Source organism: Streptomyces sp. SAI-135, from assembly GCF_029893805.1.
Taxonomy (GTDB): domain Bacteria; phylum Actinomycetota; class Actinomycetes; order Streptomycetales; family Streptomycetaceae; genus Streptomyces.
In genome coordinates this window covers 1376641-1433279 of sequence record NZ_JARXYP010000002.1, presented here as the reverse complement: position 1 = coordinate 1433279, position 56639 = coordinate 1376641, and the positions used below count along the sequence as shown (strand labels likewise).

The following is a 56639-nucleotide window of genomic DNA, read 5'->3' as shown; positions in this document are numbered from 1 at the left end:
CGGGAGGCGTGGCTTCTTGGGGATCGGCGCCAGCGCGCTTGGCGGAACGGGCCGTGCATGACGAGTGAATCCGGCGGGAGGGGTGAGGATGGGAGCATGTCAGACGCTTTCACCACCCGAGTCCTGAACGTCGCCTCCGGTTCGTCGGAGCGGATCGTCGACCTCACCGGCGACTGCGAGGCCTTCCTGAGGGAGGCCGCCGCGGGCCGTGACGGCCTCCTCAACGTCTTCGTCCCGCACGCGACGGCAGGCGTGGCGATCATCGAGACGGGCGCCGGCAGCGACGACGACCTCCTGGCCGCCCTGCACACCCTCCTCCCGGCCGACGACCGCTGGCAGCACCGCCACGGCAGCCCCGGCCACGGCCGCGACCACGTCATGCCGGCGATCGTGCCTCCGCACGCCACGCTGCCGGTGGTGAACGGACGGCTGGAGCTGGGTACTTGGCAGTCGGTGTGCCTGGTGGACACCAACAGGGACAACCCGCAGCGCAAGGTGCGTCTCACCTTCCTCGCCGGGTCCTGACCCGCACCGCTCCGGCTGCTCCGTTCAGGTGAGGGCGGTGGCCAGCAGGGCGAAGGCGGCGACGATGACGGCGACGCGGACGTAGTGGAGGCGCTCCCAGCGGTTCAGCTGCTGCTTCCAGTCGGCGGGCCGCGTCTCGGGCGTCCAGGTCTTGTTCCGGTTGTTGATCGGGACGAGCAGCAGAATCGACATGACGACGCTGAGGAGGAGCAGTCCGGCGGCGGTGACGACGAGCCCGGTGCCGTCGTGCTGCCGTCCGGCGACGGCCCAGAGCGCGGCGAGGACCAGCGAGCCGATGTACCAGAACGGCATCACGGCGCCGAGCATGCGGCCGCCGTGGGCGTGGCCGCGTTGGGCGCTGTCCTCGGGAAGCGCGTTGAGGATCGGGTTCATGACGAAGGCGACGGAGAACTCCACCCCCACCATCACGCCCACGACCACGGTGGTGACGACCTCGAGTGCGATGAGCATGGTCCTGCCCCCTACTGACTCCGACATCTGAGATCTAGCGTTGCTAGCGAATAAGGCGACACTAGTACTGCTGACGCTCGATTGTCTAGCAGTGCTAGAATCCAGGCATGTCGGTACAGGATCGCAAGCAGCGCGAACGGGCGGAGCGCGAGCGCCTCATCGTGGCGACGGCCCGGGAACTCGCCGAGCAGCAGGGCTGGGACGCGGTCACCACCCGCCGGCTCGCCGAGCGCATCGAGTACAGCCAGCCCGTCCTCTACAGCCACTTCCGCGGCAAGCGGGAGATCATCGGCGCCGTCGCCCTGGAGGGCGCTTCGGAGCTGGCCGCGGCGGTGCGGGCCGCGGCCGCCGCCGCGGACGGCCCGCGCGCGCGGATCCTCGCCCTCGCGCGCGCCTACCTCGACTTCGCGGACCGCAAGCCGGCGGTCTACGACGCGATCTTCCAGCTCGACGGCGGTCTGGCGTTCGCCCGGGAGGACACCCCGCCCCAGCTCAAGGACGCTTTCGCCGCTCTGCTGGAGAGCCTGGGCGAGGCCGCCGGCGACGGCGTCCACCCGGGAGTGTTCACCGAGCTGTTCTGGGCGTCCCTGCACGGCCTGGCCACCCTGTCCCGAGCAGGCCGCCTGCCACCGGAGTACACCGAGCAGAGGCTGGACCTGCTGGTGGACCGGCTCGCCGTGCTCTGACGGCACCCTCCCGGCGCGCGGCCCGCCCTCGTGGGGCAGAACCGGACTCTCGATCCGGCATGGTGTTCCGCACCATCACCGGTGGGCTGATGGTGGTTCACCACCCCATGTTCCGGGGCGGGGTGGGGCCCTAGTGTCCCGCGCATCCTCGTATGCGTCCTCTCGGAGGCACACTGATGCGTCGCTCCTCCAGCTCTCCCGCACGCCCACGGCGTCCCCGGCGCCACCGCGTTCCGATCGTCGTCGGCGTGGCCGCGCTCGTGCTCACCCCCCTTCCGGCCACCGCCGCGACGGAGGGGCCCGGCGGTCACTGCGCGCACCGGGCGCAGCTCCGCGTTCCGGGGGCCGAACACCAGCAGACGGCGTGTCTGGCCGAGTTGACCACGGCCGGCACCGTCGCTTCAGGGCACACCGACCCGGCCGACTGGGCCGGACTGACGGCGAAGGACCTGACCGTCCCCAGCGGAGTGCCCGGCATCCAGATCGACGGCTACTTCCCCGACACCTCCACCACCAACACCAACCACGGCTGGAGACACGACTCCCAGTTCGTGATCCGCCTGCCCGACCGGTGGAACGGCGGCCTGGTGGTCGCCGGCACCCCCGGAAACCGCGAGCAGTACGCCAACGACCGCGCCATCGCCGACTCCGTGCTCTCCCGCGGCTATGCCTACGCGGCCACCGACAAGGGCAATACCGGCCTGACCTTCCACCGCGACGGGAGATCGCCCGGTGACGCCGTCGCCGAGTGGAACGACCGGCTCACCCAGCTCACCCGGGCCGCCCGGGTCACGGTCGCCCGGCGCTACCACCGCCCCCCGTCACGCACCCTGGTGACCGGCATGTCCAACGGCGGATACCTGGTGCGCTGGCAACTGGAGAACCACCCCGAGCTCTACGACGGCGGAGTCGACTGGGAGGGCACCCTGTGGCGCTCCGACGGACCCACCCTGCTGGACTTCCTGCCCCGGGCGCTGCGCCACTACCCGGTGTACGCCGCCGGCGGCCCGGGCGCCCGGCAGGCGCAGGAGGCCCTGCACGCCGCCGGTTTCCCGGCCGGGTCGGAGTTCCTGTGGCCGTATCACCACCAGGTCTACTGGGACCTGACCCAGCGCATCTACCGGGAGGAACTCGACCCCGGCTTCGACGGGGCGACGGAGGCCGGGACGCCGTACTGCACGACGGGCACCCCGGCCTGCGACGCCGACTACGACTACGCCACCCGGCCGGAGGAGGTCCGGCAGGCCGTCGCGAGGATCGGCCTGACCGGACGGATCGGCAAACCGCTGATCACCTTGCACGGCACCCTGGACGTCCTGCTGCCCATCAGTCAGGACTCCGACGTCTACGCTCGTATGGTGCGCGACGCCGGACGCGGCGGGCTGCACCGCTACTACCGGGTGGAGGCAGGGACCCACGCCGACGCCCTGGCCGACCTGTTCCCTGACCGGCTGCGCCCCCTCGCACCCTGCTACCGCACGGCGTTCACGGCACTCGAACGCTGGCTCGGCTCGGGCCGGCGGCCACCCGCCTCCGGGACCGTGGCCCTGCCCGCGCGGGCGGAGGCCGTGGCGTCGGCGAACGACTGCTCCCTGGACGGGCGACGGAAGGGGCCCGCAGCGACCCGTCAGTAGACGGACAGGCCGTAGGCGTTCAGCACTTCCTGGATCGGCTGGTAGTAGGTGGTGCCTCCCGTGGAGCAGTTTCCGGAACCGCCGGAGAGGATGCCGATGACCTTGTCGCCGGCGTAGAGCGGTCCGCCGCTGTCGCCCGGCTCGGCGCAGATGTTGGTCCGGATCAGTCCGGAAACGCTGCTGCCGTCCCCGTAGTTGACGGTTGCGTTCAGCGCGGTGACCACACCGCAGCGCACTCCCGTGGTCGCTCCCCGTCGGCAGACGCTCTGTCCGACGAAGGCGGAGGCGGTGCCGGTGACGTCCACGGTCCCGATGGTGCCGGGGTGCGGTACGTCCGGGTTGGCGTACCGCACCACTCCGAAGTCGTTGCCGGGGAAGCTGGTGCCGGTGGTGGGGCCGATCTGCGTGGTCAGGGCGGAGCTGGTGTACCAGGTGGGCAGGCCGTCGGTGCAGTGGCCGGCCGTGAGGAAGTAGTACGTGGTGCCGCCGCGCACGTTGACCCCGGCAGAACAGCGCCGGCCGGAGGCGTGGACGCCGTCGCCACCGGACACGAAGGTGCGCAGCCGGCCGTCGAGCCGTTCGACGGTCGCGGCGCCCGGGAAACGCCCGGTGGCCCGGCGGATCGTGGACAGGTCCGCTTCCGCGACCGTGGAGTCCGCCAGGACCCGCAGCTGTCCGGTGCGCTCGTCGACCGCCCAGGTCGTCCCGGCGATTCCCAGGGACCCGAGGGCCGAGGCCGCGCCGGACAGCGAGGCGGTGGAGGGTGCGGAGCCGACCGCGGGTGCCGCGGCCGCGCCGGTTCCGCAGACGGCGAGCGCGCTCCCCGCCAGCAGGCCCGCCAGCGAGGCGATCAGTCGTGGACGTCTGGTGCCGCTACGGCGTGCTCTGATCACGAAGCCCCCCCCGGGAGCGCTGAGTGCCGACGCTCCAGTCTGCCCGGCCGCGCCCGGCACGGGTAGACGGCCCTCGGCCTGTGCCGGGTTCAGCTCTCACCCGGCTGAGGGAGGCCGGCCTGGCCGCGTTCGAGGAGCGTGACACCTCGTGCTGCTACGCCCTCCAGGACAAGGAGCCCTGGGAGGTGTACGTGGTCAAGGCCGACGCCGACACCCCGGACAAGGCCGCCGCAGGGTGCGCCTGCGGAGACTGACCGGCTGCCGCGGGCGCGGGCGCGCCCGCGCCCGGGACAGCGGCGAGGCCGTCCCGGGCGAAGCCGCGCCCGTCAGGGGTCACGGGGTGGTCAGATAGGCCCTTTCGATCGTCTGGGTCAGGGTGTTGCCCGACCGGTCGGTGAGTTCCGCGCGCAGGGAGACCGAACCCGCCGTCGCCGGGTGCTTCAGCGACAGGTGCGTGCCGCCGACGGCCTTGGCCGGCTGCCAGGTCCGTCCCTCGTCGTACGACACCTGGAAGGCGAGCTTCGCCGGGCGCTGTCCCGCGGCCGCTCCCTCGACGGTGAACGGCACCTCGAACCGCCTGCCCGCCTTCGCCGTGCTGTCCAGGGCCAGCTCGGGGCTGAAGCGGACCGTCGACAGCGGCACCGGGGCGAACTCGCCCCCGGCGGTCTTCGCCGAGCGGAAGGTCCACTCGGCATGGACGCGGGTGCTGACCGGGTACACGGCAGGGTCACGGGAGTTGTCGAGCGTCAGCCTGTACGCGGTGTCCTCGGCGGGCACGGTGTACTCCGTCGGTTCGACGGTCGGCGGGATGCCGTAGTCGTCGGCGATCTCCTTGCCGTCCGCCTCCAGCCTGGCCGTCATCGAGGTCGGCTTGCTGAGGCCCCAGTGCCCGGAGCCGTCGCCGAACAGCGGCAGGAAGACCCTGAGGGTGTTCCCGTCGCGGCCGACACCGGGGAAGCCCCTGCCCGGTCCGAGGTCGTCGGGGCCGTTCAGGACCGGTCCGAAGACACCGACCCCGAACCGCTCGGCGTAGGTGCGGCCGGCCTTCCATGCCTTCGGCATGCGCATCAGGAAGCCCTCGAAGACCGCGTCCTGGCCCTGGTCGAAGCGCTGCCAGGTGCGCACCGACCACTTCACGCCGTTGTCGAGGATGTACTCGGTGCTCCGGTACGGAAGGTCGCCGCGCATGTCGGTGTAGCCGGGCACCAGGCGGCCGTCGGGCAGGTGCGGGGTCACCTCGGACTGGGCGCGCCGGCCGTCGACCGACTCGCCCACCTCAAGGTTCACCTTCGCCAGCTGCCTGCGCGCGACGGTCACGGTGAAGCCGTCCAGGCTGCCCTGCCGGTACCAGGCCAGGTGATAGTTGACCGGCCTGCCGTCCCTGGCCTTGCCGGCCCAGCCGCCGGAGAACAGGGACGTCAGCCCCGTCACCGAGTCGTCCGGGCCGAGCCGCCCGAAGCGGGAGCCCTCGAAGGTGGGCATCAGGAACTCGAGATGGGCGTCGTCGCGGCCCTCGCCCCGCCCGTACTCGACCATGACCGCCGCGTCGTTGTTCACGGCCGCCGGGTCCGGCACGGTGATGTCCACCGGCTTCGCCTGCCGGGCGTCGACCTCGACGGTCGTGTCCTTGTCCAGGGTCAGCCTGGGCTGGACCAGCACGGCATGCCGGTCGGAGGCGGCCGACGGGTGGATCACCCCGGTCAGGAGGTAGTCCGCCTTGGGCAGCCGTACCGTCAGTTCGCCGTCCTGCTCGTCGGCGTAGTCGGCGTAGAAGGAGCCGGCCAGGCTCGCGACGGAGGTCACGGCGTCACCGGTCGCCCTGCCGTCCTCGTCGGTGTGCTTGAGCGTCAGGTCGTACGACTCCACCTCGCGGTCCACCCCCACGGCGGACCGCACCCGCACCTTGCCGTCGCCGGAGGTGGCCGTGACCGAGCCGCCGAAGCTGCCGTCCACGGTGCCCACGCGGGTGTCAGCGGTGACCTCGGCGCTCGCCTCGCCGCCCGCCGGGACGGTGATCCGCTGCGGGGAGACGGTGAACATGCCCTCGGCGGCGGGTTTCCGGTCCACCCCGTAGGCCTCGACCGACAGGTCGAGCGTGACCGGCTCGGAGCCGAGGTTGCGGTAGGTGAGCTTCTTGGCCTGCGCCTGGTCGTCGGCGTGCGGCCACTGCTGGACCCCGAAGTCGAGCGGGCCCTGCTCGGTGACGACGCTCTCGTCCAGCGCCCGGACCAGGTCGACCCGTCCGGTGCCCTGCTGATACGCGCTGTACGTGCCCGGCTTCGCGGAACCGGTCAGCACCGCCTTGAGACGCTCACCGCTCCAGTCGGGGTGCTGCTGGGCGAGGATCGCCGCGGCGCCCGCCACATGCGGGGTGGCCATGGAGGTGCCCTCGATGGTGAGGTACCCGGGGACGTCGGAGGGGTACCACTCCGTCAGGACGCTGCCGGCGGCGGCCGCGGCCGTGATGTCGACGCCCGGCGCGGTCAGGTCGGGCTTGACCCCGCCGTCGCCGACCCGCGGGCCCCGGCTGGAGAACTCGGCGAGGCCGTCGGACTTGTCGACCGCGCCCACGGTGAGCGCGGACGCGGCGCTGCCGGGGGAGCCGACCGTCCGCTCACCGGGGCCGTCGTTGCCGGCCGCGATGACGAAGAGGGTGCCGGACTCGGCGGAGAGCCGGTCGACGGCCTCCTCCATCGGGTCGACGCCGGGGGAGTCGGGGCCGCCGAGGCTGAGGTTGACCACGTCCGCGCCCTGGGCCACCGCCCACTCCATGCCGGCGATGATCCCGGAGTCGGAGCCGCCGCCCTGGTCGTCGAGGACCTTGCCGTTCAGGAGCCGCGCGCCCGGCGCGACGCCCTTGTACTTCCCGTCCGACCTGGCGCCGCTGCCGGCCACGGTGGACGCCACATGGGTGCCGTGCCCGAACCTGTCCGTGGTGGTGCCGGTGCCGCTGAAGTCCTGCTCGGCGACCACCTTGCCCGCGAGGTCGGGGTGGCCGGTGTCGATGCCGGTGTCCAGGACGGCGACCTTGGTGCCGGTGCCGTCGAATCCCGCGGCCCAGGCGGTCGGTGCGCCGATCTGCGGGACGCTCCGGTCGAGGGACGCCCGGCGCTTTCCGTCGAGCCACAGCCTCTCCACACCGGCCCCGGCGGCGAACTGGGCCGTCCCGGCCCCGGAGTTGTCCGTGACGGCCTTCCAGAACCCGGCGCCGCGCTTCTTCGCGGAGCGCATCGCCCGGCCGTTGACCACGGGCAGCGGGCGCCCCATCCGCGCCCCTGCCCCGGTGAACGGGCTCGTCGAAGGGGCCTTGCTGCCGCGGAACGTCACGATCAGCGGGAGGTCGGAGCGGCCCGCGTCGTCGTAGCCGTCCTCGACGAGCTGGGTGACGTCGAACAGCCGCGGGTCCAGTCTGCCCTGCGCCAGCAGCAGTTCGGCGTCACCGGGGACGACCCGGGTGTGCCCGGCGACGACCCGGACCGAGAACGGCATGTTCTCGCGGCCCTCGGCACGCTCCACCGCGGAGACCTGGCCGGTGCCGTCCACCAGGACCCGGTCGCCGGTGACCAGCGTGACGGTCCGCACCGCCGAGGCCGTACGGGCGCTCCTGGCGGAGACCGCGTCGTCGGCTGCGCCCGCGCCGGCCGGAAGCCCGGCGAGGACCAGGGCCGCGGAAGCCACTCCCGCGGCCATGGCCGCGTGTCTGTGGCGTACGCGTAACTCCATCTGCACTCCTGACAGTCGGGGGATCAAAGCGTCACGGGACCGAGGGGCCCGTGACGGGACGGCCGTCGCTGTCGTACGGCCAGACATTGGGGACGCAGCCGAGCAGGCCCTTGATCTGCTGCATCATCGCCGGGGCCGGCTGCCCCTCGCCGGGGCAGGTGACATGGCCGTGGCCGAGGAAGTGGCCCACCTCGTGGTTGACGATCAGCGAGCGGTACCCGACGACGTCCTCGCGGTAGAACTCGGTGGCCAGGACCCAGCGCCTGAGGTTGACCATCACGTCGCCGTGCACGCTGCAATTGACCTTGCCGCCGGTGTCCAGGCCGCCCTCGGCGCAGATCCGGTCGACGGTCGCCGGGGTGGCGAGGCGGACCCGGAAGTCGGTGGGCCCCTCGGACACCCGCTGGAACGCCGAGTGGCCGTCGGCCGTCCAGCCGCGCGGGTCGGCGAGGGTCCGCTCCACCTGCGCGGCGACCTCACGCGGGGAGATCGTGATGCCGTTCTCCACCTCAACCCGGTAGCGCAACGGAGTGCCCTTGCCCACCCGTCCGCTGCCGCCGGGAGCGGTGACGAAGGTCCCCGGACCGCTCTGCGGGAGGGGAGTCGTGGAGGGGCCGGGAGGCTGGCTGGACTCCTCCGGTTCCGGTGCACCGGTGCTTGTGTGCGGCTCCGGGCTCTCAACGGGCGGGGGAGCAGCGGACGTTCGTCCCGTGTCGGACGGCAGCCACGCCACCACCGCGCCGCCGACGGCCGTGAAGACCGCCAACGCGGCCAGACCGCCCCACAGTTGTCGCTGCACGCTCCGCTCGGAGTGCTTACGGCGACGACGGCCGGTCAGGTTTCGTTTGTGCGCTGTCACGGTGGTTCACGATGTGATCGCCATGTGATCGGACCTGGCCCGGAAGGTAACGAACCGATAACCCTCCTCGTGGTCATGGGCATGTGGATACTGTGCGCATGCCACGTGTACTGCTGATCGAGGACGACCCCGCCGTGCGGGAGGGCGTCGCCCTGGCCCTGCGTCGCCAGAACCACGACGTCTCCGCCACCGCGACCGGCGAAGAGGGGATGGACCGGCTGCGGGCCTTCCGGCCCGACATCGTCGTCCTCGACCTGATGCTGCCCGGCATGACCGGCCTGGAGGTGTGCCGGAACATCCGGGCCGTCGACCAGACCCTGCCGATCATCATGGCGACGGCACGGGGTGACGAAGTGGACATCGTTGTCGGCCTGGAGGCGGGCGCCGACGACTACGTCGTCAAACCCGTGCTGGCCCGTGTGCTCGACGCCCGCATACGCGCCGTCCTGCGCCGGGCGGCGGGGAGCGCGCCCGGCACCGAGGGCCTGCCGAAGATCGACACCTACGGCGAACTCGCCGTCGACCGGGCCGGACTGACCGTGGCGCTCAACGGCGAGCCGATCGCCCTGGCCCCCTCCGAACTGCGCCTCCTGCTCACCCTCTCCGCCTCACCGGGCCAGGTGTTCAGCCGCCAGCAACTCCTCGAAGCGGTCTGGGAACACGACTACCACGGCGACGCCCGGCTGGTGGACGCCTGCGTCAAGCGACTGCGCACCAAGATGTCCGAGCCGCCCCGCGCACCCCGCTACATCCACACCGTGCGCGGTTTCGGCTACCGCTTCGCGGCGCCGTGAGGAAGCGCCGGCTGCGGGGCCTGCGGGCCCGCCTGGTGGTGGCCTTCGGGCTCGTCGCCGCCGTCGCGGCCGTCACGACCGGGGCCCTGACCTTCCGGGAGGCACGCACCGGAGTGCTCCAGCAGAGCCAGGACGCCACCATCAGACAACTGCGGGCCCAGCTCAACCAGCACGCCGCCGAACTCGCCGTGCCCCCCGACGAGTCGGCGCTGCGGGAGTTCGCGCACGACGTGGCGGCCACCGAGTCGCAGGGCAGCTGGCGGGTACTGGTGACCTACGGGGACCGCAGCGGCTCCTCCGCCCCGGGCGACCCCTTCGCCGAGGTGACCCCCGCCCTGCGGGACGCCGTCGGCTCCAGCCGGGCCACCGTCTTCCAGCGGGTGCGCGGCGAGGGACGCACCTCCCTCGTCGTCGGCATGTCGATCCTCTTCGGCGGCCGGGACACCGTGGCCACCACCACCGGGATCCGGGTGTTCCTCGTCGTTCCGCAGACCACGGAACAGGCCTACGTCGACGCCCTGGTCACCGCCGCCGAACGGGCCATGGTGGCCGCCCTCGCCCTCGCCGTCGTCCTCGCGCTGCTCGCCGCCCGCGGAGTCCTGGTGCCGGTGCGCAAGCTGCGGCTCGCCACCCGCCAGATCGCCGAGGGGCGCCTTGACACCCGGCTCGCGGTCAACGGCTCGGACGAACTCGCGGACCTGTCGCACACGTTCAACGAGACGGCCGCCGCGCTGGAGGCGTCGGTCGCCGAGCTGCGCGAGATGGAGTCCCGGGCCCGGCGCTTCGCCGCCGACGTCTCGCACGAACTGCGCACCCCGCTCGCCGCCATGTCCGCGGTCACCGACGTCCTCGACGAGGACGCCGCACGGCTGGACCCGGACACGGCCACCGCGGTCCGGCTCATCAGCGCGGAGACCGTCAAACTGGCCCGGCTCGTCGACGACTTGATGGAGATCTCCCGCTTCGACGCGGGCGCGGCGGTGCTGCACCTGGACGAGATCGACCTCGCCGAGTCGATCCGCCGCACCCTCGCCTCCCGCGGCTGGACGGACACGGTGGCGACCGAACTTCCGCCACCGGACGCGGTGCGCGCACGCGTGGATCCGCGCCGCCTCGACGTGGTCGTCGCCAACCTGGTCGGCAACGCGCTCAAGCACGGCGCCCGTCCGGTACGGGTGCGGCTGGGCGCCGCCGACGCGGTGGCCGTCATCGAGGTACGGGACAGCGGCCCCGGCATCCGCTCCGACGTCCTGCCCCATGTCTTCGAGCGGTTCTACAAGTCCGACACCGCCCGCATCCGCTCCGAGGGCAGCGGCCTGGGCCTCGCCATCACCGCCGAGAACGTCCGTGTCCACGGCGGCACCGTGCGCGCGGCCAACCACCCGGCGGGCGGCGCCGTCTTCACCGTCGAACTTCCGCTGCGGCGGGACGAGTCGCCCGAGGAGAACCCGTCATGAAGCCCCCGCGCCGCGCCCCGCTGCTGGCGCTGCTCGCCCTCACCTCCTGCGGGATCCCCGCGACCGGGGTGGTGCAGGCCGGCGGCCCCGCGAGCGGGACGCTCCCGCTGACGCAGGTCTACTTCGTCGAGAACGGCTCCCTCGTCGCGGTGTCCCGCATCACCGAGGAGCCGGGTGAACCCGAGGCGGCGCTGCGGCTGCTGATGGCGGGTCCGCTGGCGGGGGAGGGGCGACTGGAGGGTCTCGCGACGGAGGTGCCGGGCCTGCCGACCTCGGCGGCCCTCCCGACGGCCACCGCCGGCGCGCCCGGCGAGCCCTCCTCGGACGCCCCGACCGTGACGGCCGAGGGGGACCGGATGACGATCCGGCTCCCGCCCGGCCTGGACACGTTGTCCGACATCGGTGTGCGCCAGGTCGTCTGCACGGCCGCCGCCGCGTACCGCCTCACCCGCCCGTCGGTCCGGGCGGTCACCGCGGAGGTGACCGACGGAGCCGGACGACGGGTGAGGGGGTCGGACGCGGGCTGCCCCGGTCGGTGAGGATTCCGCCCGCGTCCGCAGGAGCTCCCGGCGCGGCCGTGTCCGCCTGCCGGAGCTGCGTCAGAAGCTGGTTCTGGCCGGCCAGGAGCTCCGTGAGAATGCGGCGGGCCGCGCGCAGGAGTTCGGCGACGTCACCGCCGGCGAGGGCGTAACTCACCGTGGAGCCCTCGCGGATGGAGACGACGATCCCGGAGCGCCGCAGCACGGCCAGCTGCTGCGAGAGGCTGGAGGGCTCGATGTCGATGTCGGCGAGCAGGTCGCGCACCGGCACGGGCCCGTGCTGGAGCAGCTCCAGGACACGGATGCGCACGGGGTGGCCGAGCATGCGGAAGAAGTCCGCCTTGGCCTGGTAGAGGGGGACGTGCACGGTCGCTCGCTCCCTGCCGGACGGTACGGGGTCGTCAGTGCCGATCCTGCTGGTCGGGGACGCCGGGCGCCACGGATTGGAATCATGTGGATGTGGCGACTTGAAGAAGTCTTCACATCGTGGGCGCACGGCGTCCCGACCGGAAGCCGGGCTAGACCTCCAGGTTCTCCTCCACGCGCTTGAGTTGGTGCCGGGCCATCGCCAGGTTCGAGCGGCCCTTGTCGAGGACCAGGTACAGGAACAGCCCGTTGCCGTTGCGGCCGGTCACCAGGCGGATGAGGTGGTACTGGTTCTCGAGCGTGATCAGGATGTCCTCGATGTTGCTCTTGAGCCCCAGCTGCTCCATGGTGCGGACCTTGGCCCGGATGACGTCGGTGTTGCCCGCCGCGGCAACCGTCGTGTCCAGGTCCTTTCCGCCGCCCAGGGTGCCCAGCGCCATCCCGCTGGTGTAGTCGACCACCGCGGCCGCCAGCGCCCCTTCCGTTCCGGCCATCATCTCCTTCAGCGACACTTCCACACTCGCCACGGTGCCTCCCAGAGTTCCTGTGGATCGCGGCGGGCCCGTGGTCGGGTCCGTCCGCCGGACGCCTGGAACGTATGCGCGGGGCGGGGGCCGGACGCGGGGGTCTTCGGGACTGCCTCCCGTTGACCGAACGCCATACCGAAGAGACCGTCCGCCGGACCACAACTGGCCTTCGGGAGGCCGAAGATGACGCGGGGAGCGGACCCGCGGGCTCCGGTCGGGCGCCTCGGTGCGGGCCCGCCGGGCTCAGTGGGTGCGGGCCGCCAGCAGGGTCACGTCGTCCTCCGACTTCGCCGGGGCCAGCCCGTCGACGACGGTGGTGAGGATGTCCGGGAGGGCGTGTCCGGAGGTGACGGGGAGGCCGGCGAGGGCGGCGAGCCCCGTGTCGATGTCCTCGCCGCGCCGCTCCACGAGCCCGTCGGTGTAGGCCAGCAGCAGGGTGCCCGGCGGCATCGCGCAGTGCCGGCTCTCGTGGCCGCCGGAACCCGTGCCCAGGGGAGGTCCGACGGGCAGGTCGGCGAGTTCGGGGGCGGCCCCCGGTCTCACCAGGAGGGGCGGGACATGGCCGGCCGTCGCCAGCACGACCTCCTCGGCGGCGGGATCCAGGAGGGCCAGCACACAGGTGGCGACGCGGTCCAGGTCGAGCGCGTGGGCGGTGCGGTCCGCCTCGGTGAGCAGCCGGTCGGGGGCGAGCCCCTGAAGCGCCAGCGCGCGCAGCAGTGAGCGGTACTCGCTCATGGCGGCGGCGGCCCGCACCCCGTGCCCCATCACGTCCCCGACCACCAGCAGGGTGCGTCCGGAGGGCAGTGCCACCGCGTCGAACCAGTCGCCGCCCACCTCCGCACCCCGCCCGGCGGGCAGATAACGGCTGGCGATCTCCACGCCCGGCCCCGGTGTGTGCGGGGTGGCCAGGAAGGCGCGCTGCATCTCCAGCGCGGTCTCGTGCTCATGGGTGTAGCGCAGGGCGTGCCCGATGCCCGTCGCGGCCCGTGCGGTCAGCAGTTCCAGAAGCTCGACGTCGTCCGGCGCGAACTCGGGGGAGCGCGCCCTGCGGCCGAGCATGACCGCCCCGACGGGTTCGCCGCCGACCATGAGGGGCAGGTAGGCCACGGAGTGCAGGTGCAGGGCGCGGTAGCGCTCCAGCCGCTGCCGCGTCGGGGCGAACCGGCGCACGGTGTCGTCGTCGGGCCGGTTGAGCACCACGGGCCGGTGCCCGGTCAGCACCTGGGACATCGACGAGCCGGCCTGGTGGAAGATCACCTCGCCGCTCCGGGTCACGGGGCTGAGCGGGTCGGGCGTGCCGGGAGCGGCGGTCACCGCCATGCGCCGCAGCCGCACCGGGACGGGGGTGGCCGGCGCCCGGCGGGTGCCCTCGGGGTCGAGCACGTCCACGGCCGCGTAGTCGGCGAAGCGCGGCACCAGCAGGTCGGTCAGGGCCTGGCAGGCCTCGGCCGCGTCGAGGGTGCCGCCGACCCGGGTGGCGGTCTCCTCCAGCAGTTCCAGCCGCTCCTGGGCCCGCCGCAGCGACTCGCGCTGCCGGATGCCCTCGGTGACCTCCATGACGACGGCGGCGACCCCGAGGATCACGCCGTCCTCCGCCTCCAGCCGGTGGAAGGCGCCCAGCCACCAGCGGGGCACGTCCACCGTGTGATCGGGCACCCGGCCGTCGAACACGACGGTCTGCGGCCGTCCGGTGCTCAGCACCTCACGGGCCACCTCCGCCGAGGGCCCGGAGCCGGGGACCACCTCCGGCATGGGACGGCCGAGGTGTTCCTCCACGGGCAGTCCGTTGACCTCGGCCAGAGTGTCGTTGAGGTACAGGTAGCGCAGGTCCGCGTCCAGGACGGCGACGGCCGCCGGTGTCCCGTCCAGGAACCGGCGGGCCGTCCACAGTTCGTCGAGCACCTCCCCCGTCCCCGCCGCCCGGGCCGCCTCCGACAGCTCCCGCAGCGTCCGCGAGGACAGGAAGGGGGCGGAGCGAGCGGACAGACGGGGGTGGCTCATCTGGTGTGATTCCTCGAGGATCCGGAGTCCGATTCGTCATACTTATGGCGTATTGGACCATATTCCGGCGTGTCGAGGCTATGAGCTGCGTCTCATCCGCCGCTCACCAGCTTCTCGAAGAAGAACTCGTGCTTGAGGAACGACGTCTCGTGCTCCGTCCCCGGATACGGCGGCACGAGCTGCGCGGCCTGGAACAGCCGCCAGCCGTCCTCCAGCGCGGCGACGCCCGTCCCGTACGGCGGCTCGTCGCTGTCCCCGGTCGTGGGGCGGGTGGTGCCGGTGCCGTCGTAACGGGCCCAGCCGACGACCCGCGAGTCGAGCGCGGAGGTGTCCAGGTACAGGACGAGAACCTGCTGGCGCACGGTGGTGGTGCTGGTGGACATGGTCACGCCTGGCTCCTCGGTGCGGCGGGCCGGTTGGCGATACGGGTGGCCCAGTACTCGATGTCGAACGCGGGATCTCCGGACAGGGCGCGCCACAGCCTGATCCGGTTGAGGATCTCCAGCCGGCCGGTGGCCTGCTCGTACCAGGGGAAGCCGCGCTCCAGTTCCTTCCGGACGGCGGGCGCGTCCAGGTCCGCGGTGTCCCACAGCCGTACCTGCGGCACGGTCGGGTTGAAGCGGATCTTGTACATGTGGCGGACGGTGTCGCTGTCGTTGCGCCGCCCGCCGTGCCAGATCCCGTGGTGCAGCAGGACCACCGTCCCGGCCGGGCAGGTCAGCCGGGTCTGGCCGCGCAGGTTCTGGTAGCGGCCGGTGTCGGACTCGTTGGTGCGGCGCAGGTGGCTGCCGGGCACGATGAGCGTGCCGCCCATCTCGGCCGTGACCTCCTGCGGGTAGTACATGAGCTGGACGTCGAACGCGTCGGTCCGCAGATCGATGACGGCGTCGGCGTGCAGCGGCTGTGCGCTGCCCTCGCGAGGCTCACGGGTGTGCACGAAGTGGTGGTCGACGGTCGGATCCGGGCCCACCAGGCTTTCGAGCGCTCCCGCGACGGCGGGCAGTTCGACGAGCCGGCGGGCGAAGGAGCCCTCGGGGAACGCCTTCGGGACGGGAGTGCCGTACGGCACGGAGGGCAGACCGGCGGCGAAGACCCCGAACGCCTCCTCGTTCATCTCCCGGGGCACGATGCCGTCCAGGCGCAGGAAGCCGTGGGCCACGAACCGCGCCACCTCGACGGAGTTCAGCAGCTGTCGTGTGGTTGACATACGGCAACCGTAGGAACCACCGTCACCGCTGTCGTGGGATGAAATCGACGACCACTGGTAATTTTCCGCCATGACCCGCCACGTCGACCTCGCCCTCGACCTGCCGCCCCACGTGGAGAACGCGGGCATCGGCGTCCACGGCTCCGCGGGCCCGCACGACGTGTTCCGGCTCCCGCGCCTGTGGCAGCTCCATCTCTACGGCTACTCGGGCACCCTGGAGCTCGGCGGTTCCCGGCACCCGATCCGCCCCGGACACGTGAGCCTCGTCCCGCCCGACACCGAGGTGCACTTCCACTACGACGCCACCCGCTGCGAGCACCTGTACGCCCACTTCCGGCTGCCGGGCGACGGCGAGCGGCGCCGGGTCCCGGTGATGCAGGACGCCGGCGCGGAGGCGGCGGTGCTGACCGGGCTGCTGCGGCAGACGGTCACGGCGGGCACGCAGTCCCCGGTCCGGGCCGCCGCCGAACTGTGGACGGTGCTGTGGCGCACGACCGGCCTGGCCGGCGCCGGCGAGGACCGGGCCCGGCACCCCGCGCTGCGGGCGGCGATCGCCCACATCGAGGAGCATCTGGCCGGCCCCCTCACCGTGCCCGGCATCGCCCGTGCCGCCGGGGTCTCGCACACCCATCTGACCCGGCTGTTCCGCGAGGCCACCGGCCACACCGTCGTCGCCCACATCCGGCGCCGCCGCATGGAACGCGCCCGGCACCTGCTCATCGCCTCGACGCTGGCCATCCCGGCGATCGCGGCGACCGTCGGCATCCCCGACCTCCAGGCCTTCAACAAGACCTGCCGCAGGGAGCTGGGGGCCTCCCCGCGGGCCGTACGGGAACGGCACGGGTAGCGCGCGGGTCTCACACCGGTGCCGGAACCGTGCGCGGGGCGCCCCGGCGCCGGGTCCGGCCCCTGCCGACCGCGGCGCAGCCGGCGTAGAGGGCGAACGAGATCGTCGTGACGTACGGGCTGATCGGGACGCTGCTGCCGAGGGCCAGCAGGATGCCGCCCTCGATCGACGCCAGGGCGAAGACCACGCTGAGCAGCGGCAGCAGGACCGGTGAGGCGGTGACGCGGGCGGCTGCCGCGGCCGGGGTGATCAGCAGGGAGAGCACCAGCAGGGCGCCCACGACCTGCACGGACAGGGCGACCGCGAGGCCGAGCACGATCATGAAGGCGAAGGACAGCCCACGCACCGGCACCCCGCGGGCCTCGGCCACGTCGGGGTCGGCGCTGGCGAACGCGAGCGGTCGCCACATCACCGCGAGGGCGGTCAGGACCACGGCCGAGGTCACCAGCAGCCAGGTCGTCTGCGGAGTGTCCACGGCGACGATCTGTCCGGTGAGCAGACCGAACTTGTTCGCCGCCCGCCCCTTGTACAGGGCGAGGAAGAGCACCCCCAGGCCCAGTCCGAACGGCATCAGGATGCCGATCACGGCATTGCGGTCCCGCGCCCGCGTGCCGAGCACCCCGATCGCGCCGGCCGCCAGGAGCGAGCCGGTGATCGAGCCCGCCACGATGTTCGTGCCAAGGAGCAGCGCCCCGGAGGCTCCCGCGAAGGACAGCTCACTGATGCCGTGCACCGCGAACGGCAGGTCGCGCATCGCGACGAAGACCCCGGCGAGGCCGCCGACCAGACCCAGGGCCGCTCCCGCGACGAGCGAGTTGCGGACCAGGACGAGGAGTTCACCGTAGTTCTCGAAGTCGAACATCTGGTGCCAGACGCTCATGAGCGGACCTCCTCGGGCAGGTGGTGCGCGGGTTCGTCGTGGGCGCCGACCACCACGACCCGGCCATGCACCCGGAGGACGTCGACGCGCGTGCCGTACAGCCGGGACAGGGACGTCGAGGTGAGGACCTCGTCGGGGGTGCCGATCCGATGGCCGCCCGGCGCCAGGTACAGCACCCGGTCCACCAGGCCGAGCACCGGGTTGATCTCGTGGGTCACGAACACCACCGCCGTGCCGTGGGAGCGACGCCGGGCGTCCACCAACTCGGTGACCGCGCGTTGGTGGTGCAGGTCGAGGGAGAGCAGGGGCTCGTCGCACAGCAGGACGCGGGGGTCGGTGGCCAGCGCCTGGCCGACCCGCACGCGTTGGCGCTCGCCGCCCGAGAGCAGACCGACGGGCACGTCGGCGTACGCCGAGGCGCCCACGGAGGCGAGGATCTCGTCGACGCGCCTGCGTACAGCGGCCGTTCGCAGCCGGGGCCCGAAGCGGTGGCCGTCGATGCCGAACCGCACGAGGTCGCGGGCGCGGAGCAGCGCCTGCGCGGACAGGGCCGCCTGCTGGGGGACGTAACCGAGATGCCGGGCGGCTTCCCGGGGAGCCCGGCCGAGGACCGTCAACTCCCCGGCGGACAGCGGCTGCCGGCCGAGCAGGGCCCGGACGAAACTGGTCTTGCCCGCTCCGTTCGGGCCGAGCACGGCGAGGAACTCCCCTGGCCGCACGTCGAGATCGAGGTCGTGCCAGACCGTACGCGAGCCGTAGGAGAGAGCGGCCGCGCGCAGGGTGATGACGGAGCTCACTCGGCCAGCGCGTTCGCGAGCGCGTCGACGTTGCCGGTCATCCACGTGAGGTAGTTCTTGCCGCTGGGCAGGGTCTCCGTCACCGGGACCACGGGGATGCCCGCCGCCTCGGCCGCCTGCTCGGACTTCTCGGTCTGCGGGCCGGAGGTCTGTTCGTTGTAGACCAGTGCCTCGACCTGCTTGCCGGAGAACAGGGCGAGCGCCTCCCGCAGGACCTTGGGGGAGACGTCGTCGCCCTCCTCGATGGCCTCGCTGAACTCGGCGGGCGTCCTGTCGACCAGGCCGCTCGCCTCGGTCATGTACAGCGGCACGGGCTCGGTGACGGCGATCGCCGCTCCGCCGTGCTCCTTCCTGATCTGCGCCTCCTTGGCCTCCAGCGGCTTCAGGTCCGCCTTGAAGGCGTCGGCGTTCTTCGTGTAGGCGTCGGCGTTCGCGGGGTCGGCCCTGCCGAGGGCGGCGGCGATGCGGTCGGCGATCCTCGCGACCGCCGGGAAGTCGTACCAGACGTGCTCGTTGAGCTCACCGCCCTCGGGAGCGGTCCTGCCGGAGACCTTCACCGCGTTGATCACCTCGGCGGAGGAGTTGCCGCCGCTCTTCAGCATCCGGTCCACGAAGTCGTCGTAGCCGCCGCCGTTCTCGACGACGACCTTCGCCTTCGAGAGCGCCAACTGGTTCTGGGTGCTGGCCTCGTAGGAGTGCGGGTCCTGGTCGGGGTCGGTGATGACCGAGGTGACGGAGACCTTGTCGCCGCCTATGCGCGAGACGATGTCGCCGTAGACGTCGGTGGAGGCGACGACGGCGACCCTGGACGCCGCGGCCGGGGCCGCGGAGGCGCTCCCGTCGCTCCCGGAGTCCGAGGAACTGCCGCAGCCCGCCAGCAGGGCGACGGAGGCGCCGACGAGCAGCGCCGTGCGGCGGGACGGGGACGTGGACATGGATCCTCCAAGCGCGGTTCTGACGACCCCCTCACGCTAGATGGAAATGATTGTCGTAAACAGGCTTGGTGACCGGTTGATGAAAACCGTTGCCAATAATTGACTCGCCCCTGGTCGGAGCCAGGCCCGCCGTCAGGTCCTGCCGGTGAGCAGCCGTCGGGGGTTGGCGATCCGGAAGGCGTAGGCCGCCGCTCCGCCGAGCCCGTGGCCCGGGTGCTGCGGGGGTTCCGCGTACGGCCGGTCCGAGCCCTGGACCACGGCGTCCACGCCCAGGGCCCGCACGACGGACTCGACCGCGCGCGGCCCGTACGAGGACGTCTCGACGAAGACCGACGGGTCCGGCTCCGCCGCGCCGCCCCCGCGCGCGGCGAACCGCTCCCCGTGCAGCGGGGCGAGCCCGGCCAGCAGCGCGAAGCACACCCGCAGCCGGGGGTGGCGGGGCCGGCCGTAGGCGCGGAAGGCGAACCAGGCGGCGTGCATCTGCTGGACGTAGGGGACCATCGCGGGCCACCAGCCGGGCCCCGCGGCGCCACCGGCCGCGGGTCCGGGGTGGACGAACAGCGGGAGGTCGCGCTCCTCGAGCAGGTCGAGCAGGGGCGCGCAGCGGGCGTAACCGGCCGCGTCCGCAAGGGCGTCGGCGGGCAGCTGGAGGCCGACGAACCCCTCGTCCAGCCAGTCGGCCGTCGTCCTGGCGTCGACGTCCCGCACACACGCGGCGGCCCACGCCCCGAAGGGCCCGGGGAGTGCGGCCGCGCCCTCGTGATAGGCGTCGAGGAGCGGCCGTGCCTCGGCCGCGGGCAGCCACTCCACGCCGATCGGCGCCGAGAGGGAGACCAGTGCGAGCCCCAGGCCGTCGGTGGCGGCGAGCTCCGCGCGCAGGGCCGTGTCGTGGTCGGCGGGCGGGAGGTCGTAGGGCGGCTCGCCGTCCAGATACAGCGTCCAGCCGTCCAGGTACGGCGGCTCGCTGCGCGCCCGCAGGGCCGTCACCAGCGCCGGGCTCCACAGATGCTGGTGCACGTCGACATTGGTCATGGCACTCCTCCCGCCCAGGCCCCCGATGTGCTCCGGACTCCGCCTGCCCCCATGATCTCGTGGCCCACCACCCCCGCGTCCACCCCACGGCTGCCCCGCTACCCGACGGACGCCGGGCCGATCTCCACCACCCGGGCCCAGGCGGGCGGTGTGTCGGGAACGTACTCGGGGTCGTTCTCGCGTCGCGCCCCGCTCCTGCCGGGCCTCGGGAACAGGCCGACGACCGTACGGCAGGCGGGCCGTGCGTCAGGCCAGGGCGTCTGGCCGTCGGTCAGGGCCACGACGACGTCCGGACGGGGCCGCGAGCGCAACGCCTTGTCGAATCCCGTGCGCAGGTCGGTGCCCCCGCCGCCGACCAGCGCGATGCCCTCGGCCCGGCACAGCGGACGCACGACCCCGGCCGCCGCGTCGCACGACAGAACACGGACCAGGTCCCGGCGGCCACCCACGGCACGGGAGATCGCGGCCACCTCCAGCAGGGCGCTGCCCAGTTCGGCGTCGCTGACCGAGCCGGAGGTGTCGATGATCACGCAGACCCGCGGCGGCCGCCGCCGCAGACTCGGCAGCACCACCCCGGGCGTTCCCGCGGAGCGCCGCGAGGGACGGCCGTAGCTGTAGTCGTCGCCCGCGCCGGACCCGGAGGCCGCCGAACGCAGCGCCGCGCCCAGCAGGTCCCGCCACGGCTGCGGCGGATGGAACGCCTCCTCCGCCCACCGCCGCCAGCCCCGCGGGGCGCTCCCGGGACGCGCCCTGATGCCCTGCGCCACCCGGAAGCGGACCGCGTCCCGCTCCTGCTCGCTCAGCCCGTCCGCCCCCTCCGGGCCCAGGTCCCACGGGCGGTCCAGGCCGTCGGCGCCGCTGCCGCAGTCCAGCCAGGACAGGTCGAGGGGGAGCGCACCGAGGCTGATCCCGCTCAGGTACTCCTCCATGAGCTTTCCCTCGGGCAGCTTCAGCCGCCAGGGCCGCACGGCGCCCTCGGGCCCGACCAGTCCGTCGCCGTACGCGTCGTCGTTGATCTCGCAGTCCGCGGCGATGTTCATCCGCAGCCGGTCACCGAGACCCGTCAGCCCGCGCTCCCGGGCGACGCGGTCACCGCGCCCGTGGTGGTCGCGCAGCAGGTGGGACACCTCGTGCACCCACACGCCCGCCAGCTCCTCCACCGGCATCCGGTCCACGAACGCCGGGGAGACGTAGCACCGCCAGTGCCGGTCGACGGCCATCGTCGGCACCCTGTGCGACTCGACGGTGTGCAGGGCGAACAGCGCGGTGGCGAGGTACGGGCGAGCCCGGGCGGCGTGGAGACGGGCGGCGAACAGCTTCTCGCGGTCCAGGCGGCCCCCTTCCCCGGGGACGGGCCCGCTCATCGCCGGGCCTCGGAGGCGACCGCCGCCCGGTCCGCCCGCCGCGACAGCGCCACCGTCCCGGCGAGCCTCTCGATCGTCTCCGGCACGTCCCAGTCCTGCTGCCGCAGCGAGGCCAGCGTGGTCGCGGGCACGACCACCAGGTCCGGGGCGCCGGTCTCCAGCGCCCGCGCCAGCACCGCCCACGCCGAGTCCCAGCGGGCCCGGTCAGGACGTGCGCGTACGGCCGCCACCACGCCGTCGAGCACGGCCTGCCGCAGGTCTCCCCGCTCGGGCAGGACAGCCCCCGCGGGATCGGCCAGCACGTCCTCCGGGTCCGGCAGGTCCAGCCGGTCCAGGCTCGCCAGCAGCTCGAGGCCGGGGCCGTCGCCCACCGTGCCCCGGACCAGCAGGGAGAGCACGTCCCGCGCGGATCCGGCCGCGGTCGCGAACGCGACCAGGGACAGTGTCATGTCCCAGCTCCGCGGCGACGGCCAGGGACCGCCCCGCCGGGTCTCGCCGGCGGGCAGCCGGTGCACGAGCGTGGGCCGCGCGGCGAGCAGTCCGCACACCGCGCGGCGGGCGAACTCCACGGCCTCGCGCAACCTGCTCGGATCGAGCCGCGGCAGGGTGGCCCGCGGCCAGGTCCCGCCGAGACCGCGGACGACGACCTCGTGGTCGTGGGTCCACTGGAGATGGACGAACCGGTTGGCCAGCGGTGGGCTCAGTTCCCAGCCGTCGGCCGCCGAGGACCGGGGATTGGCGGCGGCCACGATCCGCACCGCGGGCGGCAGTCGCAGCGTGCCGATGCGCCGCTCCAGGACCAGCCTGAGCAGCGCGGCCTGGACGGCGGGCGGCGCGGTGGACAACTCGTCCAGGAACAGCAGCCCCCGCCCGGCCCGCACCAGCCGCACGGCCCAGTCCGGCGGGGCCATCGGCACGCCCTGGGTGGCGGGAGCGTCCCCGACCACGGGCAGGCCCGAGAAGTCGGAGGGCTCGTGCACGCTGGCGATCACCGTGGTCAGCGGCAGGTCCAGGGTCTCGGCGAGCTGGGTCAGGGCCGCGGTCTTGCCGATGCCGGGCTCACCCCACAGCAGGACCGGCAGATCGGCGGCCACGGCCAGGGTGAGGGCCTCCAGCTGGGAGTCGGGGCGCGGTTCGGTGGTGGAGTCGCGCAACAGGGTCAACAGATCGGCGGCGACGTCGAGTTGGGACGCGGGGGCGGGGGCGGGGGATGTCATGGGCATGTGTGATCACCTGTGGGCCAGGCGTGGGCCGGAAAGGGGGACGGAGTCCCCGGTGGAGGGGTATGCGTGCGTGCGCTGGTCGGGCGGGCGGGTTCCGGGAGTCGAGGTGAAGGGGTCCGCGTGGGGGGTTTTCAGAAGCCGAGGTGGCGGAGTCAGTGCGTGTGCCGCGGGCGGGCGCGGCGGGTCCGGGAGTCGCGACCGGTCGGACGCGGGCGGAACCAGGTGGGTCCGGGCCCTGTCAGCCCGGCCCTGAACAGGCCGTAGGTGACGCGTCGCAGCGCGGCCGCCTCCAGTTCGTCCCGGAGGGGGCCGGGGCGCAGCAGTGCCTCGGGCCCCAGCAGTCCTTCCACGACGGCCAACGCGCCGGCGGTGTCACCGTGCACGAGACGTTCGCGGACGCCGTCCAGACAGTGCGGACGGCGGTGTGCCTCGTCGATCGCCTGGAGGCAGGGGAGCGGGGTGCCGGTCAGCGCGACCAGCAGCTCCTCCCGCCGGATCTCGTCCGGGTCGTGGTCGAGCGGGGCCAGCGCCCCGTCGACCAGACCGATCCGGTGGCGGGCTCCCCGGCACTCCACGACACGCGGCCGGCCGGGCGGGTCGGGGGTACGGGCCGGTCCGGTGGCCGCCCGGTCCGGGGCCAGCGCCTCGGCCACCAGGGGGTGCAGCCGATCCGGTTCGATCGCGCCGGCACGCAGCAGCCGGAGGTCGGGCGGCACCCAGGTCGCGGCATCGGGCAGGACGGGAAGCGCGGAGACGGCGGCGGCCGAGGGCGTCGGTACGGGGCGGATCGGGCCGTCGTCCGCGGCGAGCTCCAGCACCAGCCGGCGCCGCCCGCCCCACCGCACCGACAGGCAGCCACCGGCCCGGCCTTCGGCGGCGAGCAGTATCCGCGCCTCGGCTCCCCAGCGGTCGACGGCACAGGCCGCCGGAACCGCCAACTCCGTTCCAGTGCTGGGAGGTTGCCGTCCCGGTGGCCCGCCGGCCCCCGACCGTGCCCGCAACTCCCCGGCCCTGGACGCGTCCCACAGATGCCGGTGCAGGTCCAGCCGGAACCGCCGGTTCGGGCGCGGGTGCGGATGCCGTACGGCGTCGGGCACGGAACGGGACCAGAGCGCGAGGCTGATCCGCTGGCCGGCGTCCGCCCAGGCGGGTGCGGTCCGGGCCACCAGGTGCACGGGGCCCTCGACGGTGTCGTACCGCGCCAGGGCCAGGGTGAGGCCGGGCCGCAGCAGCCCGTCCGGGGCGATCCTCGGCATGTGCCAGCGCAGCAGGTCGGGGGCGAGGGCGCGCAGATCGGTACGGACCCGGGACGCCAGGTCCCGGCCGTGATCGCGCGCCACCGCACGGAGATTGAGGTCGACGTCGAAACCCGCGGCGGCAAACGCCCCCGCCCAGTCCCCGGCGAGGCGCCGGACGGTCGCGGTCTCGATCATGGAGGCCGGCACGGCGAACTCGCGCACGCGCGGCCAGAAGGACGTTCGGATGTCGTCGTTCGCGGTCGAAGTGAGCATCAGCGCTCACCTTGCGCGGACGGGACCCCCCATCGTTCAGGAGTGTGAGTCGTCATCGTCGAGCAGCGTAGGCCGCCCGATCCGCGTCCGCCACGTGTTTTCCGCCGGGTTAGCCTGGAGCGTGATCGGATTCCCGCTCGGCGCCGCCGTCACCGCGGCCGAACTCGCCGGTGATCCGCATCCGTGCCTGGCCGCACTGCGCGCGCACGAACCCGTCTCCTGGCTGCCCGAGCTGAACGGCTGGCTGGTGACCCGCCGCGATCTGGCCCTCGACGTGATGCGGGACGCCGAGACCTTCACCGTCGACGACCCCCGCTTCTCCACCGCCCGGATCGTCGGCCCGAGCATGCTCTCCCTGGACGGCGACGCACACAGCCGCCACCGCGAGCCGTTCACCGCGCCCTTCCGCCCCCGCGCAGTGCGCGACGGGTTCGCCGCGTTCATCGAGAGGGAGAGCGACCGGCTCGTCACCGCGCTCGCCCCCGCGGGCGCCGCCGAACTGCGCCGCGCCTTCGCCGGACCGCTCGCCGTCGCCGTAGTCACCGAGGCGCTCGGCCTGGTGGAGGCCGACACGGACACGGTGCTCTCCTGGTACGAGGCCATCGTGCGGTCGGTCTCGGACCTCACGGAGGGCCGTCAGGCAGGAACCGCGGGCCCGGAGGCGTACGCACAGCTGCGGCGGGCGGTCGAGGCCACGGTCGCGGACGGGGCCGACTCGCTCCTGACCTCCGCCGCCGGCCGGCTGGCGCTGCCCGAGGTTGCCTCCAACGCCGCGGTGCTGATGTTCGGCGGCATAGAGACCACCGAGGCGATGATCACCAACGCGCTGCTGCACCTCCTGGGCCACCCCGACCAACTCTCCCTCGTGCGGGCCGACTTCGGCCTGCTGGACGGTGCGATCGAGGAGTCGCTGCGCCTGGAACCCGGTGCGGCCGTCGTGGACCGCTACGCCACGCGTGACCTCACGCTCGGCCCGGCCGCGATCCGCCGGGGCGACCTCGTCACGGTCTCCCCTGACGGGCGCCAACCGGGATCCCGAGGTCTTCCCGGACCCCGACCGCTTCGACGTCCGCCGCGCGAACGCCCGCCTCCAGCTGGCCTTCGCGCACGGCCCCCACTACTGCCTCGCCGCCCACCTGGCCCGCCTGGAGACCCGCATCGCCCTGCGGCACCTGCTCGACCGCCTCCCCGCCCTGCGTCTCGACCCGGCCCGCCCCGCCGCCCCGCGGGGCCTGGTCTTCCGCAAGCCGCCCGCGCTCCACGTGCTCTGGGGCTGACGGCACGCACACGTGCCGCGTCTCAGCCGGTCCGGGTCACCTCCAGGGACAGCTCGTTGTCGACCGTGTAGTAGGGCCGCACCACGGCCTTCCCGGCCGTGGCACCGGGATAGACGAAGACGTGCTTGCGGTCCGCCACGTCGTCCAGGAGACGCGCGAGGCGGATCATCGGGGCTCCGGGAGCGGGCCGTACGTACAGGTCCCAGACGCCGCTGTCCAGCGTCTCGTCGTCGACCGTGAAGGAGAAGCTCCGGCCGTCCTCCGCGACCAGCGGCTCAAGCGTGCGTACGGCCCCCTCGCCCCGCCGCAGCCGCAGCCGCACCTCGGCGCCGTCCCGCAGCGAGGCACCGTGCAGCCGCGCCGCGAACCCCAGCGTCCCGCCCGTGACGTCCACGCGGCCGACCTCCGCGTGCGCGGGCCGCACCCAGGTCCGCAGCGCGAGGTAGCCGTCCTTGGTGACATAGGGGACCCGCACGGCCAGCGGCCCGGGGCGCTCACCCAGCTGCCCCTCGACCAGGACCCGCAGGTCACGGGGCCCCGGACGCAGCCGCGTGCGCTCGGACCCGTCCAGCAGATACACGTCCCACCGGCCCTCCGCGAGCACGGGATCCGCGTCCAGCACGGCCCGGGCGCGCCCCGCGCCGACGGATTCCAGGTCGAGGACGTGCAGGGTGTCCTCGGGCTGCCCCTTCTTCGGCCGCAGCCGCAGCAGCAGGGCGTGCCCGTCGGCCGCCGGCAGCTCGAAGGTGATCCGGCCCTCCGCGTCGATCGCGCATCCGGCGCGTGGCGTGGTCGTCATGACCGTCCCTTCCGTACGAGGCGCAGCGCGCCGCTCGCCGCGACCAGCGCGGTGTCCCTGGCGGCGGAACCCCGCGCGGTCAGCGTTCCGCCCTGACGCTGCCGCACGACCCGCCGGCCCGCCCGCCGCGCCGACACGGCCTCCTCGATGAGGCGTTCGGCCTGTTCGACGACGGGACCGGGAGCGAACCGGCGCGCGTTCTCGACAGCCGCCCGGCTCATACGGCGGCGCAGCTCGTCGTCCCCGACCAGCTCCAGCAGGGCCGCCGCCATCGCGTCCCGGTCCCCGACCGGCACCAGCCGGCCGTCGACGCCGTCCGCGATGATCTCGGCGGGCCCGTGGGGACAGTCGGTGCTCACCACGGGCAGCCCGCAGCGCATCGCCTCGACGATGGTCATGCCGAAGGGTTCGAAGTCGGAGGCGGCCACCCCGATCGAGCCCTTGACCCACTCCGCCTCCATCGGGGCCGCGGCCCCCATGAGGAAGACGTTGTTCCACAGGCCACGGTCGGTGATGAGCCGCCGCAGCCGGTCCTCTTCCTCACCCTTGCCGTAGATGCGCAGCTGCCAGTCCGGATGCCGGGCGGCGACCGCCGCGAAGGCCTCGACGAGCAGGTCGAACCGCTTCACCCGGACCAGCCGCCCGGCCGCGACGACCACCTTGGCCGAGCCGTCCGCGGCCGGCAGCGCGGGATCCGGCACGCTGTTGGGCAGTGCTTCCACCCGGACGCCGGGCAGCCGCATCCGGCGCCGGTAGGCGGTCGCGTCCGCCTCGGTGACCGTGGTGAGCACGTCGAGCCCGCGGTAGGCCCGGCGCAGTGCGGTGCGCAGCCGGGGCGAGTGGTTGTCCAGGGTGAGGTGCTCCTGCCCGATCCGGGCGACCCGCGGCGGCGCCTGGCCCGCGAGATGGACGTTGAGCCCCGGGCGGGTGCCGATCACCGCGTCCGCGTCGGTGGTGGCGAGGGCCTCCGCTATCCGACGGTCGGTCAGTTCGCTGTACTGGCCGTACCGGTACTCCGAGCGCGGGAACACCTGCGCCGGTCTCAGGTGTGAAGGGTGCTCCTTCTCCTGTCTGAGATCGACCAGTGGCCGCAGCGAAACCCGGTGATCCAGCACGAAGTTGGGCAGCTCCCGGTGCCGCAGCACGGACACGATCTCCACCTCGTGCCGTTCGGCCAGGGCCTGGGCCAGGTTGAACGTGGTGGTGATGGTGCCTCCGATCCCGTAGGCGTTGTGGAGCAGGAAAGAGATCTTCATGTCGGACTAGACCACCCGGCATTGCCTCCGGTTGACCTTCGTTACCTATTCGTGGTGTCTCCGCCACCCGGACGTCATGCCGTGTACTGGTATGCGGGATAAGTGAGGTAGCCGCCGTCCCCGCCCTGGAAGTAGGTGGCCTCGTCGGCGGGGGCGATCGGCAGATCGGTGCGCAGTCGCTCGACCAGATCCGGGTTGGCGATGAAGGCGCGGCCGAAGCTGATGAGATCGGCGCCGAGACCGAGCCAGTGGTCGGCCTCGGAGCGGCCGGTCTGCTTGGCGCCCATCGGCTGCACCGGGTTCATGACGAGCGCGCCCGGCCAGACGCGGCGCAGGGCGAGGAGGGTCTCCTCCGGGGCGGTGGCCTCCAGGTGGACGTAGGCAAGCCGGAGCCCGGACAGCTCGGTCAGCAGCGCGGTGTACAGCTCGGGCACGTCCGTCTCCTCGACTCCCCAGAACGTGCCGCCCGGCGAGAGGCGGATACCGGTCCGCTCCGCGCCCACCGCGTCCACGGTCGCGGCGGCCGCCTCCACGGCGAACCGGATCCGGCCGGCCACCGAGCCGCCGTAACGGTCCGTGCGCAGATTGGCGTTGGAGGAGAGGAACTGCGAGATCAGGTAGCCGTTGGCGCCGTGCAGTTCCACCCCGTCGAACCCCGCGTCGACGGCGCGGCGCGCGGCCTCGGCGTACGACTCGGCATGCCCGGGCACCTCCGCCGTGTCCAACGCCCGCGGCACCGGGGCGGGTTGCGGTCCCGTGGGGGTGAACACCCCGCCGGTGGCCGGTACGGCCGAGGGGCCGACGGGGCGCAGACCGGTGGTGTCGGGGTGCGAGACCCGCCCGCCGTGCATGATCTGCGCGAAGATGCGGCCCCCGTTGGTGTGCACGGCCTCGGTCACCGGGCGCCACGAGGCCACCTGCTCGTCGGTGTACAGCCCCGGTGTGCCCGGATTGGACTGCCCGACCAGGCTCGGCTGCACCCCCTCGCTGACGATCAGGCCGGCGCTCGCCCGCTGGGCGTAGTAGCGCGCCATCGAGGGTGTCGCCAGCCCGCCCTCGGCGGCCCGCACCCGGGTCATCGGGGCCATGACCACCCGGTTGGGCAGCCGCAGTCCGCCCAGCTGGAAACCGGTGAAAAGCGTCGTCACGTCACGTCTCCTTCGTGATCCGTCGTACCCGTGTCCCGGGCACGCGGTTACGCTAAAACCTGACGTCGACGTGAGGGTCAAGTCCGTCAGGGAGGAACACATGCGCATCGGGGAGCTGTCGGCACGGGCCGGGGTCAGCGTCCGGGCCCTGCGCTACTACGAGGAGCAGGGTCTGCTCACCAGCACGCGCAGCGCGAGCGGGCAGCGGCACTACGCGGAGTCCGCGGTCGAGCGCGTGCTCTTCCTCCAGCGGATGTACGCGGCCGGACTGTCCAGCCGCACGATCGCCGAACTCCTGCCGTGCGTCGAGTCCCCCAGCGAGGAGACGTCCGACGCCGCGCTGGTGCGCATGGCCGAGGAGCGCGACCGTCTCTCGGCGCACATCGCGGACCTGATCCGCACCCGGGACGCCCTGGACGGGTTGATGGCCGTGAACCGGGCCCATCGGGAGACGTTGCGGGCGGTGTGACGGGCTGAGGTTCGGGGGCGGGCCGGGGTCTGGGAGCGGTACGTGGTGCGGGGTGGGTGGGTGTCGGGTGTGGCGCTGGTGCGGGGGGCGGGGTGGAGCACGAGCGGTTTGTGGCGCGTATGGCGGACGTGATCCGCACCGGGGATGCCCTGGACGGGTTGATGGCCGTGAACCGGGCCCATCGGGAGACGTTGCGGGCGGTGTGACGGGCTGAGGTTCGGGGGCGGGCCGGGGTCTGGGAGCGGTACGTGGTGCGGGGTGGGTGGGTGTCGGGTGTGGCGCTGGTGCGGGGGGCGGGGTGGAGCACGAGCGGTTTGTGGCGCGTATGGCGGACGTGATCCGCACCGGGGATGCCCTGGACGGGTTGATGGCCGTGAACCGGGCCCATCGGGAGACGTTGCGGGCGGTGTGACGGGCTGAGGTTCGGGGGCGGGCCGGGGTCTGGGAGCGGTACGTGGTGCGGGGTGGGTGGGTGTCGGGTGCGGGGCGGGAGGGGCAGGAGCGGTTCGTCGCGTGCTTCGCGGACCTGATCCGCACCCAGGATGCCGTGGACCGGGCCCACCGGGAGACCTTGCGGGCGGCGTGACAGGCTGAGGGCATTGCGATCGGCCGGACCAAGGAGCCCCACGTGACGTACGACATCGCCGCCCTCCGCTCCCACTTCCCGGCCCTCGCCGCCGGCACCGCCCACTTCGACGGCCCCGGCGGCACCCAGACCCCGGCGCCGGTCGTCCGGGCGATCGCCGACGCCCTGGAGCAGCCCCTGTCGAACCGGGGGCGGATCACCCTGGGGGAGCGCAACGCCGAGCGGATCGTGACCGGGGCCCGCCGGGCCATGGCCGACCTGCTCGGGGCCGACCCCGCGGGGATCGTCTTCGGCCGCAGCGCCACCCAGCTCACCTACGAGTTCTCGCGCACCCTCGCCAAGACCTGGGCACCCGGCGACGAGGTGGTCGTCACCCGGCTCGACCACGACGCCAACATCCGCCCCTGGATCCAGTCGGGTGCCACCGTCCGGTGGGCCGAATTCGACCCGCGGACAGGCGAGTTGACGGTCGACGCGATCCGGTCCGTGCTGTCCGCGCGCACCCGGCTCGTGGCCGTCACGGCCGCCTCCAACCTCATCGGCACCCGCCCCGACATCCCCGCGATCGCCGCCGCGGCCCACGAGGTCGGCGCACTGGTGTACGTGGACGGCGTCCACCACGCGGCCCACTCCCTGGTGGACATGGAGGACCTCGGCGCGGACCTCTTCGTGTGCTCCCCGTACAAGTTCCTCGGCCCGCACCACGGAGTCCTCGCCGCCCGCCCGGAGTTGCTGGAGACCCTGCGCCCGGACAAGCTCCTGCCCTCCACCGACGCCGTCCCCGAGCGCTTCGAACTGGGCACGCTGCCCTACGAGTTCCTCGCCGGCACGACGGCGGCGGTCGACTTCCTCGCCGACCGGCTGGACACGGACGCCACCGGCGGCCGACGGCAGCGGCTGGCCGCCGGTTTCGCCGCCCTCGAGGCCCACGAACACGTCCTGCGCGCCCGCATCGACGAGGGGCTGGCCGCGCTCGACGGCGTCACCGTCCACTCCCGCGCCGCCGACCGCACCCCGACCGTCCTGCTCACCTTCGACCACCACAGCACGGCCGACGCGTACGGATTCCTCGCCGAACGCGGAGTCCAGGCCCCGGCCGGCTCCTTCTACACCATCGAGGCCTCCCGGCACCTGGGCCTCGGCGACACCGGCGGCCTGCGCGTCGGCCTCGCCCCCTACAACAACCTGGACGACGTCGACCGCCTCCTGACCGGCCTGACGGACTTCCTGAAAAGGTGAAAGCACCGACGAGGTGAAGGGAGACCCGCCCATGACCACGTTCCCCACCGCACGAGACGTACGGACCACCCCTGAAGGGCTGCTGTGGGAGCCCAGCGAGCGCTGGGTGCGCGGCCGCAAGGGGGAGGTCACGGTCGTCGACAGCCGGCACCCCGTCCTGGTCTGGGAGCCGGACGTCCCCGTCCCGCTCTACGCCTTCCCGCGCGCCGACGTCCGCGAGGACCTGCTGCGCCCCGCGAAGAACCCGGCGACCGGCACCCACACCGGATCACAGGTCTTCTACGACCTGGAGGCCGACGGCGAACTCGTCGAGAACGCCGCCTGGACCTTCCCGGCCGCCGACCTCGCCGGCCACATCGCCTTCGCGTGGTTCCGGCGCCGGGGCACCGGCCTCGACCACTGGTACGAGGAGGAGGAAGAGATCTTCATCCACCCCCGTGACCCGCACAAACGCGTCGACGCCATGCCCAGCAGCCGTCATGTCCAGGTCGAGATCGACGGCACGCTCGTCGCCGACACCCGCCGGCCCGTCCTGCTCTTCGAGACCGGTCTGCCCACGCGCTACTACCTCCCGCGCGAGGACGTCCGCCTCGACCTGCTCGAAGCCACCGACCACCACACCGGCTGCCCCTACAAGGGCACCGCCCAGTACTGGTCGACGGGGGCCCACGCGAACATCGTCTGGAGCTACCCCGACCCGCTCCCCGCCGTGAGCGCCGTCAAGGGGCTCCTCGCCTTCTACAACGAGGCCGTCGACATCACCGTGGACGGAGAGCGTCAGGAGCGGCCGGTGACCCCCTTCACCGGCACCGTGAAGTGATCGCGATGCGCGGCGACAACCGCCGTACCTGCGCAGACCGTCCCCAAACCGTCCGCGACACGTGACCTGACTCTCATGGCCACCGACCGCCTTTGCCGAGAACATGGGGGCGTCACCGGCAGGCCGAAGGGAACGGTAATGCTCCGCAAGGTACTGGTCGCCAACCGTGGTGAGATCGCGATCCGAGCGTTTCGCGCGGGTTACGAGGTGGGCGCGAGGACGGTCGCCGTCTTCCCCCACGAGGACCGCAACTCACTGCACCGACTCAAAGCCGACGAGGCCTACGAGATCGGCGAACCGGGCCATCCCGTGCGGGCCTACCTCTCCGTCGACGAGATCATCCGCGCCGCCCGCCAGGCAGGCGCCGACGCCGTCTACCCCGGCTACGGGTTCCTCTCCGAGAACCCCGAGCTCGCGCGGGCCTGCGAGGAGGCGGGCATCACCTTCGTCGGCCCCAGCGCCGACATCCTCGAACTGACCGGCAACAAGGCCCGTGCGGTCGCCGCCGCCCGCGCCGCCGGCGTACCGGTCCTCGGCTCCTCGGCGCCCTCCGACGACGTGGACGAGCTGGTCAGGGCCGCCGACGACATCGGCTTCCCGGTGTTCGTGAAGGCCGTCGCCGGTGGCGGCGGGCGCGGCATGCGCCGGGTCGAGGACCCCGCCCAGCTCCGCGAGTCCATCGAGGCCGCCGCGCGCGAGGCCGCCTCCGCCTTCGGCGACTCGACCGTCTTCCTGGAGAAGGCCGTCGTCGAGCCCCGCCACATTGAGGTGCAGATCCTCGCCGACGGCCAGGGCAACGTCATCCACCTCTACGAGCGGGACTGCTCGGTCCAGCGCCGCCACCAGAAGGTCATCGAGCTCGCCCCCGCGCCCAACCTCGACCCGGATCTGCGCGACCGGATCTGCGCCGACGCGGTCCGCTTCGCCCGCGAGATCGGCTACCGCAACGCGGGCACCGTCGAGTTCCTCCTCGACCGGGACGGCAACCACGTCTTCATCGAGATGAACCCGCGCATCCAGGTCGAGCACACGGTCACCGAGGAGGTCACCGACGTCGACCTCGTCCAGGCCCAGCTGCGCATCGCCGCCGGCGCCACCCTCGCCGACCTCGGCCTCTCCCAGGAGGCGATCCGGCTCCACGGCGCCGCCCTCCAGTGCCGTATCACCACCGAGGACCCCGCCAACGGCTTCCGCCCGGACACCGGCCGCATCAGCGCCTACCGCTCGCCCGGCGGCTCCGGCATCCGCCTCGACGGCGGCACCACCCACGCCGGTACCGAGATCAGCGCCCACTTCGACTCGATGCTGGTCAAGCTCTCCTGCCGGGGCCGTGACTTCACCACCGCGGTCAACCGGGCCCGGCGTGCCGTCGCCGAGTTCCGCATCCGCGGCGTGGCCACCAACATCCCGTTCCTCCAGGCCGTGCTCGACGACCCGGACTTCCAGGCCGGCAACGTCACCACGTCGTTCATCGAGCAGCGCCCGCACCTGCTGACGGCCCGCCACTCCGCCGACCGGGGCACGAAGCTGCTCACCTACCTCGCCGACGTGACGGTCAACAAGCCGCACGGCGAGCGGCCCGAGCTGATCGACCCCGTCTCCAAGCTGCCCACGACTCCGGACATCGAGCCGCCCGCGGGCTCCAAGCAGAAACTCACCGAGCTCGGCCCCGAGGGCTTCGCCCGATGGCTGCGTGAGTCCCCGACCATCGGCGTTACCGACACCACCTTCCGCGACGCCCACCAGTCCCTGCTCGCCACCCGCGTGCGCACCAAGGACATGCTCGCCGTCGCCCCGGCCGTCGCCCGCACCCTGCCCGAGCTGCTCTCCCTGGAGTGCTGGGGCGGCGCCACCTACGACGTGGCCCTGCGCTTCCTCGCCGAGGACCCCTGGGAACGCCTTGCCGCCCTGCGCGAGGCCGTGCCCAACATCTGCCTCCAGATGCTGCTGCGCGGCCGCAACACCGTCGGCTACACCCCGTACCCGACCGAGGTGACCGACGCCTTCGTGCAGGAGGCCGCCGAGACCGGCATCGACATCTTCCGCGTCTTCGACGCCCTCAACGACGTCAGCCAGATGCGCCCCGCCATCGAGGCCGTCCGCGCCACCGGCACGTCCATCGCCGAGGTCGCCCTCTGCTACACCTCCGACCTGTCCGACCCGAACGAGCGCCTCTACACGCTCGACTACTACCTGCGCCTGGCCGAGCAGATCGTCGACGCGGGCGCCCACGTCCTGGCCGTCAAGGACATGGCGGGCCTGCTGCGCGCCCCGGCTGCGGCCAAGCTCGTCTCCGCGCTGCGCCGCGAGTTCGACCTGCCGGTGCACATCCACACCCACGACACCGCGGGCGGCCAGCTCGCCACCTACCTGGCCGCGATCCAGGCGGGCGCCGACGCGGTCGACGGTGCCGTCGCCTCCATGGCCGGCACCACCTCCCAGCCCTCCCTCTCGGCGATCGTGGCCGCGACCGACCACTCCGACCGGCCCACCGGCCTGGACCTCCGCGCGGTCGGCGACCTGGAGCCGTACTGGGAGAGCGTCCGCCGCGTGTACGCCCCCTTCGAGGCGGGCCTCGCCTCCCCGACCGGGCGCGTCTACGACCACGAGATCCCCGGCGGCCAGCTCTCCAACCTGCGCACCCAGGCCGTCGCCCTCGGCCTCGGCGACCGCTTCGAGGACATCGAGGCGATGTACGCGGCGGCGGACCGGCTCCTCGGGCACCTGGTGAAGGTCACCCCGTCCTCCAAGGTGGTCGGCGACCTCGCCCTGCACCTGGTCGGCGCCGGGGTCGACCCCAAGGAGTTCGAGGCGACCCCGGACCGCTTCGACATCCCCGACTCGGTGATCGGCTTCCTGCGCGGCGAGCTCGGCACCCCGCCCGGCGGCTGGCCCGAGCCCTTCCGCAGCAAGGCGTTGCAGGGCCGCGCCGACGCCAAGCCGGTCCAGGAACTGAACGCCGAGGACCGCACCGGCCTGGAGAAGGACCGCCGCTCGACGCTCAACCGGCTGCTGTTCCCCGGCCCGACCCGCGAGTTCGAGACCCACCGCCAGTCCTACGGCGACACCAGCCTCCTCGACAGCAAGGACTTCTTCTACGGCCTTCGCCCGGGCAAGGAGTACGCCGTCGACCTCGAACCCGGCGTGCGGCTCCTCATCGCGCTGGAGGCGATCGGCGAGGCCGACGAGCGGGGCATGCGCACGGTGATGTCCACGCTCAACGGCCAGCTGCGGCCCATCCAGATCCGCGATGTCGCCGTCTCCTCGGACCTCCCGACCACCGAGAAGGCCGACCGTTCCAACACCGGCCACGTCGCCGCCCCGTTCGCCGGAGTGGTCACGCTCGCGGTCTCCGAGGGCGACGAGGTGGCGGCCGGGGCCACCGTCGCCACCATCGAGGCCATGAAGATGGAGGCCTCGATCACCGCCGCGAAGGCCGGCCGGGTCTCCCGCCTCGCCATCAACAGGATCCAGCAGGTGGAGGGCGGTGACCTGCTGGTCGAGATCGGCTGAGCCGGAACACGATCGCCCGCCTCCGGCCGGCCCACCGGCATTGCGTCCGACGCCGCCCCGTCCGAATCTGGACGGGGACGGCCGGGCCGGTGACCGAGAGGAACCCCTGTCGTGACGGTGATCTATGAGGTCAACACCCTGGTGTGGCTCGGTGAGTTGAGCCGCAGGTACGGGCGTCACGTCACTCTCGGGGAGGTGCCGGGGGAGGTCTGGGACTCCTTGGTGCTTCCCGGCGTCGACACGGTCTGGCTGATGGGCGTGTGGGAGCGCAGCCCGGCGGGACTGCGGATCGCTCTGCGCGACGAGGGGTTGATGGCCTCCTTCCGTGATGCCCTCCCCGATGTCAGCGAGGCGGACATCGCGGGATCGCCGTACTGCGTACGGAACTACGTCGTCGATCCGGTGCTGGGCGGCCCCGAGGGCCTCGCCGCCGCCCGCGTCCAACTGGCCGCCCGCGGAATGAGGTTGCTCCTCGACCACGTGCCCAACCACATCGCCCCCGACCACCCCTGGCTCACCTCGGACCCCGACCGCCTCCTCCAGGGCACCGCCGACGACCTGGCCCGCGCACCGGCCGACTTCATCGAGTCCGGGAGCGGGATCCACGCCCGCGGCCGCGACCCCTACTTCGCGCCCTGGCCGGACGTCGTCCAGCTGAACGCCTTCAGCGACGCCCTGCGGGACGCGACCGTCGCCACCCTCGTGTCCATCGGCGACCAGGCCGACGGCGTGCGCTGCGACATGGCCATGCTGCTCATGAACGACATCTTCGGAAGGACCTGGGGAGACCGGGCGGGCACCGCCCCCGCCGAGGACTTCTGGCCGTACGTCATCCCGCGCGTGCGGGCCCGCCACCCCGGTCTCCTCTTCGTCGCCGAGGCCTACTGGGACCTCGAACACGCCCTCCGGCAGCAGGGCTTCGACCACTGTTACGACAAACGCCTCTACGACCGCCTCCTGCACGAGGACGCCGGCTCCGTCCGCGCCCACCTGGACGCCGACCTCGCGCACCAGCGCGGTCTCGTCCGCTTCCTGGAGAACCACGACGAGCCACGGGCCGCCGCCACCCTGCCCGGCGACCGCGGACGGGCGGCGGCCGTGACCGTCGCGACCCTGCCCGGCGCCACGCTCTGGCACGAGGGCCAGTTCGAAGGCCGTCGGGTGCGGCCGCCGGTGTTCCTGAGGCGCCGGCCGCAGGAACCCGTCGACGAGCCCCTGCGCGACTTCTACCACCGGCTGCTGCCCGCCGCCGCCTCTGTACGCCGGGGAGACTGGCGGCCGCTGACCCCGGAGGGCCGGCCGGACGACGACACCCACCGGAACCTGCTCGCCTGGACGTGGACGCACGCCGACGCCCGCCACCTCGTCGTCGTCAATGACTCGGACCGTCCGGCGCAGGCGAGGCTGCCCCTGCCCTGGGAGGACTTGAGGGGCCGCGTCTGCCGGGCCAGGGACCTGCTCACCGGGGCGGTGTACGACCGTGACGGAGACGAACTGACCGACTCCGGACTGTTCGTGTCCCTGGGAGCCTGGGGGTGCCACGTCCTCGAGTGGTGACAGTCACGGCGGGGGCGTACCGTCGAACGGAGATTATGAGCAGCGACCCGCAGGCCAGTTCTGCACCACGGACCACCCCACCGGACTCCGGCGGGGGCGGGAACTCCATGGCGCTGCTGGTCATCGCGTCCTGCCAGCTCATGGTGGTCCTCGACATCACCATCGTGAACATCGCGCTGCCGGACATCCAGCGCTCCCTGGACTTCTCCACCACCAGCCTGGCCTGGGTGGTCAACGCCTACACCCTCACCTTCGGCGGACTGCTGCTGCTCGGCGGCCGGACCGGCGACATCCTCGGCAGACGCCGGATGTTCGTCTGCGGAGTGCTGCTGTTCGTGCTGGCCTCGCTGCTCGGCGGGCTCGCCCAGAACGAGGGCCAACTCCTCGCCGCGCGTGCCCTCCAGGGCGTCGGCGGCGCCATCGCCTCCCCGACCGCCCTCTCCCTGGTCAGCACGACGTTCCGGGAAGGCCCCGAACGCAACCGCGCCTTCGGTGTCTTCGCCGCGGTCTCGGCGGGCGGCGGCGCGATCGGACTGCTGGCGGGCGGCGTGCTCGTCGAGTGGCTGAACTGGCGGTGGGTGCTGTTCGTCAACGTCCCCATCGGACTGCTCATCGCACTCGCCACGCCCCGCTACATCCGCGAGTCCGAGCGACATCCCGGCCATTTCGACATCACCGGAGCGCTGACCGCGACGGCGGGCATGGTGCTGCTGGTGTACGGCTTCATCCGGGCCGCACAGGAAGGCTGGCGCGACCCCCTCACCCTGGCCTCCTTCGCCGGCGCGGTGGTCCTGCTCGCGGTGTTCGTGCTGGTCGAGAAGCGGTCCCGGCAGCCGATCACCCCGCTGCACATGTTCGCCGACCGCAACCGCGCGGGCACCTACGGCATCATGCTGTGCCTCGCGGCCGCGATCTTCGGCATGTTCTTCTTCCTGACGCTGTTCGTGCAGAACGTCCTCGACTTCAGCCCCCTGGCCACCGGGTTCGCGTTCCTCCCCGTCAGCGCGGTCATCGCCGTCGGTGCCGGACTCGCCTCACGGTTCCTGCCCGTCTACGGGCCGAAGCCCTTCATGGTGGGCGGCGCGATCCTCGCCGCGGCCGGACTCGCCTGGCTGACCCTGACCGACGTCCACTCCACCTACGCGGGCAGTGTCCTCGGGCCGATGCTCGTCTTCAGCCTCGGCATGGGCATGGAGTTCGTGTCGCTGACCCTGATGGCGCTCTCCAACGTGCCCACCGCGGAGACCGGCGCGGCCTCCGGGCTCCTCAACGCCACCCAGCAGGTGGGCGGTTCCCTCGGACTGTCCATCCTGGTCACCATGTTCGGCACGGCCAGCACCAACGAGGCGGAGAAGCAGGTCCCGCGGTTCCTCGCCCAGGCCACCCCGGCCGAGCGCCGGCTCTTCGCCCGTACCGGCGAACTCCCGGGCTCCTGGGGCGACGAGGTCCTGACCGCGGGTGTCTCGGCCGCCTTCGTCGTCGCCGCGATCTTCACGGTGCTCGCCGCAGTCATCGCGGTCGTGGTCATCCAGGTCCGCCCCTCCGACCTGGAACGCCTCAAGGGCGGGTCCCCGCTGCCGTAGGGACCAGACCGAGCCGCTGGGCCTGGAGCACCGTGCTGACGCGGTCGTGCGTGCCGAGTTTGCGGTAAATGTTCGCGATGTGCTTGTGGACCGTGCGCTCGGATATGCCGAGTCTGCGCCCGATCGACAGGGCGGTCAGCGCGTCGCCGAGCAGGACCAGCACGGTCGTCTCGCGGGGGGTGAGTGCCACGTCGGCCGCCTCCTCGGAAGGGGCGCCGAGCCTCTGCAGGAGCTGCCGCTGCTGCTCGACGGCGGCCAGCAAAGGCTGCATCTGCTCGGCCAGCCGCAGTTCGCCGTCGCTGAAGTCCCGCCCCGAGCGGTACACCATGCACCCGGTGACGGGGGTGGTCGACCCGGGCAGCGGGATGCCCAGCACGTGGTCGACGTCCAGGAGGTCGCCGAGCAGCCGTGCGGTCGGGCTCCCCGGCCAGGAACGACCGGCCACCCGACGGGCCGTGACCGGCGTACGGTCCGCTCGGCCCGCGTAGTGCCCGGCCAACGGGTAGCCCGCGCGCAGCAGTCCCGTCTCCTCCTCGCCGAGCGAGGTGAACTCGGCGTCGGCGCCGGGGGACAGCCCGAGCGTGCCCTCGCGCTCGTCCCAGTGGTCCAGCTTGTAGATCAGGGCGTCGCCGCCGCACAGCACCGGCAGTTCGGCCGCCAGCAGGGGCCACAGCCGCTCAGGGTCGCGCTCGTGGAGTGCGGCCACGGCGACCGACAGCATCCGCTCGTACGCAGTTCTACCCATACCGGCCCAGTACCTCGCTGACCCACACTTCATCCGGACAACGTCGACGTTGTCTCATGTACTCCAGCACATGGAAGCTCCGGCGGGCCGCGGTGGGGGAGGGCGGCCCGTCGGACACGCCTGCCCCCGCGCGGACGGCAGCGCCGGCCGCGACTCGTGCGGGCCGCCGGCACAGGGGAGCGGCGGCCCGCACGGGCCCTGCTCTGCTGGTCCGGCGCCTCCAAGACCGGGAGGGTCCGACGTGACGGGTCAGGCGGGCCGGATCGCGCCGCGGATGATCGACTCGCCGGTCGGGTAGATCGACTCCTCGCGGATGGAGGACCCGGGGCCGGGCGCGTGGATCATCATGCCGTTCCCGGTGCACAGGCCGACGTGGCTGAAGTCGTCGTGGAAGAAGACGAGGTCACCGGGTTGCATCGCGTACAGCGGCACCGCCGTGCCGGTGCTCGCCTGACCGAGGGCGGTGCGGGGGAGCGAGACGCCGGCGACCTTCCAGGCGGCCTGGGTGAGACCGGAGTTGTCGTACGACCCCGGGCCCGCCGCGCCCCAGACGCACGGCTTGCCGATCTGGGAACGGGCGAAGGCGAGCACCTGGATGACCTTCGAGTCGTAACCGGGGTCCGGCGTGGGGAGGTCGGGGGCCGGCGCCAGGGTCAAGGGGGTGGCGGCGGGGGCCGGGGCCGGCTCGGGCGCCTGCCAGGCCGGTTCGGGGGAGCGGGGGGCCGGGATGACGGGCAGGGGCGCGAGCGTCGCGAGGGGGGCAGTGAGGGCGGAGTGGTCCGCATAACCCGTGGTCGCCGGTGCGGCGTACTCGGGGAATCCCGTGGTGGTCTGTGCGGCGTACTCCGGGAACCCCGTGGTGGTCTGCGCGGCGTACTCGGGGAATCCCGTGGCAGGTGACGGGGTGTACTCCGGTACGGCGGTGGTGAGTTGACCGGTGGGGGCGGGGTGTCCTGTGCCGGCCTGCGCGCTGTACTCCGGGAATGCGGGGGCCGGCTGCGCGATGGACGCCGGGACGGCGGTGCCGCTCGGAGGGGTGTACTCCGGGACCCCTGTGACGAGTTGCCGTCCGTACTCGACAGTGCCGGTGTCGGACTGCGCCGTGTACTCCGGAACGCCGGTGACGGGTTGCGAGGTGCCCAGGGCGGGGAAGCCGCCGGTGCCGGTGAGGTCCTGCGGGCCCGGTGCCGGTGCCCATGAGGGGGACTGGGCCGGCGCCGGGGCAGGTTCCGGCGCGCTGGGCAGGGCGAGCACGGGTCTGGCGGCACGTTCCGGAAGGGACTGTTCGGCCGGCTTCGCCTCACGTGCCGTGGCGGCACTCGCCGGACGCTGGCGGTTCGTCTCGGCCCGGCGGCCCGCGACACGATCGGCGGGCAGGGACGCCTCGATGATGGGACCCGTCTTCGCGCGGGCCATGCCGTACCACTGCCGGGCGATGGCGTCGAGGGAGGGATCGCCGCCCGACCTGCCGCCGCCGTCCGTCCTGTGCCCGCCGGTCGACGAACCACCGCGGCCCCGGGTGCTCGACGCCGTACCGGCCGCGCGGGTGGCGTTGTAGGTGCCGGAGTCGTTCTCGGCCCGGTCGTAGAGGTTGGAGACCCGTCGGCTCACCTCGTCACGGCTCGGCGCCTCGTCCGCCGCGGCGTTCCCGGTCTGCGACAGGAGAGCCGCGGAGGCCAGGGCGGCCGTCGCGAGGGCGGAGTTGCGCTTGGCGGGGAGGCTGAACCCTCCATCGCGCGAAGTTCGATCCGGCGCCATGAAAGTCATGCCCCTTCCGTCGTGCTGCTCGCCGTCAACTTAGCCAACTTGTGAGGCTCCCGTGAAGGTTGAAGTGTGAAAAGCGTGAGATGTAACTGTGACCTTCGTCGCGTACGGGCCGCCGCACCCGGTGACCGTCACCTCCTGCCCCGCTGTTCACGCCACGCCTCGTAGTGGTCGAGGACCGTCTCCTCGATCGGCCGGTAGGCGATGCCCAGCTCCCGCACACTGCGGCTGTTGTCCACGCGGAAGCGGATGCCGAGGTGCTTGCGGATGTAGTCCTGGGTGAGCCCGAAGGCGGGACCCAGAACGCGCACGGGCCAGTGCGGGAGGGCGGTGCGCGGGATCCGAGGATCGCGGGGGTACCGGGTGCGGATGATGCGGGACATCTCGTGGAACGACGTCATCGTCTCCGCGGCCAGGATGTACCGGCCCTTCGCCTCGGGCCGCTCCGCCGCCGCGATGTGTGCGTCGGCCACGTCACGCACGTCGACCGTGGTGAAGCTGAAGTCCGGGGCGCCGTAGAAGAAGTAGCCCTTGAAGAGCTCCTCCAGGAGGAAGAGGCTGCCGGACTCGGAGGCGGGTGTGAGGGAAGGACCCAGGATCAGGCCGGGATTCACGGACACCATCCGCCAGCGGTCCTGGGCCGCCTGAGCGTCCCAGGCCGCGCGCTCGGCGACCGTCTTGGCGTAGTGGTACGGGTTGTTCTCCACCGTGCTGCTGGTGTTGAAGTACCTCTCCGACAGGACCTGCCCGTCCATGTCCCGCACATCGGAGTAGTCGCCGAAGATCGCACCGACCGTGGAGGTGAACACCAGTCGCTCCACGGACGGTGTCCGCTCGATGCCTGCCAGGACGTTGCGGGTGCCGGTCAGAGCCGGTTCGACCATGTCCTTGCGGCCGTCCTTGATCCTCTCCGGCATGAAGAACGGCGACGCCACGTGGAAGACGACCCGGCAGCCCGCCATGGCCTCGTCGAAGGAGCGCTCCTTAAGAAGGTCCGCCTCGAACAGCGTGAGCGCGCCCGGGAATTCGTCCTGCATGTCCCGCAGGGGACGCACCTTCACCGGGTTGGTGAGACTGCGCACGGTGGCGTGCACCTCGTAGCCGCTCTCCAGCAGCCGCCGCACGAGATGGCTCCCGACGAATCCGCTGCCACCGGTCACCAGGACTTGGCCCATGCCCTCGCTCCTCCACCCAGGGGGTGACATTGAAGCACCGGCGGATCTTCAGCGGGGGCGGGTCACCGGTGGAGCCCTGTCACCGGCGGGGAAGCCGCAGTCCGCTAGCTTCACTGCGGGAGTACCTCCGGGAACTCGGAGGGGTGTGGTGATCAGGGAGGCGCGGGTGCACGACGACGGCGACGGCGTGAGGACTGCGGCGGCGCGGCTCACCGGGCGGGCGGCGACCGGGGAGCGTCCGCTGTCCGGTGCGCTGACCGAGGTGACCCTCGACGACGGCCGGGTGGTGATGGTCAAGCGCGCCGACGGCCCCGAGGAGGCCCGGGCCGAGGCGGCGGGGCTGGCGTGGCTGGCCGCCGCAGGAACGGTCCGGGTGCCGACCACCTACGGTCAGGACGGCCGCCTGCTGGTCACCGACCTGATCGCGCGGGGGCGGCCCGACCGGGACGCGGCGTTCGGCCTCGGGCGCGGGCTGGCCGGGCTGCACCTCGCCGGTGCGCCCGCCTTCGGTTCCCGTCCGCCCGGCGGCCCACGGGAGGCGTACATCGGGCGCGCGCCCATGCGGAACGCCGAAGGCGCCGAGTGGCCCCGGTGGTACGCCGAGCACCGGGTGCTGCCGTATCTGCGGCGCGCGGTGGACGACGGCACGATCACCGCGGACGAGGCTCCCGTGATCGAACGGCTCTGCGAGCTCCTGCCCGGGCTCGCGGGCCCCGCCGAGCCGCCCGCCCGGCTCCACGGCGACCTCTGGAACGGCAACGTCCTGTGGGGAGCCGACGGCCACGCCTGGCTCATCGACCCGGCGGCGCACGGCGGCCACCGCGAGACCGACCTCGCGATGCTCCACCTCTTCGGCTGTCCCCACCTGGACGAGGTGCTGCGCGGCTACGAGAGCGCCGCGCCGCTCGTCGAGGGCTGGGCCGGCCGGATCGGCCTGCACCAGATGTTCCCGCTGCTGGTGCACGCCGTGCTGTTCGGGAGGGGCTATGCGGAACAGGCGCTCAGCACGGCGAAGGCGGCCCTGGAGCGGTGAGTGCACCGGTCCGGGGCCGCCTGGGCGCGTGACGTCGCGAGCGAGGAGAGCGAAGGGACTGGAGCCATAAGAAGGCCGGTTCTGGAGACCGGTGAGAAGGAAGTCCCTTCATGGCCTCGCCGCGCGCGTCACGTCCTGGCGAGGAGAGCGGATGGGCTGAAATCCGAGCCCCATGGGGGCTCATCGCAGTGAGAAGGAAGCCCTTCCATGGCCTCGCCACGGACAACGCTAGCAGTCACTCGGGGATCAAGTCGCGCAGGTTTTCCGGCGTGATGACCACCGACTCCGGGTGCAGCCCCTCCGGTCGCTCCAGGCCGATGTAGGTCACGGGCACGTCCGGCACCGACTCGGGGTCCCAAGTCGCCACCTGCGTACCGTCGTTCGCCATCAGATCGGCCAGGTACCCGACCGTGAGCTGCTCGCGCTCGACGACAGCGCGCAGCAGCGTGGCCACCGACACCTGGTTGCCCTCGACGCGGTTGTACGCCGGGTGCCCCTTCAGGTACAGATGCAGCCACTTCGCGTGCCAACTCCCGTCCTGCGCACGCCGGAACGCCAGCGGCAGTGCCACCCGGCCGGGGCCGCGCAGCTCCGACTTCATGCGCACGGTACGCGCCTCGAAGGGCTGTCCCTTCTGCTCGCCCTCGCGCAGCATGAACCCGAAGAACGACTCCTCGGCGTCCTCGAACTTCTCCCCGGAGTAGATGTTGACCTGCGGCACGATGTACGTGCCCCGTACCGCCCCGAGCCGCAGGTTGATGAACTCCGAAGCGCCGTCGGGCGCGTCGGTGATGTCACCCGAGTGCTCGCCCTCCACCTCGCGGAGGTTGGTGTACGACAGCCACGACACCGTCTCGTAGTCCGCGTCCAGCAGCAGCGCCGACAGGTCGTAGTCGGTGACCTGCCGCGTCTGCTTCCAGTACACGAAGAACCGCAGCAGCTCCCCGTCGACCGGCGAGACGGAGCCGCGGGGCAGCACGCCGAGTCCGGCCGAGGCCGCCCGCCCGCTGAGCGGAAGCGCCACGCCCAGGACGTCGGGGTCGACCAGCAGCCGCTCCGGAGAGGGGAGTCGACGAGCCGTCTCCGCGTCGAGCACGGCGATCAGACGCTTGCGGTCCTCCTCCGGTACGGTCCGACGGGCGTCGTCGGTGACATGCGCGCGGCCGGCACGGTTGATGAACACCCGCTTGCGGCCCGCCTCTTCGGCCCGGTTGTGCAGGTACTCGCGCACCGACAGCACGACCCGCCCGGAGACCTGCGGGGCGACCTCCTCGACGGCGGCCACCACGGCGTCCCGCTCCGCCTGCGTGCGCGCGGTGCGCAGCAGCCGGTCCAGCGCGCGCAGCAGCCTGCCCGGCGCGGACCGGAGCAGCTCCGTCGCCCCGAGGACGTCGTCCGCGCCCAGCAGCGCCTCGACTCGCGCCTCGAAGGTGTACGCCTTCTTCTCGCCCCGGGCGACCGCGAACACCTCGGCCGCGTGCGGCCACCGGGGGTACTCGTGCGGGTGCAGACGCTCGCCGAGCCGCTTGAACGCCTCACGGTGCGCGAGGACGTCGGCGAGCTTGGCGGGGGTCCCGGCGACTACCTCGTCCAGCCCCGCGAGCAGGGCGCGGCGCACCGGCCGGGACAGCTTGCTCAAGCGGGTCGGCTCCTGGAGGCTCACATCCCCGCCGGACAACGCGCAGGCCAGCCGCAGCACATCGGTCACGGTGTCGAGGAGCAGACCCGAACCCGCCTTCAGGCGGGCCTCGTTGACGACGGCACGGTTCTCCCGCACCGGGATCGTCTCCGGCTGGGGGCCGTCCGCGCAGTGCCCGGCGAGCACCCTGAGATCGGCCAGGTGCTCGTCCCCGAGCGGAGTGGTGCTGCCGGCCAGCGCCAGGTACAGGGCGGTGAGCTCGTCCTCCAGGGCGCCGCCCAGGTGCAGGACGGTCAGCCGGTCGCCGACCGCGGCCGTCAGCTCGTCGTGCGCGGCGAGCATCTCCTCGTAGGTGTGCCGGTAGGTGCCGTACGACGGCAGAGTGAGCAGGTTGACCACGCCGTTGCGCAGCTGGGCGAGGACTCCGGAGCGGGCCTTGCCGTCCTCCAGGGCCTCGCGCACGCAGCGCATCCAGAACTCGAAGGTGTCCGGGACGTTGGCCGGGAAGTCCTTGAAGTAGACGTTGTGCCGCACATGGTCGCCGGTCATCTCCCGGACGGTGGCGAGCGTGCGCACGGCGGTGTCGACGACCGTGCTCTCGGACAGTCCCGACAACACCCTCAGCGCGTCCGCCGACAGCTTGAAGCCGGCGGACATCAGCGCGGCGTCGAACCGCCGCGCCGCGACGTCGCCCTCGCCGGCGGGGCCCGCCGGGGCGGGCAGCCGGAGGGCATGCCGAATGACCAGGGATTCGAGACGGTGGACCATGCCGGAATGGTCGCAGAGGCGTTCGACCTGGCGCACCGGAGTTTTCGGGGGCCCGGACTCGGACGGCCCCCGGGGTCAGGACTCCTGGCCCTGCTTCTTCTCCTTGATGCGCGCCGCCTCCTTGCGGACCTCGGCCTGCGTGGCGCGCTCCTTCTCCAGCCACTCGGGCCGTTCTTCCCGCAGCGCCTCGATCTGCTCGGTCGTCAGCGGCTCGGTGACCCCGCCGCGGGCGAGACCGGCGATGGAGACACCCAGCCGCGCGGCGACGACCGGGCGGGGGTGCGGGCCGTTGCGTCGCAGGTCCTGCAACCACTGGGGCGGGTTCGCCTGGAGTTCGTTGAACTCGGCGCGCGAGACGACACCCTCCTGGAACTCGGCGGGGGTGGCAGGAAGGTACACACCCAGCTTCTTCGCCGCGGTGGCGGGCTTCATCGTCTGGGTGCTCTGGTGCGACGTCATGCAGTCCAGACTATCGGCCGCGCACGAGACCTCCGACCACAGTGGGTAACCTTGCCGCGTGACAGACTCGCCAGTATCCCCCTCCTTCCGGCTCGCGTACGTCCCCGGGGTGACGCCCGCCAAGTGGGTGCGGATCTGGAACGAGCGTCTGCCGGACACCCCCCTCCAGCTCCTCCAGGTGACCGCCGCCGAGGCCTCCGACGTGTTGCGCGACGGAGCCGCGGACGCGGGCTTCGTACGGCTGCCGGTCGACCGTACGGTGTTCAGCGCGATCCCCCTCTACACCGAGACCACGGTGGTCGTCGTCCCCAAGGACCACGTGGTGACGGCGGCCGAGGAGGTCACGCTGGAGGACCTCGCCGACGAGGTCGTCCTCCACCCCCTCGACGACGTCATCGGCTGGGAGCGGCCGCCCGGGGAGCCGGCCTTCGAACGCCCGGCCACCACGGCGGACGCGATCGAGCTGGTGGCTGCGAACATCGGCGTCCTCGTGGTCCCCCAGTCCCTGGCCCGCCTCCACCACCGCCGCGACCTCACCTACCGCCCGCTCACCGACGCCCCGCAGTCCGGCATCGCCTTGTCCTGGCGGGAGGACGCGACAACGGACCTGGTCGAGGACTTCATCGGCATCGTCCGGGGCCGCACCGTCAACAGCTCACGTGGCCGCGCCCAGCCCGAGCCGGAGCGCGGGCAACGCCCCGAGAGGAGCGGCGGCCGCAAGCCGGCGGGCACCGGGAAGGGCACGGGCCGGGGATCCTCCGGCGGGGCCAGGGGCGCCCGCGGCGGCTCCCGCACGTCCGGCGGCTCCAAGGGCACCGGCACGCGCCGCGGCAAGCCGAAGCGCCGGGGCTAGCCTTCCGCGGTGGCCCGGTGGCCCGGTGGCCCGGTGGCCCGGGAGCCCTGTGGGCCGGAAGCCTGGACGGACCTTGCCGCGTGGCCGTGGGCTATGCGCTGCCAGTGGCCGCGCGGTGGTGATTTCCCGGCTGCGCGCTCCCGGCTGTCCTGGCGACGCGCTCGCCCCGGGACCAGGTGCCGGCCCGGCGTCTCAGGCGCCGGCGAACGCCCCGTCGGCCCCGAAGGCGACCCCGGCGAACCGTTCTCCGATGCGCCGGTGCGTCGCCGCGTCCGGGTGCAGGTCGTCCGGGAGCGGAAGCTCCGCCGAGTCCTGCTCGCCGTACAGCTCGCGCCCGTCGAGGTAGTGCAGGTGGGGGTCGTCGGCGGCCCGCTGCTTCACGATCCGGGCCAGTTCCTCGCGGATGACCTGGAGGGTCAGCTTCCCGCTCGCGCGTTCCGCCGGGTCGCCGAGGGTCCTGAACCGCAGCCGGCCCTCGCCCATCTCGCTGAAGTCCGGGAAGCAGGGCCCCGGCGTGTCCTCGTGCATCGGGCACAGGATGGGCGAGACGACCAGCAGGGGCGTGTCCGGGTGGCCCTCGCGGACCGTGTCGAGGAAGCCGTGGACCGCCGGGCCGAAGGCGCGCAGCCGCATCAGGTCGTGGTTGACGATGTTGATGCCGATCTTGAGGCTGATGAGGTCGGCCGGGGTGTCCCGCACGGCCCGCGCGGTGAACGGGTCGAGCAGCGCGCTTCCGGCGAGGCCCAGGTTGACCAGCTCCACGCCGCCCAGTGACGCGGCGACCGCGGGCCAGATGCCGGTGGGGCTCGCCGCGTCGGACCCGTGGCTGATGGAGCTGCCGTGGTGCAGCCACACCCGCCGGTCACTGAGCGCCGCGGGCTCGACGGGCGCGTCGGTGCGCAGGGCGATCAGCTCGGTCGTCTCGTTGTGCGGCAGCCAGATCTCGACGTCCTTGAGGTCTGCGGACAGCCCGTCGAACCGGACGGTGCCGGGCACCCCCGGCCGGACCTCGGACGTCCCCTCGGTCATGTCGACGGTGATGACGTTGCCGCTGCGCACGCTGCCCTGCCCGGCCGGACGCCCGTCGACGACCAGGTCGTACAGACCGTGCGGGCGGGGCGGCGCGCCCACGTAGGCCCGCTTGGTCGGCAGGGCGTCCAGCTCCACCGCCGTCGCCCGGGTGCGGAAGACGAGCCGTACGCCGGAGGGCTGGGACTCGGCCATGGCGAGCTGGTCGTCGGTGTTCTGGGCGCGGGCCCGGGCGGGCAGCCGGTGCGGCAGCACCCCGTGCTCGGTGTGTTCCACGTCGAGGGCACCGCGCAGCAGGTCGGCGATGACGGGGGTGGTGATCCAGTCGGGCATGTTCCTCAGCCTGTCGGTCAGCGGGTCGGCCAGTTGCGCAACAGCGTGTCGAGGGCGTCCAGGATCCGCGTCCAGGACTCCTCGGAGTCGGGGGAGCTGTGGCTGAACCCGCCTGCCCCCTCCAGGCTCGCGTAGCCGTGGAAGGTGCTGCCGAGGAGCCGTACGGCGTGGGTCTGGTCGGGTTCGGGCAGGTCGTAGCCGCGCAGGATGGCCCGCGTCATCTGCGCGTGCCGGACGCCCGCGCTGGCGGCCGCGGTCTCCGGGTCGAGTTGCAGCCGGGCGGCCGCGGCACGGCCCGGGTGGGCGTGGGCGTAGTCGCGGTAGACGTTCGCGAAGGCGGTCAGGGCGTCCTTGCCGGCCCGTCCGGCCACCGCGTCGGCGGCAAGGTCGGCGAGCTCCTCCAGGGCGAACAGGGCGATCCGGGTCTTGAGGTCCTGCGAGTTCTTCACGTGCGAGTACAGACTCGCGACCTTGACGTCGAACCGGCGGGCGAGCTCCGAGACGGTGACGTGCTCGAAGCCCACCTCGTCGGCCAGCTCCGCGCCTGCCCGGACCAGTCGCTCCGTGGTCAGCCCCACCCGTGCCATAACCGTCCTCTCGTTTGCCAGAGTCGATTATGCGTTTGCCTAAAGCATTTAGGCAATCTAGCGTGGAGTTATGGAACCGCTGACCGAGCAAGAGATACGTGCCGCCTTCGTGAACTGCACCAAGGGCGAGGCGAAGCGGCTGTCGGTGCCGCGCGACCTGGCGGACCGGCCGTGGGAAGACCTGGACTACCTCGGCTGGCGCGATCCGCAGGCCCCCGACCGCGCCTACCTGGTGACCGTCCTGGAGGGGCGGCCCACGGCCCTCGCGCTGCGCGGCTCGACCGCAGGCTCCGGACAGGCGCGCCGCAGCATGTGCTCGATGTGCCTGACCACCCACTCCGGCGGTGTCTGCCTGATGGTCGCCCCGCGGGCGGGCAAGGCCGGGCAGCAGGGCAACTCGGTCGGGGCGTACATGTGCGACGACCTGGCCTGCTCGCTGTACGTGCGCGGGAAGCGGGACGCGGGCCCCGGCGCGCGACTGCACGAGACGCTCACCGTCGAGGAGAAGATCCGGCGGACGGTGACGAACCTGGCAGCCTTCGTCGCCAGGGTCACGGGCGCCGCATGAGGCACCGGTGACCCTGGCGAGTGCGCCCGGTGGGGTCAGGGGACGTACGTCGCCCGCTGCGCCGTGCCAGCACCGTCCGGCCGTTCGCCGGGGTGAGCAGCCCGGCCGTCATCCAGGAGTTGCCGTCGACCGCACCCGGGTGCCGAGTGCGGTCCTGGTGGCGAAGGGCGCCCCGGTTCCAGATCTCGTCGAGCAGTGAAGTGCCGTCGGAACGCACCGGGTTGGCCACGCCGGAGTCGACCCCGCCCAGGTGTCGCGCCCCGGGACGGCTCCCACCCCGCACCGCTGAGCCGGGTGCCATGGTCACCGTCACCCCGTCACCCCGTCACCTCGCCACGCGGGCCACCGAGCCGCACCGGCTGTAAGCCCCCGCCCGGACCCCCACCGGCCCGGGGCCCCACGGTCAGCCGGCTCCCCGCAGCAGCCACTCATGAGCCGTCCGCGCCGTGAACTCCTCCTGGCCGCCCCGCAGAAGGAGACCGGCCCGGGCGAACTCCGGGGCGTCCGCCTGGGCCGCGACGTACGGGACCGCGATGCAGCGCATCCCCGCCGCGTGCGCGGCCGCGGCGCCGGGAGCCGCGTCCTCCAGGACCACGCAGTCGGCCGGCCGCGCACCGAGCCGGCGGGCCGCCTCCAGGAAGACGTCCGGCGCCGGCTTGCCGTGGGGGACCTCGTCGGCCGAGACGGTCGTCCGCAGATACGCGTCGAGTCCCGTCCCGGCCAGGATCGCGTCGATGGCCTCCGGCGAGGACCCCGAGGCCACGGCCATCGGCACGCCCTCACCGGCGAGCAGCTCCACGAACTTCCGCATCTCGGGGTACACGCGGGTGGCGGTGCGGGCCAGCTCCAGATAGCGCCGGTTCTTGTCCGCGAGCAGCTCCGCCACGGACGCCCGCAGCCCGTACAGCGACTTCCACCGCGTCACCGTCTCCCGGGTACTGATCCCGACGTACCGCTGGTGGTCGGCCCAGGTGAAGTCCGGGACGCCGTGCTCGGCGAGGGTCCGCCGACCCGCTTCGTAGTAGTTCGGCTCGCTGTCCACGAGCGTTCCGTCGAGATCGAAGATGACCGCTGTGCCGCTGAGCCTGCTCATGGCGTCCAGGATGGCAAAGATCAACCGCGGGTCGTGCGCCCGACCGACTCCACCAGTGGCAGCAGCCGGTACGCGACCCGTTCCCGCAGCGCCACCTCGGTGCGCGTGCGCACCACGCCCGGCAGGCTGATCACCTTCTGGATCACGTCCTCCAGATGCGCGTTGTCCCGCGCCACGACCCGCGTCAGCAGATCCCCGCCGCCCGCGATCGAGAACGCCTCGACGATCTCCGGCACGGCCGCCAGCGCGTCCCCCACGTCGTCGAGCCGCCCCTGGGTCACCTCGATGTGCACGAAGGCCAGCACCGGATGACCGAGCGCGGCCGGTGACAGCGAGGGCCCCGAACCGGTGATCACCCCGTCCCGCTCCAGGCGGTCCAGCCGCGCCTGCAGGGTGCCCCGGGCGATCCCGAGGATCCGCGCGTACTCCCGCACGCTCGTCCGCGGCTGTTCCAGCAGCAGCCGCAGGATGCGGGTGTCGAGTGCGTCCACGGCCATGGCGTACGGCCTCCTCGTGCATGGTCCTTTGGCCCGCCGACGGCCGCTCCGGGACCGCCTTCGATATACCAATGGCCCAGCATATTCGACCTCGCTTGAGCCGACAGTGCCGAGGATGCTGCAATGAGCCCGTCGATGGCGCTGCGGAACCCCCGCGGCGCCTTTTCCATGCCGGTGTCCGAGGGAATCAGGGGGCGGTACGTGCTGAAGAGGGTGTTCGTGGCGCCGGACCCGGGCCGGGTGCGGCTGCGGTTCGCCGCGCGGGCGGTGCTCGGGATCGGACTCGCCGTCGTGGTGTGCGGCCTCGCGGGCCACTCGCTCGCCGGTGCCGTCACCGGCGGTCTCGCCGCGCTGCTCGCCCTGTTCACCGTCACCGATGCCACCGTCGAGCAGCAGGCGCTCACCACCGCCCTGCTGCCCGCCGTGGGCCTCCCCGTGCTCACCGCCGCTGCCGAGCTCCACGACCAGCCCGTCGCCCGCGACCTCATCTTCCTCGCCGTGGTCGGCGCGGGCGTGTACGCCCGGCGCTGGGGCCCGCGCGGGCACAGCCTCGGCGTCTTCGCGTTCATGACGTTCTTCGTGGCGCAGTTCCTGCACGCGACCACCGACCGGCTGCCCGAGCTGTACGCCGCCGTCCTGCTGTCCGTGCTCACCGCCGCCGCGGTCCGCTTCGGCCTGTGGTGCTACGAGCGCCGGCTTCCCCCGGCCCCGGTGCCCGCCCCTCCCGCCGGCACCGGCCTCGCCCGCGCGACCACCCGTCAGGCGGTGCAGGCCCTGGCGGGTGCGGGCTTCGCCCTCGTCGTAGGCCAGCTGGTCTCCGGACAGCGCTGGTACTGGGCCGTCGGCGCCACCTGGTGGATCTTCGTGAACACCGCCTCACGCGGCGAGACCCTGGTGCGCGGCTTCCGCCGCGTCCTCGGCACGGTGATCGGCATCGGCCTCGGACTGCTCGTCGCCGTACCGCTGCACGGGGCACCGGCGCCCACGGCCGTCCTCGTCGCCGTCTGCGTCTTCGGCATCTTCTACACGGCCGCCGTGTCGTACACGTGGATGATGCTGTGGGTCACCCTGCTCGCCGAGCTCCTCTACGGCCTCCTCGGCGTCCTGGACCCCGGCCTGCTGGCGCTGCGGCTCGCGGAGACCGGCGTCGGCGCGGTCGGGGCCGTCCTGGCGGTGCTGTTCGTCCTGCCGATCACCACCCACAGCGTCACCGACGCCTGGATCCAGCGTGCCCTGCGCTGCGTCCACGCCTGCACCGCCGAGGCCGCCGCCCGTCTCGCGGGCGTACCGGGCGCCGACCCGGCCGGCCGCGTCGCGGAACTGGAGCAGCTGCTCGGCCGGGTCCGCCTCTCGGTCGCCCCGCTGGTCCACCCCCTCCACCCCGTGTCGGCCCGCAAGCGCCGCGCCCGCCGCGTCCTGGCCCTGCTGGACGACTGCGCCCGGGAGATCCGGGGCCTGGTCACCGTCGCGGCCGATCCCGAGGCCTCGCACGACACCCGCCTGACCACGGCGTGCCGACGGGTGGAGGGCGCGGTGGAGGCGCTCACCGACGGCAGGGACCTCCCGGTGGCGGACGCCCCTCCCGCCGGGGAACCCGCGCTGGCCCATCTGCACGGACTGGAACGGGCGCTCGCGGAACTGGCGGCGCCCCTGCGGACCCCGACCGGCTCGCCGCTGGTCGGGGCCTGAAGCCCTTCCCTGTCCGGGTCCGCCCTCGTGAATTTACCGCGGTTGGTCTAGACCGGTAGTGATCGACTGCTACCGTCGCCCCGAGCGGCACGGACCGAGAGGGGACGACTGTGGCAGACGGCGGCGGACGGCGACGGGCCTGGATCGGGTCGTTCACGGCGGCGGGAGGCCCCGGCATCGTGACGGCGGCGGTGACCCCGGGCACGGGCGCGCTGAAGGTGCTGAGCGGCCTCGACGCCGTACCCGATCCGTCGTATCTGGCCCTGTCGTCCGACGGGGACGTGCTCTACGCCGTCAGTGAGACGGCCGAGGGCGCGGTCGCCGCGTACCGGGTGACCGGCGACCGGCCCGAGCCGGCCGGCCCGCCGGTGGCGGTGGACGGGAACGGGCCCACACACCTCGCCGTGCACGCCGGACACGTGCTGACCGCCAACTACGGCTCCGGCAGCGTCACCACCCTGCCGCTGCGTCCCGACGGCACCCTCGCGGGCGCCCCCTCCGGAGTGCTCCGGCACACCGGCGCGGGCCCGCACACGCCCCGCCAGCAGGGCCCGCACGCCCACCAGGTGCAGCCCGATCCGAGCGGGCGGTGGGTCGTCAGCGTCGACCTCGGCACCGACTCCGTGCGGGTGTGCACCCTGACCGGCGGAACACTCGACGTGCACCGCGAGATCGCCCTGCGCCCCGGTTCGGGACCGCGCCACCTGGCCTTCCACCCCGACGGCACCCGCGCCTACGTCCTCAACGAGCTCACCCCGACCCTCACCGTGTGCCGCTGGGACGCCGAGGAAGGCTTCCTGAAGCCCCTGAGCGAGGTCCCCGTGCTGGCGGGCGCCCCTTCGGGCGACGCGTACCCGTCAGGGGTCGTCACGTCCCCCGACGGCCGGTTCGTGTGGACCGCCACCCGCGGCGAGGACGTCCTGTCCACGTTCGCCGTCGAGGGCGACGAGCTGCGCCTGGTCGGCACCGTCATCTGCGGCGGCCACTGGCCCCGGGCCCTCGCGGAATACGGCGGTTTCCTGTACGTGGCGAACGAGCGCTCCGGCGACGTCACCTGGTTCGCCGTCGATCCGGCCACCGGCCTGCCCCGGTACGAAGGTTCGATCGAGGTGCCGGCCGCCTCCTGCGTGATCTTCGACTGACCGGGGCCGGCACGCCGAAGAGCCCGCTCCGACGGTGGGAGCGGGCCCTTTCGGTGTTCGCGGACGCGGACGCGGACGCGGGTGCGGGTGCGGGTGCGGGTGCGCTCAGCGCACCGGGGCACCCTGCGCCTGCTGCGGGGCGATGCCCAGCGCGGTCGTGTACTTGGCGAGGACGAGCTTGCCGATCGCCGGGTAGGGGCCGAGCGGGTCGGCGGCGGAGCAGTCGGCCTCCCTGGCGGCGTCCTCGATCACGGCGGGGTCGATCTCCGGCCCTATCAGGTAGGGCGCGAGGGCCAGCTGCTGCGAACCGGAGGACCGCAGCTGCTCGGCGATGGACGCGATCGAACCGTCCTGGTCCAGCGCCGCCGCCATCACCGGCACGGCCAGCCGCGCGGCGAGCAGCATGCCGGTGATCCCGGCCGCCTGCACCGCCTCCTCGCCGCCCACCGCACCGAGGATGATGCCGTCGGCGGCGGTCGTCACCGCGAACAGCCGGGCGCGGTCGGCGCGGGCCAGCCCGGCCTCCGACAGCCGCACGTGCAGCGCCTCGGCGAGCAGCGGGTGCGGGCCCAGCACGTCGGTGAGGTCGGCCGCGATCCGGCTGTCCATCACGGCCTGGCGGATCCGGCGCAGCAGCGAGCTGTCCGGACCGGCGAGCAGCGGCACCACGACGGCGACGGGGCCCTCGGGCTCCTTGACGTCCATCCCGGCGGCCTTGGCCTGCTCGTAACGGGCGGTGCGCTCGTCGGCGGTGTGCGCCAGCACGGCCTGGAGCGTGGGGAACTCCGAGTCGTCCCCGTCCAGGTAGCCGATCCGCGCGTCGAGGCCGGGCAGCTCGGAGCGGGCGATGCTCACGACCTCCTCGGCGAGACCGCGCGTGGCCGCGCCGGGCGTGCCCGGGACCGCGAGGACGAGCGCGGGCGCGCCCTCGGGAGCCGCCAGCGGCTCGGGTCGGCGGTGCCGCCCGGGCTGGCGAGGTCGCGGCATTCGTACTGGCAGGCCGGACGCGGGCCCAGTGGGGGAGCTCATGGCGACGCATGTTACTGGCTTCCTGGGCTTCCCTGTTCGGGGAGGGTGCAGGTGAGCGGTATCCGTCCGGTTTTGTCTGATGAGTTACGTCCGCTTCAGCCCCTCTTTGGGCTCACCACGTACACCATCGCCTCGTCCGGCGGCAGGGTCAGTGCACCGCGCGCCAGTTCTGTGGCGATCTGTACGGATCCCTCCAAGGGGCCGCCCGCCGCCGGGACCCGCCGCGCGTGCGGCAACCGCCTCTCCAGCTCTTCCTCCAGCGGTACGACGAGGGCGGCACCCAACCTGAACAAGCCACCGGTGAGGCCGACATGTGCCTCGCCCTGCGCCGGACACACAGCGGCCGCGGAATCGGCCATGTGGCGGGCCGCCTCGCGCAGGATCCTCCCGGCCACCGGGTCGCTCCCGGCGCAGGCCGCCACCTGCGGCGCGAAGGAGGCCAGCACGGCGGGCCGGTCCGTACGCGGGTAGACCCGGCCGGGTAGTTCCCGCACCGGTCCGAACGACTCCTCGGCCCGGGCCAGCAGCGCGGCCGAGCCCCCGGACCGACCGTCATGGGCACGCAGCGCCGCCTCCAGTCCGGCCCGCCCGATCCACGCGCCACCCCCGCAGTCGCCCAGCAGATGACCCCAGCCGTCCGCCCGGCGCCAGGACTTGAGGTCGGTGCCGATCGCGACGAGACCGGTACCGGCGGCGAGCACCGCGCCCGGACGCGTTCCGAGGGCGCCGGTGTAGGCGGTCACCGCGTCCGCGACGAGCGCGACGCTCCGCGCCCCGAACTCCCGCTCCAGCGCGGCGGGAAGCTCCGCCCGCAGGGCGTCACCCAGGGTCGCGAGACCGGCCGCCCCGACGACGGCGGTACCGAGCCGGTTCACGCCCGCCTCGGGCATGAGAGCCCGGACCAGGGGGACCAGTTGCTCCATCAGGTGATCCGGATCGATGCCGCGCGGACCCGTCCGCACCGGCACCCGTGACTCCCGCGGCGCCGTGGTCCCCCGGCCGGGGGTGCCGACGACGACCCGCAGACCGGAGCCGCCGGAGTCGACGGCGAGGAACCCGTCATCCGTCGCTGAAGGCATGCGGCTCCTCTCCTTCCCGTCGACCGGCGGCGTGCTCGGCCGGGCCGGCTCGAAGATCTCGACGGGGAGGAAGAGTAGCGCCCGCGGCACGGCCCGCGAGGGGGTCTTCCCTGGGTATGCGGGGCGTCGGTGTGTGCCAGTAGAGTGACGCGCCGTGGCACCACGACCCTTGCACGAACTTGTCGAAGCAGGCTGGGCGAAGGCCCTCGAACCTGTGGCCGAACGCATCGCGGCGATGGGGGACTTCCTCCGGGCCGAGATAGCGGCGGGCCGGACCTATCTGCCGGCCGGGGCGAACGTCCTGAGGGCCTTTCAGCAGCCCTTTGACGACGTCCGCGTCCTCATCGTCGGTCAGGATCCCTACCCCACACCGGGAATGGCGATCGGACTGAGTTTCGCGGTGGCGCCCGAGGTGCGTTCCCTGCCGGGAAGCCTGGAGAACATCTTCCGGGAGATGCACTCCGACCTCGGACTGCCCAGGCCCTCGAACGGCGATCTGACGCCGTGGACCCAGCAGGGCGTGCTCCTGCTCAACAGGGCGCTCACGACCGCCCCGCGCAAGCCCGGCGCGCACCGCGGACAGGGCTGGGAGGAAGTCACCGAGCAGGCCATCCGGGCGCTGGCGGCGCGCGGGAAGCC

51 protein-coding genes and 4 pseudogenes (1 of these 55 running past the window's edge) are annotated in these 56639 nt (G+C 72.9%); 25 read left to right on the top strand and 30 right to left on the bottom strand.

What is annotated here, in order from left to right; genetic code table 11:
- Window positions 1-96: 96 nt before the first annotated feature.
- On the top strand, window positions 97-525 hold the full coding sequence (locus M2163_RS10875; RefSeq protein ID WP_280852985.1) for a secondary thiamine-phosphate synthase enzyme YjbQ: 429 nt from the start codon (window positions 97-99) through the stop codon (window positions 523-525).
- Window positions 526-549: 24 nt separating this feature from the next.
- Here the strand turns inward: M2163_RS10875 and M2163_RS10870 are convergent, their stop codons facing one another.
- Window positions 550-996: a DUF1772 domain-containing protein gene (locus tag M2163_RS10870; RefSeq protein WP_280852986.1), complete on the bottom strand. Its 447-nt coding sequence runs from the start codon at window positions 994-996 to the stop codon at window positions 550-552.
- A 107-nt stretch (window positions 997-1103) separates the two neighbouring features.
- On the opposite strand from M2163_RS10870, the gene M2163_RS10865 reads away from it, so the two are divergent.
- Together M2163_RS10865 and M2163_RS10860 are read left to right on the top strand one after the other, a co-directional pair.
- Entirely contained in the window at window positions 1104-1682 is a 579-nt protein-coding gene (locus M2163_RS10865; RefSeq protein ID WP_280852987.1) for a TetR/AcrR family transcriptional regulator, read from the top strand.
- Between the two features lie 176 nt (window positions 1683-1858).
- Window positions 1859-3316, top strand: a complete 1458-nt coding sequence (locus M2163_RS10860; protein WP_280893864.1) for a tannase/feruloyl esterase family alpha/beta hydrolase — start codon at window positions 1859-1861, stop codon at window positions 3314-3316.
- On the opposite strand, the gene M2163_RS10855 is transcribed toward M2163_RS10860, so the two are convergent.
- On the bottom strand, window positions 3310-4209 hold the full coding sequence (locus M2163_RS10855) for a S1 family peptidase (RefSeq protein WP_280893863.1): 900 nt from the start codon (window positions 4207-4209) through the stop codon (window positions 3310-3312). The two genes, M2163_RS10860 and M2163_RS10855, sit on opposite strands and share 7 nt — an antisense overlap.
- 89 nt (window positions 4210-4298) lie before the next feature.
- Here M2163_RS10855 and M2163_RS10850 point away from each other — a divergent pair.
- Window positions 4299-4463, top strand: a pseudogene (locus M2163_RS10850) (glyoxalase/bleomycin resistance/dioxygenase family protein); the annotation flags it as partial.
- A 79-nt stretch (window positions 4464-4542) separates the two neighbouring features.
- On the opposite strand, the gene M2163_RS10845 reads toward M2163_RS10850, so the two are convergent.
- Both M2163_RS10845 and M2163_RS10840 read right to left on the bottom strand, forming a co-directional pair.
- Window positions 4543-7932, bottom strand: coding sequence for a S8 family serine peptidase (locus M2163_RS10845; protein ID WP_280893862.1), 3390 nt, complete (start codon window positions 7930-7932; stop codon window positions 4543-4545).
- A gap of 31 nt (window positions 7933-7963) precedes the next feature.
- Window positions 7964-8731, bottom strand: coding sequence for a DUF3152 domain-containing protein (locus tag M2163_RS10840; protein WP_280852991.1), 768 nt, complete (start codon window positions 8729-8731; stop codon window positions 7964-7966).
- 158 nt (window positions 8732-8889) lie between these two features.
- On the opposite strand from M2163_RS10840, the gene M2163_RS10835 reads away from it, so the two are divergent.
- From M2163_RS10835 to M2163_RS10825, 3 genes are read left to right on the top strand one after another with little or no spacing between them, the layout of a single operon-like run.
- Entirely contained in the window at window positions 8890-9585 is a 696-nt protein-coding gene (locus M2163_RS10835; RefSeq protein ID WP_280893861.1) for a response regulator transcription factor, read from the top strand.
- Window positions 9582-11042, top strand: coding sequence for an ATP-binding protein (locus M2163_RS10830; RefSeq protein WP_280852993.1), 1461 nt, complete (start codon window positions 9582-9584; stop codon window positions 11040-11042). Before M2163_RS10835 ends, M2163_RS10830 begins: the two co-directional genes overlap by 4 nt.
- Window positions 11039-11581, top strand: a complete 543-nt coding sequence (locus M2163_RS10825) for a hypothetical protein (protein WP_280852994.1) — start codon at window positions 11039-11041, stop codon at window positions 11579-11581. The genes M2163_RS10830 and M2163_RS10825 overlap by 4 nt, the downstream gene beginning before the upstream one ends.
- On the opposite strand, the gene M2163_RS10820 is transcribed toward M2163_RS10825, so the two are convergent.
- The 5 genes from M2163_RS10820 to M2163_RS10800 all read right to left on the bottom strand — a co-directional run bounded on the left by M2163_RS10820 (window position 11511) and on the right by M2163_RS10800 (window position 15682).
- Entirely contained in the window at window positions 11511-11948 is a 438-nt protein-coding gene (locus M2163_RS10820) for a metalloregulator ArsR/SmtB family transcription factor (protein WP_280893860.1), read from the bottom strand. The two genes, M2163_RS10825 and M2163_RS10820, sit on opposite strands and share 71 nt — an antisense overlap.
- A gap of 151 nt (window positions 11949-12099) precedes the next feature.
- Window positions 12100-12474, bottom strand: a complete 375-nt coding sequence (locus tag M2163_RS10815) for a hypothetical protein (RefSeq protein ID WP_280852996.1) — start codon at window positions 12472-12474, stop codon at window positions 12100-12102.
- A gap of 243 nt (window positions 12475-12717) precedes the next feature.
- Window positions 12718-14475 carry a SpoIIE family protein phosphatase gene (locus tag M2163_RS10810; protein WP_280893859.1) on the bottom strand — a complete coding sequence of 586 codons (1758 nt, stop codon included), beginning with the start codon at window positions 14473-14475 and terminating at the stop codon, window positions 12718-12720.
- 92 nt (window positions 14476-14567) lie between these two features.
- A complete protein-coding gene (locus M2163_RS10805; RefSeq protein ID WP_280854267.1) occupies window positions 14568-14858 on the bottom strand; it encodes a hypothetical protein in 291 nt (96 codons plus the stop codon).
- A gap of 2 nt (window positions 14859-14860) precedes the next feature.
- Window positions 14861-15682: a phytanoyl-CoA dioxygenase family protein gene (locus M2163_RS10800; protein ID WP_280893858.1), complete on the bottom strand. Its 822-nt coding sequence runs from the start codon at window positions 15680-15682 to the stop codon at window positions 14861-14863.
- 70 nt (window positions 15683-15752) lie between these two features.
- Here M2163_RS10800 and M2163_RS10795 point away from each other — a divergent pair, with 70 nt between their 5' ends.
- On the top strand, window positions 15753-16529 hold the full coding sequence (locus M2163_RS10795) for an AraC family transcriptional regulator (RefSeq protein ID WP_280852999.1): 777 nt from the start codon (window positions 15753-15755) through the stop codon (window positions 16527-16529).
- A 10-nt stretch (window positions 16530-16539) separates the two neighbouring features.
- On the opposite strand, the gene M2163_RS10790 is transcribed toward M2163_RS10795, so the two are convergent.
- The 7 genes from M2163_RS10790 to M2163_RS10760 all read right to left on the bottom strand — a co-directional run bounded on the left by M2163_RS10790 (window position 16540) and on the right by M2163_RS10760 (window position 24271).
- Complete coding sequence (locus M2163_RS10790; protein WP_280853000.1) at window positions 16540-17409, bottom strand: metal ABC transporter permease; 870 nt, start codon at window positions 17407-17409, stop codon at window positions 16540-16542.
- The gene (locus M2163_RS10785) at window positions 17406-18206 is read right to left on the bottom strand and encodes a metal ABC transporter ATP-binding protein (RefSeq protein WP_280893857.1); all 801 of its coding nucleotides are present in this window, start codon (window positions 18204-18206) and stop codon (window positions 17406-17408) included. The genes M2163_RS10790 and M2163_RS10785 overlap by 4 nt, the downstream gene beginning before the upstream one ends.
- Window positions 18203-19141: a zinc ABC transporter substrate-binding protein gene (locus M2163_RS10780; RefSeq protein ID WP_280893856.1), complete on the bottom strand. Its 939-nt coding sequence runs from the start codon at window positions 19139-19141 to the stop codon at window positions 18203-18205. The genes M2163_RS10785 and M2163_RS10780 overlap by 4 nt, the downstream gene beginning before the upstream one ends.
- Before the next feature lie 132 nt (window positions 19142-19273).
- A complete protein-coding gene (locus M2163_RS10775; protein WP_280853003.1) occupies window positions 19274-20173 on the bottom strand; it encodes an amidohydrolase family protein in 900 nt (299 codons plus the stop codon).
- Window positions 20174-20271: 98 nt separating this feature from the next.
- The gene (locus M2163_RS10770) at window positions 20272-21537 is read right to left on the bottom strand and encodes a VWA-like domain-containing protein (RefSeq protein WP_280893855.1); all 1266 of its coding nucleotides are present in this window, start codon (window positions 21535-21537) and stop codon (window positions 20272-20274) included.
- Complete coding sequence (locus M2163_RS10765; RefSeq protein ID WP_280893854.1) at window positions 21534-22760, bottom strand: MoxR family ATPase; 1227 nt, start codon at window positions 22758-22760, stop codon at window positions 21534-21536. The genes M2163_RS10770 and M2163_RS10765 overlap by 4 nt, the downstream gene beginning before the upstream one ends.
- Before the next feature lie 152 nt (window positions 22761-22912).
- Window positions 22913-24271 (bottom strand): hypothetical protein, encoded by a 1359-nt coding sequence (locus M2163_RS10760; protein WP_280893853.1) that lies wholly within the window; start codon window positions 24269-24271, stop codon window positions 22913-22915.
- On the opposite strand from M2163_RS10760, the pseudogene M2163_RS46610 reads away from it, so the two are divergent.
- Window positions 24192-25226 (top strand): annotated as a pseudogene (locus M2163_RS46610) (hypothetical protein); the annotation flags it as partial. The gene M2163_RS10760 and the pseudogene M2163_RS46610 overlap by 80 nt on opposite strands.
- Window positions 25165-25548 (top strand): cytochrome P450, encoded by a 384-nt coding sequence (locus M2163_RS10750; protein ID WP_348542165.1) that lies wholly within the window; start codon window positions 25165-25167, stop codon window positions 25546-25548. The pseudogene M2163_RS46610 and the gene M2163_RS10750, both read left to right, overlap by 62 nt.
- Before the next feature lie 22 nt (window positions 25549-25570).
- Here the strand turns inward: M2163_RS10750 and M2163_RS10745 are convergent, their stop codons facing one another.
- From M2163_RS10745 to M2163_RS10735, 3 genes are all read right to left on the bottom strand, one after another.
- Entirely contained in the window at window positions 25571-26347 is a 777-nt protein-coding gene (locus M2163_RS10745) for a hypothetical protein (protein WP_280853008.1), read from the bottom strand.
- Window positions 26344-27603: a glycosyltransferase family 4 protein gene (locus M2163_RS10740; RefSeq protein WP_280853009.1), complete on the bottom strand. Its 1260-nt coding sequence runs from the start codon at window positions 27601-27603 to the stop codon at window positions 26344-26346. The genes M2163_RS10745 and M2163_RS10740 overlap by 4 nt, the downstream gene beginning before the upstream one ends.
- A 74-nt stretch (window positions 27604-27677) precedes the next feature.
- A complete protein-coding gene (locus M2163_RS10735; protein WP_280893852.1) occupies window positions 27678-28751 on the bottom strand; it encodes an alkene reductase in 1074 nt (357 codons plus the stop codon).
- A gap of 100 nt (window positions 28752-28851) precedes the next feature.
- On the opposite strand from M2163_RS10735, the gene M2163_RS10730 reads away from it, so the two are divergent.
- The 9 genes and pseudogenes from M2163_RS10730 (at window position 28852) to M2163_RS10690 (ending at window position 38518) form a co-directional block, all read left to right on the top strand.
- On the top strand, window positions 28852-29220 hold the full coding sequence (locus M2163_RS10730) for a MerR family transcriptional regulator (protein WP_280853011.1): 369 nt from the start codon (window positions 28852-28854) through the stop codon (window positions 29218-29220).
- Between the two features lie 95 nt (window positions 29221-29315).
- Window positions 29316-29426 (top strand): annotated as a pseudogene (locus M2163_RS10725) (MerR family transcriptional regulator); the annotation flags it as partial.
- A gap of 95 nt (window positions 29427-29521) precedes the next feature.
- Window positions 29522-29632 (top strand): annotated as a pseudogene (locus M2163_RS10720) (MerR family transcriptional regulator); the annotation flags it as partial.
- 42 nt (window positions 29633-29674) lie between these two features.
- Complete coding sequence (locus M2163_RS10715; protein ID WP_280853012.1) at window positions 29675-29806, top strand: hypothetical protein; 132 nt, start codon at window positions 29675-29677, stop codon at window positions 29804-29806.
- Between the two features lie 42 nt (window positions 29807-29848).
- Window positions 29849-31045: a cysteine desulfurase-like protein gene (locus tag M2163_RS10710; RefSeq protein WP_280893851.1), complete on the top strand. Its 1197-nt coding sequence runs from the start codon at window positions 29849-29851 to the stop codon at window positions 31043-31045.
- Window positions 31046-31076: 31 nt separating this feature from the next.
- Window positions 31077-31865: a DUF427 domain-containing protein gene (locus tag M2163_RS10705; RefSeq protein WP_280893850.1), complete on the top strand. Its 789-nt coding sequence runs from the start codon at window positions 31077-31079 to the stop codon at window positions 31863-31865.
- A 138-nt stretch (window positions 31866-32003) separates the two neighbouring features.
- Window positions 32004-35378 (top strand): pyruvate carboxylase, encoded by a 3375-nt coding sequence (locus tag M2163_RS10700; protein ID WP_280893849.1) that lies wholly within the window; start codon window positions 32004-32006, stop codon window positions 35376-35378.
- A 111-nt stretch (window positions 35379-35489) separates the two neighbouring features.
- Window positions 35490-36935 (top strand): alpha-amylase family glycosyl hydrolase, encoded by a 1446-nt coding sequence (locus M2163_RS10695; protein WP_280853016.1) that lies wholly within the window; start codon window positions 35490-35492, stop codon window positions 36933-36935.
- Window positions 36936-37042: 107 nt separating this feature from the next.
- On the top strand, window positions 37043-38518 hold the full coding sequence (locus tag M2163_RS10690; RefSeq protein ID WP_280897243.1) for an MFS transporter: 1476 nt from the start codon (window positions 37043-37045) through the stop codon (window positions 38516-38518).
- Here the strand turns inward: M2163_RS10690 and M2163_RS10685 are convergent.
- The 3 genes from M2163_RS10685 to M2163_RS10675 form a co-directional block, all read right to left on the bottom strand.
- Window positions 38493-39263, bottom strand: a complete 771-nt coding sequence (locus tag M2163_RS10685; RefSeq protein ID WP_280853017.1) for a LuxR C-terminal-related transcriptional regulator — start codon at window positions 39261-39263, stop codon at window positions 38493-38495. The genes M2163_RS10690 and M2163_RS10685 overlap by 26 nt on opposite strands.
- Window positions 39264-39512: 249 nt before the next feature.
- Window positions 39513-41021, bottom strand: coding sequence for an NlpC/P60 family protein (locus M2163_RS10680; RefSeq protein WP_280893848.1), 1509 nt, complete (start codon window positions 41019-41021; stop codon window positions 39513-39515).
- Between the two features lie 137 nt (window positions 41022-41158).
- Complete coding sequence (locus M2163_RS10675) at window positions 41159-42202, bottom strand: NAD-dependent epimerase/dehydratase family protein (RefSeq protein ID WP_280853019.1); 1044 nt, start codon at window positions 42200-42202, stop codon at window positions 41159-41161.
- 166 nt (window positions 42203-42368) lie between these two features.
- Here M2163_RS10675 and M2163_RS10670 point away from each other — a divergent pair, with 166 nt between their 5' ends.
- The gene (locus M2163_RS10670) at window positions 42369-43235 is read left to right on the top strand and encodes a fructosamine kinase family protein (RefSeq protein ID WP_280853020.1); all 867 of its coding nucleotides are present in this window, start codon (window positions 42369-42371) and stop codon (window positions 43233-43235) included.
- A gap of 235 nt (window positions 43236-43470) precedes the next feature.
- On the opposite strand, the gene M2163_RS10665 is transcribed toward M2163_RS10670, so the two are convergent.
- Window positions 43471-45642: a TerD family protein gene (locus M2163_RS10665; protein ID WP_280853021.1), complete on the bottom strand. Its 2172-nt coding sequence runs from the start codon at window positions 45640-45642 to the stop codon at window positions 43471-43473.
- Between the two features lie 75 nt (window positions 45643-45717).
- Window positions 45718-46101 (bottom strand): DUF5997 family protein, encoded by a 384-nt coding sequence (locus tag M2163_RS10660; RefSeq protein ID WP_280853022.1) that lies wholly within the window; start codon window positions 46099-46101, stop codon window positions 45718-45720.
- Window positions 46102-46159: 58 nt separating this feature from the next.
- Between M2163_RS10660 and M2163_RS10655 the strand changes: the two genes are divergently transcribed.
- Window positions 46160-46954: a LysR substrate-binding domain-containing protein gene (locus tag M2163_RS10655; protein ID WP_280853023.1), complete on the top strand. Its 795-nt coding sequence runs from the start codon at window positions 46160-46162 to the stop codon at window positions 46952-46954.
- Between the two features lie 192 nt (window positions 46955-47146).
- On the opposite strand, the gene M2163_RS10650 is transcribed toward M2163_RS10655, so the two are convergent.
- Complete coding sequence (locus tag M2163_RS10650) at window positions 47147-48316, bottom strand: GDSL-type esterase/lipase family protein (RefSeq protein ID WP_280853024.1); 1170 nt, start codon at window positions 48314-48316, stop codon at window positions 47147-47149.
- Between the two features lie 17 nt (window positions 48317-48333).
- Window positions 48334-48903 (bottom strand): TetR/AcrR family transcriptional regulator, encoded by a 570-nt coding sequence (locus M2163_RS10645; RefSeq protein WP_280853025.1) that lies wholly within the window; start codon window positions 48901-48903, stop codon window positions 48334-48336.
- Window positions 48904-48973: 70 nt separating this feature from the next.
- Here M2163_RS10645 and M2163_RS10640 point away from each other — a divergent pair, with 70 nt between their 5' ends.
- Complete coding sequence (locus M2163_RS10640; protein WP_280853026.1) at window positions 48974-49471, top strand: FBP domain-containing protein; 498 nt, start codon at window positions 48974-48976, stop codon at window positions 49469-49471.
- Window positions 49472-49874: 403 nt separating this feature from the next.
- Here M2163_RS10640 and M2163_RS10635 read toward each other — a convergent pair whose 3' ends face one another.
- Window positions 49875-50564: an HAD family phosphatase gene (locus M2163_RS10635; RefSeq protein ID WP_280853028.1), complete on the bottom strand. Its 690-nt coding sequence runs from the start codon at window positions 50562-50564 to the stop codon at window positions 49875-49877.
- 20 nt (window positions 50565-50584) lie between these two features.
- A complete protein-coding gene (locus M2163_RS10630) occupies window positions 50585-51061 on the bottom strand; it encodes an Lrp/AsnC family transcriptional regulator (protein ID WP_280853029.1) in 477 nt (158 codons plus the stop codon).
- 201 nt (window positions 51062-51262) lie between these two features.
- Between M2163_RS10630 and M2163_RS10625 the strand changes: the two genes are divergently transcribed.
- The gene (locus M2163_RS10625) at window positions 51263-52750 is read left to right on the top strand and encodes an FUSC family protein (RefSeq protein ID WP_280854268.1); all 1488 of its coding nucleotides are present in this window, start codon (window positions 51263-51265) and stop codon (window positions 52748-52750) included.
- 110 nt (window positions 52751-52860) lie between these two features.
- Complete coding sequence (locus M2163_RS10620) at window positions 52861-53892, top strand: lactonase family protein (protein WP_280853030.1); 1032 nt, start codon at window positions 52861-52863, stop codon at window positions 53890-53892.
- Between the two features lie 105 nt (window positions 53893-53997).
- Here the strand turns inward: M2163_RS10620 and M2163_RS10615 are convergent, their stop codons facing one another.
- Entirely contained in the window at window positions 53998-54921 is a 924-nt protein-coding gene (locus M2163_RS10615; RefSeq protein ID WP_280853031.1) for a hypothetical protein, read from the bottom strand.
- A gap of 95 nt (window positions 54922-55016) precedes the next feature.
- Window positions 55017-56000 (bottom strand): BadF/BadG/BcrA/BcrD ATPase family protein, encoded by a 984-nt coding sequence (locus M2163_RS10610; protein ID WP_280853032.1) that lies wholly within the window; start codon window positions 55998-56000, stop codon window positions 55017-55019.
- Between the two features lie 154 nt (window positions 56001-56154).
- On the opposite strand from M2163_RS10610, the gene M2163_RS10605 reads away from it, so the two are divergent.
- On the top strand, window positions 56155-56639 hold the 5' portion of the coding sequence (locus M2163_RS10605) for a uracil-DNA glycosylase (protein WP_280853033.1). Its footprint extends 193 nt past the window's final position; the window shows 485 of its 678 coding nt (coding positions 1-485); it begins with the start codon at window positions 56155-56157; the stop codon falls past the right edge of the window.

Coding starts and splice junctions, on each gene's coding strand:
- M2163_RS10875 (WP_280852985.1), top strand. CDS start 97: ATGTCAGACGCTTTCACCACCCGAGTCCTGAACGTCGCCTCCGGTTCG.
- M2163_RS10870 (WP_280852986.1), bottom strand. CDS start 996: ATGCTCATCGCACTCGAGGTCGTCACCACCGTGGTCGTGGGCGTGATG.
- M2163_RS10865 (WP_280852987.1), top strand. CDS start 1,104: ATGTCGGTACAGGATCGCAAGCAGCGCGAACGGGCGGAGCGCGAGCGC.
- M2163_RS10860 (WP_280893864.1), top strand. CDS start 1,859: ATGCGTCGCTCCTCCAGCTCTCCCGCACGCCCACGGCGTCCCCGGCGC.
- M2163_RS10845 (WP_280893862.1), bottom strand. CDS start 7,932: ATGGAGTTACGCGTACGCCACAGACACGCGGCCATGGCCGCGGGAGTG.
- M2163_RS10835 (WP_280893861.1), top strand. CDS start 8,890: ATGCCACGTGTACTGCTGATCGAGGACGACCCCGCCGTGCGGGAGGGC.
- M2163_RS10825 (WP_280852994.1), top strand. CDS start 11,039: ATGAAGCCCCCGCGCCGCGCCCCGCTGCTGGCGCTGCTCGCCCTCACC.
- M2163_RS10810 (WP_280893859.1), bottom strand. CDS start 14,475: ATGAGCCACCCCCGTCTGTCCGCTCGCTCCGCCCCCTTCCTGTCCTCG.
- M2163_RS10805 (WP_280854267.1), bottom strand. CDS start 14,858: ATGTCCACCAGCACCACCACCGTGCGCCAGCAGGTTCTCGTCCTGTAC.
- M2163_RS10800 (WP_280893858.1), bottom strand. CDS start 15,682: ATGTCAACCACACGACAGCTGCTGAACTCCGTCGAGGTGGCGCGGTTC.
- M2163_RS10795 (WP_280852999.1), top strand. CDS start 15,753: ATGACCCGCCACGTCGACCTCGCCCTCGACCTGCCGCCCCACGTGGAG.
- M2163_RS10790 (WP_280853000.1), bottom strand. CDS start 17,409: ATGAGCGTCTGGCACCAGATGTTCGACTTCGAGAACTACGGTGAACTC.
- M2163_RS10780 (WP_280893856.1), bottom strand. CDS start 19,141: ATGTCCACGTCCCCGTCCCGCCGCACGGCGCTGCTCGTCGGCGCCTCC.
- M2163_RS10775 (WP_280853003.1), bottom strand. CDS start 20,173: ATGACCAATGTCGACGTGCACCAGCATCTGTGGAGCCCGGCGCTGGTG.
- M2163_RS10770 (WP_280893855.1), bottom strand. CDS start 21,537: ATGAGCGGGCCCGTCCCCGGGGAAGGGGGCCGCCTGGACCGCGAGAAG.
- M2163_RS10765 (WP_280893854.1), bottom strand. CDS start 22,760: ATGCCCATGACATCCCCCGCCCCCGCCCCCGCGTCCCAACTCGACGTC.
- M2163_RS10760 (WP_280893853.1), bottom strand. CDS start 24,271: ATGCTCACTTCGACCGCGAACGACGACATCCGAACGTCCTTCTGGCCG.
- M2163_RS10745 (WP_280853008.1), bottom strand. CDS start 26,347: ATGACGACCACGCCACGCGCCGGATGCGCGATCGACGCGGAGGGCCGG.
- M2163_RS10740 (WP_280853009.1), bottom strand. CDS start 27,603: ATGAAGATCTCTTTCCTGCTCCACAACGCCTACGGGATCGGAGGCACC.
- M2163_RS10730 (WP_280853011.1), top strand. CDS start 28,852: ATGCGCATCGGGGAGCTGTCGGCACGGGCCGGGGTCAGCGTCCGGGCC.
- M2163_RS10705 (WP_280893850.1), top strand. CDS start 31,077: ATGACCACGTTCCCCACCGCACGAGACGTACGGACCACCCCTGAAGGG.
- M2163_RS10700 (WP_280893849.1), top strand. CDS start 32,004: ATGCTCCGCAAGGTACTGGTCGCCAACCGTGGTGAGATCGCGATCCGA.
- M2163_RS10690 (WP_280897243.1), top strand. CDS start 37,043: ATGGCGCTGCTGGTCATCGCGTCCTGCCAGCTCATGGTGGTCCTCGAC.
- M2163_RS10685 (WP_280853017.1), bottom strand. CDS start 39,263: ATGGGTAGAACTGCGTACGAGCGGATGCTGTCGGTCGCCGTGGCCGCA.
- M2163_RS10680 (WP_280893848.1), bottom strand. CDS start 41,021: ATGGCGCCGGATCGAACTTCGCGCGATGGAGGGTTCAGCCTCCCCGCC.
- M2163_RS10675 (WP_280853019.1), bottom strand. CDS start 42,202: ATGGGCCAAGTCCTGGTGACCGGTGGCAGCGGATTCGTCGGGAGCCAT.
- M2163_RS10665 (WP_280853021.1), bottom strand. CDS start 45,642: ATGGTCCACCGTCTCGAATCCCTGGTCATTCGGCATGCCCTCCGGCTG.
- M2163_RS10660 (WP_280853022.1), bottom strand. CDS start 46,101: ATGACGTCGCACCAGAGCACCCAGACGATGAAGCCCGCCACCGCGGCG.
- M2163_RS10650 (WP_280853024.1), bottom strand. CDS start 48,316: ATGCCCGACTGGATCACCACCCCCGTCATCGCCGACCTGCTGCGCGGT.
- M2163_RS10645 (WP_280853025.1), bottom strand. CDS start 48,903: ATGGCACGGGTGGGGCTGACCACGGAGCGACTGGTCCGGGCAGGCGCG.
- M2163_RS10640 (WP_280853026.1), top strand. CDS start 48,974: ATGGAACCGCTGACCGAGCAAGAGATACGTGCCGCCTTCGTGAACTGC.
- M2163_RS10635 (WP_280853028.1), bottom strand. CDS start 50,564: ATGAGCAGGCTCAGCGGCACAGCGGTCATCTTCGATCTCGACGGAACG.
- M2163_RS10630 (WP_280853029.1), bottom strand. CDS start 51,061: ATGGCCGTGGACGCACTCGACACCCGCATCCTGCGGCTGCTGCTGGAA.
- M2163_RS10615 (WP_280853031.1), bottom strand. CDS start 54,921: ATGAGCTCCCCCACTGGGCCCGCGTCCGGCCTGCCAGTACGAATGCCG.
- M2163_RS10610 (WP_280853032.1), bottom strand. CDS start 56,000: ATGCCTTCAGCGACGGATGACGGGTTCCTCGCCGTCGACTCCGGCGGC.